This window comes from Roseivivax marinus, from assembly GCF_900109705.1.
GTDB classification, from domain to species: Bacteria; Pseudomonadota; Alphaproteobacteria; order Rhodobacterales; family Rhodobacteraceae; genus Roseivivax; species Roseivivax marinus.
The window spans coordinates 1-57,671 of sequence record NZ_FOAI01000003.1 but is presented as its reverse complement, the minus strand read 5'-3'; the positions used below and the strand labels follow the sequence as shown (position 1 = coordinate 57,671).

Below are 57,671 nucleotides of genomic sequence, written 5' to 3'. Positions count from 1 at the left end.
GCGCACAAACGATAAACGCGACGCGGGAAAAAATCATCGTTTTGCCGTGCGTCGCGCGAGACCGGCAGGAAAAACATGGACGCACGGCACGTCTTCAGCGGATGTTATGTGAGTTAATGAATTTTTAACTTAACATTTTGTGTTGGAGTTTTAGTCCAGTGCGTACCGGAACCTCGTCGTGTGCGGGGGCCGGACCGAAGTTCGAGACGTCAAAGGCGGACATTCCATCTTTTCTGACTGCATGGTGGGAAGCCGCGCGTGGCAAGTCGAGACTCGTCCTGGCCCTGAAGACCCTCTCCGATGTCATGGATGCCGCCGTCGTGACGGTATCGCGTATCGCAATTTCCGAAGGCGGGCCGGCGCAGCCGCACCTGACCTACGACGCCTTCGCGCGCGCCGGGCGCAACGTGCCGGAGTTCAATTACTCCGCCGCGCGCGAGATTTTCGCCAAAGGCGCGGGATCGTCCGAGGTCGCAACCGCGACCCAGCTGGGGCCGACCGAGCTGAAGCAGCTCACCCGTATCGAGTATTTCCTGAGAGCGCGCGGCATCAAGTCCGTGATCGTCGTCACGCTGGAAAAGACCGACACCCACGTGGACACACTCGAGATCTGCCTGACCTATCCGGTCTCGTTCAAGCAGGTCACCTCGATCGAGACGATCTCCACCGCCCTGTCGGCGCTCTGGATCGCGCGGGTGCGCGGCGTTCTCAAGGTCAACCACGCGGTCGAGCACACCACCTGCCCCAAGGCCGAGGTTCCGCCGATCACGCGCGATATCCTGTCCTTCCACAACCCGCTGAACCTCAGCCGGATGGAGTATTCCGTCTGCAATCTCGTGGCCACGGGCAGCACGCGCACGGAGATCCGCGAGCAGCTGGGGATCAGCAACTCGACCCTCAGCACGCATCTGCACAACATCTTCTTCAAGACCAGGCTGAAGTCCTTCGCCGATCTCAAGAGCGCGCTGGTCCAGCAGCACGGCGCCTGACCGTCACCGCGCGGAGACCACTCCTCCGCGCAGGTTCGCGTGGGCACGAAAACGGCCCCGTCCCGAAGCCGGCTAATATCAGCGCGGGAACCGGAATATTACGTCTTCTGGCACCGATGTTCGGACTTCTTATATTGCAGTTTCCAGTGATAATTAAATTTTTCAGCCACCTGCTGCATTGTTCGTTCCCGTGTGCGCCCGGCCTCATTTTTGCCAAAGGTGAGGACTGATAATTATTCGGTCCTCCCCCGCGCAATTTCCACCGCCCACGGAATCTCTGACGGAAAGCGACGTCGTCCGGCGTCGCATTTTTCACGCCACGGCGTTCCCGCGCCCGTGCTCGACCCTGGCGGCGAGAGCGGCGTTCAAGCGGCCACAACTGGTGACACGGCTCGCGAGAACAGCGCCACAACCTAAGCGAGCATTAGTCGAACGAATTTCTACCAGTACTAAACTTTATACATTTCAAACAAATACTTAAACACCTGTACCCGTGGTGTTCACCGTAAGGCGATGACCCCGTCGGCGGATTGTTGCTACAGTCTACATGCTGACCGGCGACAGCAATTTGGCTGACTTCATCGAGGCATCGCCGGGCCCGCGAGGGTGCCATACACTTTGTACTGACCATTTAACGCCTCTATTCATAGACGCTTTGATACCCTTATCCCGCTAGCGAACCGCCGGGATTTGTTACCCCAATCCCGGCAATTTCGCCTCGCTCGCGCGGACGAAACAGACGCATAATACCTATTCCGAGGATACAGCTCTTCTTCGCCTACCCGGGACATGCAGAGCACCGCTAGCACCCGACCCGCTAAACTCAAATACTTTCAGAACGTCACGCCGTCCATTTCCGCATCGCCTCAACTTTATATCGAGAGCACCGCATTCTTTCATGCCCAGCTTCGACCAGCCATCCACTGCCCAGTCACGTCTCGCATCTCTCCGCGCCCGCCGGACCTCCGCCGCGGCGCTGCGTCGTGCGCTGGTGGCGACATCTCTTGTCGCCATGCTCGCCCTGCCGGGGTGCCGCTCCGCGGAGGAGAAAGCCGCCGCGCACTTCGCAGCAGCCTCGGGCTACCTCGAAGAGGGTGATACCGCGCGCGCCGAGATCGAGCTGCGCAACGTGCTCGAACTGACCCCGAACGACATCGACGCGCGCTTCATCCTGGCCGGCCTCTTCCTGGAGGCCGGCGCGACCGACACCGCGACCGCGCACCTGATGCGGCTCCTCGAGACTGCGCCCGAGCATCGCGACGCCCGGATCATGCTTCTCGACCTCGCGCTGGACGACGCGGACTGGCCGCTTGCGACGACCCTCTATGCGCCGATCGCGGACGAGGCCGGGACGGATCCCGGGATCGCGTTCCGCGGCGCGCTGCTCGATTACACCGAGGCCGTGCAAGCCGGTGACGAGGCCCAGCGCAAGCAGGCGCACGCGCGCCTGGTCGCCGACAGCGACGCCCTGCCCGGCCTCATGTCCGGCCACGCCGTCATTGCCGACGGATACCTCACGGCCGACGATCCCGACGCCGCGCTCGGGGCCATCGACTCGGGGCTGGACGCGCTGCCCGAAAACCTCGAACTCATGCTGTCACGCGTGAAGCTGCTCTACCGGCTCGACCGGCCCGAGGAAGTCACCCTTCAGATGACGAAGATCGTCGACACGGCGCCGGACCGCGGCGACCTGCGGGCCATGCTGGTATCCTGGCTGATCGAAACTGACGACCTCGACGCCGCCGAAGCCACGCTGCGAGCCGATCCCGAGATCGCCACCCCGGTCGCACGCGCAGCCCTCCTGCGGTTCCTCGCGGCCTATCGCGGGCCGGACAGCGCCATCGCCGAGATCGATCGTCTCGACACCGACCCCGGGTCCACGCCTGATCTCGCCGCGCTGCGTGCCACGCTTTTGTTCGACACCGGCCGCACGGACGAGGCCATCTTGGAGATGCGCGCGGTCGTCGCTGCGCTGCCCGCCGGCCCCGATCGCGCCGACGAACGGCTGGCGCTGGTGCGGATGCTGGAGGCCGAAGGTGATGAGGGCGCAGCGTTCGACGAACTCGCAGCCCTGCACGCCGAAAGCCCGCGCCACGTGGATGCTGGTGTTCTCTATGCCCGCCGGCTTATCGAAATGGGCCATGTCGAGGCGGCGATCGCGCCGCTCCGGACCGCCCTCGGCATTCGTCCCGACGACGTGACGGCCCACCAGCTTATCGCGACGGCCTATGACGCGCTTGGGCGCTCGTCGCTGGCGCTTCAGCACTTTTCGCAGTCGATGGCGGTGTCGAACAACGCGCCCGACCCGACCATCGTCTACGCCCGTCACCTCGCCGCGGCAGGGATCGAAGACACCGCCCGCGACGCCCTCAACCTGTCGCTCCTCGCGCATCCCGAGGACCCGCGCGTGCTGGCACAGCTCGGAGCGCTCTACCAGGACGCGGGCGATTTCGGCTGGAGCGTGGTGATCGAGGAACGGCTGGCCGCCCTCTCCGACCCGGCCGCGCACGTGGCCGCCGAACAGCTGCGGCTCGAACGTCTTGCGACCGAGCGCGGGGTCGAGCTGGCGCTCGCCGCGCTCGACACCTCGATGACCTCGACCCGGGAGGCGGTGTTCGGATACGCGGCGATCGTGCGCTCCTACCTCGCGGCGGGGCGGCCGGACGACGCGCTGCGGGCGCTCGAGGCGGGACGGGCGCGCTTCCCCGACAGCCTTGCCCTGCAGGTTGTGGCCGCGGCGCTGCACACCGCCCGTGGCGATCTCGAAACGGCGGCGCAAACCTACCGCGCGGTACTGACCGAGGCACCCGAGGTGGAGGACCTCTGGGTCGAGCTGGTCAAGATCGAGCGGCGCCTCGGCGACCCCGAGGCCGCGCGGCAGGTCCTGGACGAGGGCCGCTCCGTGTTGCCCACGGCGCCGGAACTTGCCTGGCAGCAGGCGCTGCTCGAGACCGAGACCGGCGATGTCGCTGCCGCCATCGAGACCTACGAGGTGCTGCTCGCGGCCCATCCGCGCAACATGCCGGTGCGCAACAACCTCGCCCGCTTGCTGGTCACAACCGACGCGCCCGACGCGCTGGACCGCGCGACCGAGGTTGCGGCCGATCTCGAGGGCAGCTCGGTGCCGGAGTTCATGGACACCTACGCCTGGCTACTCTTCCGGAAGGGCGAGGTTCAGGCCGCGTTGCCGCTGCTCGAAAAAGCGGCCGAGCTGCGCCCGGAGGACGGAGAAATCCGCCTGCACGCGGCAGAGGCGCATCGCGTGGTTGGCCAGACCGACACAGCGATGACGCACTACGCCGCCGCCGCCGAAACCGGCACGCCCTCGGACGTGGAAACCGCCCGCGCCGCGATGGCCGAACTGACTCGGCTGGCAGAGGCCAGGCCATGACCGTCGTCGATTCTCACCTGCCGCGCCACGCTGCGCTACGCCGTATCGGCTCCGCCCCCATCGTCTGGGTCGCGGCACTGCTGCTCGGCGTGCCGGCGTTCTGGCCAGGGCTGGAGGAGCTGGCGGCACACTGGACCACGACCGCCTACGCCCACGGGCCGGCAGTGCCGGCGATGGTCGCCTTTCTTCTGGTGCGCGCGCTGCGCGAGCAAACCCGGACGGCGCCCGCGACCGGCCACGCCCGCTTCGGCCTGCCCTACGGGCTGGGCCTGCCGGCGCTTGCGCTCGGCGTCACGGGGCACCTGACGGGGATCGGCGATCTGGCCGCGTATGGCCTCGTGCTCTGGCTTGCCGCGCTAGTCCTCGCGGCGGTCGGACCGGCGAACCTGGGTCGCGCGGTCGGACCGCTCCTGTTGCTGGTACTGATGCTTCCGCTGCCGCAGATCGTGCAATGGGAAACCACGACCACCCTGCGCCTGCTGTCCTCCGAGATCGCGGTCTGGGTCATCCGCGCGCTCGGCGTGCCGGTCTTCCTCAGCGGCAACGTGATCGACCTCGGCGTGGTGCAGCTACAGGTGGCGGATGCGTGCGCCGGCCTGCAATTCGTCTTTCCGATCCTGTGCTTCGCCGGCTTCTTCGCGATTCTCGCCCGCGCGCCCCTGTGGCACAAGGCTCTGATGATCGGCGCAGCTGTGCCGCTGGCGGTGGTGATGAACGCGCTCCGGATCGCGGCCACGGCAATCGCCGTGGACCGCATCGGCCCCTCGGTGATCGGCGACACCGTCCACGCGGTCGAGGGCTGGAGCGTTCTGCTGGTCTGCATCCTCTGCCTCGGGCTCCTGCCGATCCTGCTGCGGGCGGCCACACCGGTGCGCCTGCGGGCGGCCCCCGCCGGCCCGGTCTACGATTTCAGCACCCAGGGCATCGGGCGCCTCGCGCACCGTGCCGGCGCCGCCGCCGCGCCCCGGTCGCTTATAGGCCTCGCTGTCGCGGCGCTGGTCACCTGCGGCGCGCTCGCGCTCATTCCGGATCGCACACCGCTGCAACCGGCGCGCGCGGGCTTTGCCGCCTTCCCGCTGCGCCTCGACGGGATGGTCGCCGCGCCGGGCGAACTCGATCCCGGCATCGCGCGCGTGCTGGCGGCCAGCGACTACCTCGATGTGACGTTTTCCGGCGCCGCCGCAGAAGCCGCCCCGGTCAACCTCTTCGCCGCCTATTACCGCGACCTAAGCGAGGGCTCGGGCCTGCACTCGCCGACGATCTGCCTGCCCAACGACGGCTGGGACATCACCGACATCTCCACACGGCCGGTGGACATGACCGGCACGCCCTACGCCACCTTCACCGCGACACGGGCGATCATCACCCGCGGGCGCGAGCGGCAGGTCGTCCTGTTCTGGTTCGAGCAGAACGGCGCGCGCCGCGCCTCGGCAATCGAGACGAAGCTGCGGGTCTTCAGGAGCGGCATCCTGGACCGGCGCACCGATGGCGCCTTCGTCCGCTTCGTGACGCCGATCCGACCCGACGAGACCGTAGCCGACGCCGAGCAGCGCCTGGCCGACACCATGCGGTCGAGCCTGCCGCACCTGCCCGCCCACATTCCGCTGTGATCCTGGTTCGAGGAGAGTTCAGATGATCCATCCCATCCTTCTCTGTGGCGGCCGCGGCGCCCGGCTCTGGCCGTCGTCCCGAGACACCTTTCCCAAACAGTTCGCCTCGATCATGTCCGAGCGGTCGGCCTTTCAGCAGACCTTGGCGCGGCTCGCCGGTCCGGGCATCGCGGCGCCTGTCGTCACGACGGTCGAGGACTACCGCTTTCTCGCCGCGGGGCAGGCCCAGGAGATCGGAATGATCGACCTGCGTCTGGCCATCGAACCCGCAGGCCTCGGCACCGCCGCCGCGGTGCTCGCCTCGGCACTGGCGATCGAGGACGACGCCGAAGCGATGGTGCTTGTTCTGCCCGTGGACTACGCGCGCGATGCCGGCGCTTTGTTCGCCGAGGGACTGCAAGCCGCCGCCGCCAGCCTGCGACCGGGCACGGCGCTCCTCTTCACCGAGGAGGTTGTCGAGGAGGTGGCCCCGCGCCAGATGGCGGTGGTCGGCGGCGACGGCGGCGCGGCGGCCCGCCTGCGTTCGGTGCCGGACCCAGACGACGGCGCGCTGACCGGCGCGGCCCTGCTCCGGCGCGATGATCTGATCGCGCTCTTCAAGGCCGCGGCGCCGGAGATGCTGGAGGCCTGTCGCCACGCGGTGGCGGATGCACCGGCGGAGCCGGGCGTGATGCGCCTCGATGCGACCGCTTTCGACGGTGTCGCGCCCTGCGACTTCACCGAGATGGTCGTCTCGGGTCCGATGCCGACGCTGCGGGCGCCGATGGCGGCGCCGTGCACGGCGCTTGGCACGTGGTCGTCGGTCTGGAACCTGCTCGAAAAGGATGGCGACGGCGTCGCGATCACCGGTCCGGCCGTGGGCGTGCGCTGCCGCGACAGCCTCCTGCGCAGCGAGGACCCGGCAATCCAGGTCGTCGGGCTGGGGCTGTCGAACACCGTGGCCGTCGCGACCCGCGACGCCGTGCTCGTCGCCGACCGCGATCACCTCGATGCCTTGCCCGAGGCGATCTCGCGGCTCAGGCGGACGGAGGCGCCGCAGGCCACCGACCATCCCCGCTATCACCGCCCGTGGGGCTGGTACGAGACGCTGGTCCTCGGCCACCGCTTCCAGGTGAAGCGCATCATGGTGAAGCCGGGCGGCGTGCTGTCCCTGCAAAGCCACGTCCACCGATCCGAGCACTGGGTCGTGGTCGGCGGATCGGCGCAGGTGACCGTGGGCGAGGAGGTCAGGCTCGTGCCCGAAAACGGCTCGGTCTACATCCCCGTCGGCACCGTGCATCGCATGGCCAACCCCGGAAAGGTTCCGATGTACCTCATCGAAGTCCAGACCGGCGAATATCTCGGTGAAGACGATATCGAGAGATACGAGGATATATACAACCGCTGTTGATCCTTTTCCGATCAGATCACGTATAGGAACGTTTCTTTCCGCATTGGATTTCGACATGACGATATTCGACACAAACCGGTCCGGACGGAAAACGCGGATATTCGCCATCGCATCCGCCGGCGGGCATTGGCAGCAACTCATGGAATTGCGCGACGCGTTCGAGGGATGCGACGTGCTTTATGCCACGACACTGGACGGGCTTGCCGACCAGTTTTCCGCCGGACCCGCCGTCGTCATTCCCGATTGCAACAGAAACAGCCGGCGCCGGGCGGCGCGATCGGCCTGGGCCATACTGGTCCGGCTGATCCGCTTCCGTCCCGACGTGGTCATCACCACCGGCGCGCTTCCCGGGGTCGTGGCGCTGGTCCTGTCGAAGGGGATCGGCGCCCGCACAATCTGGGTCGACTCGGTCGCCAATGCCGAGCGCATGTCGCTGTCGGGCATGCTTGCGCGACGCATGGCGGACCTCTGGGTCAGCCAGTGGCCGCATGTCGCGCGGGCCACCGGCGCGCGCTATTTCGGAGCGGTGCTATGATCTTCGTGACCGTCGGCACGCAACTGCCGTTTCCGCGCCTGATCCGGGCGATGGATGCCTTCGCCGAAACCACGGCAGAGCCGGTCCATGCTCAGGTCGGCGGAGACGACAGCGCCGCGGAGCACCTCGTGGCGCGAGACATGATCAGTCCCGAGGAGTTCGACGAGCTCTTCCGCTCCGCGCGGCTGGTGGTCGCCCATGCCGGGATCGGCACGATCCTGTCGGCCAAGCGCTACGGCAAACCGCTGATCGTCATGCCGCGCCGCCACGCCCTTCAGGAGCATCGCAACGATCACCAAATGGCCACGGTCGCGGCGCTGACCCACGTGCCGGGGATCCACATCGCCTGGCAGACCAGCGACCTTTTTCGCCTGTTGTCGGATCACGCGTTGTGCCCCGCGAGCAGCCAGCCCGGCCCCTCGAAAGCCGCCTTGATCGATGGCCTGTCGCGGTTCATCCGGCAGCGCGAGCGCTCGGCGGTCCTGCGTGGCGATCTCACGGACGCCAGTCGATACCCCGCTCCACCCCCAGAAAGACCGAGTTCGTGACCCGGTCCGCCTCCGATCCGCCCGTGCGGATACGGGTCCGTTCTGCGCTCAGCCGAAGGTCGACATCACGAGTCAGAGCGTAGTTCACGCCGAAGGACATCTCGAGCCGCTCGACCTCGGCCACCCCGTCGGCGAAGGGTTCGACGTCGCGATAGGCGACACCGGCGGTAAGGTCCGCGCGCGGCGTGAGATCCCGCCGCAGCCCGAGCGCCAGCGAGTCCGACGCGAAGGTATCGCCGAACAAATCCGCCTCGATCTCGCGCGCCAGCGCCACCGAGAGGGTCGCGGCGCGCGTGCTGCGCTCGTAGCCCAGGGCCAGAACCGGATCGAGCCCGAACTCGTCGGCATGGGACGCGCCGAGTTCCCAGGTTAGAGCCCCGGTCGGCAGCGTCCGCACACGTGTCGCGCGGAGCTCGGTCCGGGGGCCGTCACCGGTGAGCACGTGGGTCGCCCGCAAGCCATAAGTACCGTCCCGGACACTGCGGACGAGACCAAGCTCGATCTCCGGGCCGCGGTCGATTTCCTTATCCACGCCCGGCGCGCTCCGCCGCATTTCGGACACGCCGAGGCCCAGCGTCGCCTCGAGTGAGGGCGACACCTGAACGTCGAGCCCGACCGTGGCGACCGACCGGTCCGCATCCTCGCCATCGCCCTCGGACTCGGTCCGCGAGGTCTCGGCCGAGAGCCGCAGGTCCGCCGTCGGCGTCAGCGCAAAGCGCAGTGTGGCGTCGGCGCCGCGCGTGCGGAAATCCTCGAGCGCGCCGTCCGGCAAGCCGGAATAGGACACGTCACGGGTCTCGATCCCGACGTCCCCGCCCACCGGCATGTCGGTCCCGAACACGTAGCGCAGGGCGGCATCCGCCACCGTGCGCTTGCCGGAGTCGAAACGCAGAGCGTCGGGGTCGAGCGTCTCTTCCTCGGAGGTCAGAACGCCCACATCGTTTCGGACATAGCCAAGGTCGAAGGACAGACCGCTGCGCGGTCCAAGTCTGGAATAGCTCAGGCCAGCGTCGATGTCGGTCTCGTCATCGCCCTGCCCGCCGCCGCGCGCGAGCACCGTGCCGAAGGACAGGCCCAGGGTCTCGGTTCGGGTGATCGAAGACAGCGCGACGCCGATCTCGCCCACCGGGGTGGTGGTTCCGTCCTCATGGCGCAGTCCGGCCCCGAGCGTGGCCCGCCCGGTGAGGCCGCCGGTTTCTTGCGCCAAGCCCATTTGAGCCCCGGCGAATGCACCGCCGAGGCCCAGGAAAAGGCAGCCGAGTTGTGTTGCCCGCATGTCCGCGACCTTATTCGAACAGCCTGCGCTCCGGCACGAGAATGACGTCGCCCTCGCGCAGGGGAACGTCGGCCCGCATCGCGGCGCCGTTGGTCAGCGCCCGGAAATTGATGACGTAAACCCGCTGGACCCGGCTGATCGGGTCGGTGCGGCGCAGTTGCACCCGCTTGGTCGCGGCGAAGGGCGTGAGGCCCCCGGCCTGCGCCAGCGCCTGAAGGAAAGTCGTGCCCGGCGCGACCTCGATGCGGCCGGCGCCCTCGACCTCGCCCAGGACGTAGATCGAGATCACCGGATCGGGGGCGGGCGGCGCGACCGGCGCGGGCGGCGCCGGCGGCGGGGCCGGCTCGGGCGGCGCCGGCCGGACGCTGAGGAACACGTTCGGCGGCTCGTTGAAATTGGGCGCGATGCTCTCGGCGATCGAGCTGCGGATCTGCTCGACGGTGCGGCCCGCTGCCGGGACGCTGCCGGCATAGGGAAAGGACACACGCCCGTCGGGCAGCACGACCACCGACCGGTTGAGCGAGGTGTCCTCGAGCACCTCGATGGTCAGCGTGTCACCGGTCCGGACGCGGTATTCGCCCTGGGCAAGGCCCGCGCTCGCGATCATCGCGGCGCAGAGGAAGGTCAGTATCCGCAGCATGTCAGGTCAATCTCGCACTCGATCCTCCGAAGTGGGTCGAGGATCGTCCGCCGCCATGGCCTATGGGAAGAGAAATCCCCCCACCTCTTCGCCTTTTCCGGGCAGTATTGTTCTGGCGTCACGCCCGAAGGCCGTCGGGGTGCCGATCAGCAGCCCGTGCAACGGAAGACGACCGCGACGGTCTGCGCGAGGATCCGGACGTCCCCCACCAGCGACAGCGCGCGATCATACTCGTCGTCGAAGCGCGCACGCGCCGCGAAGGTCGAGGCATTGCGGTCCGAAACCTGCCAGTTCCCGGTGATGCCGGGACGCAGCCGGAAGTAGGCCTTGCCGGGATACAGCCCGGTCTGGTCGGCCATGAACGGTCGCGGGCCCACCAGCGACATCTGCCCCACGAGCACGTTCCAGAGCTGCGGCAACTCGTCGATGGAGGTCTTGCGCAGGAACGCCCCTGTACGGGTCACGCGGGGATCGTTCGTCAGTTTCTGCTTCTCGGTCCACTCGCGCCGGGCGACGTCGCAGCTTTCGAGGTGACGCTTCAGCCGCGCCTCCGCGTCAGGCACCATGGAGCGCAACTTCCAAAGGCGGAAGTGACGGCCATTCCGGCCGACGCGGATCTGGGAATAGAACGGGTTGTGCCCGTCGAGCGCCACGAGCAGCGCAGCGCCCAGCACGATCACAAGCGCGGTTGGGGCAGCGAGCAGCACCAGCACGACGTCGAAACATCGCTTGGCGCCGCGGCGATAAGCCCGGCGGGGCACGACGTCGAGGCGCAGCGCCTCGGCCGCGACCCAGCCATCCGTGTCATGTACCTGGTATCTCATCGGACCACACCGGTCCGGTGGCAGAAAATACGTCGCAAATCACGATCCCCCACAAATCGTCCTTGAAATGATCGTGGGCGAAGTATCTCCCCTCACCCCCGAAATCCGACGCCAATCGGCATCAAATGCGCCGGTCGGCGACGTCACCCACGAAATCGAATCGGGTCGACGCCGTCGGACTGAATATCAACTCCTCAAATCTCGGAAATCCTACCCGTCGCCCATCGGAAAATCAACTCTCGGTCCTGTCATCCCGGGTAGAAAGAAAGCACTACCCACAATTCGATCCGGTCGGTAACATGATCCCGTCGCTCGCGTCTGCTCTTCGACGCAATTCTCGCGACGCCCATTTCAAGACCAGACGCGAAACGGCGTCAGATTTTTCAGAACGAGACCGAATTCTCAGCCAGAGGTTCCAGCGTGCCCGAACTTGATTTCCATTTCGCCTTCCCGTTCCGCGCCCAGCCGTTCTCGCTGATGCCGGACCCGGCGTTCCTGTACTGGACATCGAGGCACGGCGCCGCCTTCACCGTTCTGCAGTACGGTCTGTTCTCGCGCGCGCCAATCACCGTGCTGACCGGAGAGATCGGGACGGGCAAGACCACCCTCGTGCAGCATCTCCTGCGCGAGGTGTCCCCCGAGACACGCATCGGCCTTCTCTCCAACGCCCAGACCGGGCGGGGTGAACTGCTCGACTGGATCCTCGATGCCTTCGATGTCGAAAGCCCCGCGGGCGACGACCATGTCCGCCGCTTCAACGCCTTCCGCAACTTCGTGGTCGACACCTACGGCGAGGGCGGGCGCGTCATGCTGATCGTCGACGAGGCCCAGAACCTCGGCAGCGCGCAGCTCGAGGAGCTGCGGATGCTCACCAACATCAATTCCGGCGAGGGCGTGCTGCTGCAATTGCTGCTCGTGGGTCAGCCCGAGCTGTTGCAGCTGCTGCGCCGCCCCGACTTGCGGCAGTTCGCGCAGCGGGTATCGGTGACCTACCACCTCGGCCACATGAGCGAGACCGAAACCCTCGAGTACGTCCGCCACCGGCTGACCCATGTGGGCGGATCGGGTGACGAGTTCACCGAGGACGCCTTGCACCTCGTTCACGAGACGTCGGGCGGCGTTCCACGGATCGTCAACAAGCTCTGCGATCTCGCGCTGGTCTACGCCTCGGCGGCCCGGGAAAAGCGAGTCACTCGATTCCGGCTCGAAGAGGTGTTGCGCGACGGTTTGCAGCTCGACCTCGGCGACCCGCCGCCCGAGACCGATCCCGTCCGCGCCGCCGCCGAAGTCCACGACTTGCCCCGCAGCGCCGCGCGCTGAACCGCCCTGCCCCAGCTCCGGAGTGCCGTTTCGATGACTGACGCGACCATCGCGGTGATCATTCCGCACTATAACGACGCGGTGCGCCTCGGCCGCTGCCTCGACGCGCTCGCCCCTCAGATTGCGGACGACATCGAGGTTGTCGTGGTCGACAATGGCTCCGCCACCGTCCCGCAGGTGCCCGACTGGGTTAGGCTCGTGACCGAGACCACGCCCGGCGCCGCGAACGCCCGCAACCGCGGCGTGGCCGAGACCCGCGCCGACCGCTTCTTCTTCGTGGACAGCGATTGCCTGCCGGCGCCGGACTGGATTGCCGCGGCCCGTCGCGCCTGCGACCGCGCCGACCTGGTGGGCGGGCGCGTCACGGTCTTCGACGAGACCGCGCGCCCCCGCAGCGGTGCGCAGGCGTTCGAGGCGGTCTTCGCGTTCGACTTCAAGACCTACATCGAGAAGCGCGGCTTTTCCGGGTCCGGCAACCTGCTGACCCATCGCGCGGTGTTCGACGCGATAGGCGGCTTCCGCGCCGGCATGTCCGAGGATTTCGACTGGTGCACCCGCGCCGTGGCGGCGGGCTTTTCCCTCGCCTACGATCCCGAGCTCGTGGTCGGGCATCCGTCCCGCACCGACTGGGCCGCGCTCGAACGTAAGTGGCGCCGGCTCACCCAGGAAAGCTACGGTCTTCTCCGCGACCACCCGCGGCGGAACGCCCAGTGGCTGCTGCGCGCGCTGGCCATGCCGGCGAGCATCGTGGCCCATGCGCCCCGAGTCCTGAGCGCCCCCGACCTCACCGCGACAGAGCGCGCGCGGGCGCTCTCGACGTTGGCACGCCAGCGTCTGACGCGGATGCGCTGGATGACCCTGCAGGTCCTCGGCCGGGAGATCTGATGCCCGGGCGGCCTATTGCGGATAGGCCGCGTCGCTGTCTCCGGCGAGATAGCGGCACTTGTTCAGCACGATGCCCGCGATGTTGGTATATTGCGACAGGTCGCTTTCGGTGCGGTCGAGTTGATCGATCGAGCTTTCGCCCGACGCGCCGACGATCACGACGCAATCCACCATGTCGCTGGCCGCGATCACCGCGTCCGTGCCGAAGAAGGGCGGCGCGTCGAACAGCATGATGTCCGGTGCGAAGTCGCGCTCGATCTCGTCGAGGACCTCGCGCGCCTTTCGGGTTTTCAGCACGTTGGCGTCTTCGGGATGCGCCGAGCGGCTCGCGCAGACCGCAAGGTTCCCGCCGATCGACACCATCTGGTCCGAAGGCGCGACGCGCCCCGTCAGAACATCCGCGACGCCGGCCGTGGGGCTGAGCCCGAACGTTCCGGCCAGCGAAGGACGGAAGACGTCGAGGTCGATGAGGACCGCCCGCCCCTCTGGGCGGCGCGACAGCGCCATGGCGAGGTTCGCACAGACATTCGTCTTGCCGCACCCGCTGTTGGGCGAAGTGATCATCACACGCTTCCAACCGTTCGAAGCCATGAGCTTCAGAAGCCGGGTTCGCAGCAGGTCGATCGCCACGCCGCCCGGCGCCCGGGCGTTCAGGAAGATGCGCCCCCGCAAAAGTCGCCGACGCGGTGGCGTGACGCTGGACAGCTTTTCCCAGGGAGTCACCGGCGTTTCCGGCTCCGGACCACGGGCCGGAGTGCGGGTCCGGGGATCGGCCTCGGTCAGCCGGGCCCGGCGTTCCCGCGCGTCCTGAACGGCGACCTGCAATCTTTCCATGCCAATATCCCGAAACGAAATTAAAAAATGTGATACAATTCAATGTGCGGCCTTCGAGGTGCTGCCTGCGAAGAGCGTTCGAGCCCTCCACGTGCGGCCTCAGGACTCGAATGTCCGCACGATACAGTTTCCGGGAACGGCGTCTCGTTCACAACTGAAAAGTTTCTTCCAATAACACAACCTAAGAGAGCAAAACTGGTAAGCGTTTTGCAGATGCACGCGTGGGAAACCCTTGAGAAGAGCGGATGCCCTCGCCGTGCGGCCCGATCGGATGCCCACGCGAATCGCATGCGCGATGCGGTGCAACGGCGGTCGCAGCCACTGCAGCGCACCTATTCCGATGCCTCGCAAAGCGGGCAGGAAAGCCTCCGCGGCCTCCGCTGAACGCGGTCGAGGTGTCTCTCCGTCACGGCGCCATGCATCTGATTTAGAATATATTTAGCCTCAATTCGGACAGAACACCCCTACCATGGACACACAGCAACCACGGACCGGGGCGAACGCGCCGAGACGGCGGAGCCATCGCTTTCACGCCGGTCCCGGACGGAAGCGGAAGCGTGCGATTCGTCCCTTGGCAAATCCCGCAAACACCCGACACGCCCAGCGCAAACCCGAACACAACCAAAGCGCGACAAACCTGTATGACACATCATCGATCTTGGCTTCTCGCTGCCCGGCGATACGCTGAATGGGATTACCTTGCGCCCATCGGGATTCGGGCGACATTTTTTCGTGTGGATATTGAATGGCATTCTCGGACGACTTTTCCGGCGCATTGCTTGCCGATGGCTGGTCCGTCGAAGGTCCGGCCACGATCTCTTCGGGCCTCGGAGGCGACGGGACGGATGCGTGGTTTGAACTGACGACCTCTACCCAGAACCACGACATCTGGAATACCAACCGCGCCGCCCGCGTCATGCAGGACATGACCGACGAGGATTTTTCCCTCGAGGCGCGCTTCCTGTCGACGCCCACCCAGCGCTACCAGATGCAGGGCTACCTGGTGGAACAGGACGCGCAGAACTGGCTGCGCTTCGACACGTACTCGAACGGCAGCACGCTCTACGCGTTCGCCGCGATCACCGAGAACGGATCCTCCCGCGCCGCCTTCAGCGCCGCGATCCCCGCCGGCAGCGCACCCTACCTGCGGCTCGAGCGGGTCGGAGACACCTACACATTCGCCTATTCCCAGGACGGTGCGACGTGGACCACGGCCGGCTCGCTCACCAACGCGATGACGGTGACCTCGGCGGGCGTCTTCGCCGGCAGTTCGGGCAGCGCGGGCAGCTACACCGCGCGGATCGATTACGTGGAAAGCGCCGATGATCCCATCGCGACGGAAGACGGCGTCAGCGCGCCGCCCCAGCCGATGGACGATGCGCTCGCGACGCCCGAGGACACGGCGCTGATCCTGACGCCGACCGATCTACTCGGCAATGACAGCGACCCGGACGGCGATCCGCTGACGCTGGTCTCGGTCGGCGCACCGGCGCAAGGCACCGTCACCGACAACGGCGACGGCACGTGGACCTACCAGCCCGCGACCGGCTATGTCGGCGACGACAGCTTCGCCTACACCGTGACCGACGGCACCACGGAGGTCGATGCCACGGTCATCGTCACCGTCGGCACCCTGCCCCCGCCGGCCTTCGCCTCGGACGATTTCCATGCCGCCACGCTCGCGCCCGACTGGAGCGTCATCCTGCCGAGCGGGTCGTCCCAGGGGCTGGCCGTTGAGGGAGCGGACTCGGTCCTGACGCTGACCACGGGGTCCGGAAACCACGACATCTGGAACACCAACCGCGCCGCGCGGGCGATGCAGGAGATGTCGGACGAGGACTTCGCGCTCGAGGCGCGGTTCCTCTCGACGCCCAGCGCGCGTTACCAGATGCAGGGCTACGTGGTGGAGCAGGATGCGCAGAACTGGCTGCGTTTCGACACCTATTCCGACGGCAACAAGCTCTACGCCTTTGCCGCGATTACCGAGAACGGATCGTCACGGGCCGCCTTCAGCGTCGCGATCCCTGAAGGCGCCGCGCCGTTCCTCCGGCTCGAAAGGGTCGGTGACACCTACACCTTCACCTACTCGCAGGACGGCACGACCTGGACCACCGCGGGGTCGCTGACCAACGCGATGGCGGTCAGCTCTGCCGGTGTGTTCGCCGGCAGCGCGGGCACCGCCGGCAGCTACACCGCGCGCATCGACTACGTGGAAAGCGCCGCCGACCCGATCTTCACGGAAGACGGGATCAGTGCGCCGCCCGAGGCGGTGGATGACGCCCTTGCCACGCCGGAAGACACGGCGTTGATCCTCACAGCCGCCGACCTGCTCGGCAACGACAGCGACCCGGACGGCGATCCGCTCACGCTCGTGTCGTTCGGCACGCCGGGGCACGGCACGCTGACCGACAATGGCGACGGCACCTACACCTACCAGCCCGCGGCGGGCTATACCGGCATGGACGTCGTGAGCTACACGATCAGCGACGGCACCTCCGAGGCCAGCGCGACGCTGGTTCTGACGGTAGGCACGCCGCCGCCGCCGGCCTTCCTGCCGGACGATTTCCACGACGGCGTGCTCGGCCCCGAATGGACGCGGATCACGCCCGACGGCACCGCCCTTGCCTTCGCGACCAGCGGCCCGGATTCCGTGTTGGTCCTGTCGACCCGCGAGGGCAATCACGACATCTGGAACACCAACCAGGCCGCGCGGATCATGCAGGAGGTCAGCGACGAGGACTTCGGACTCGAGGCGCGGTTCCTCTCGACGCCGTTTCAACGGTTCCAGATGCAGGGCTTCGTTGTGGAGCAGGATGCGCAGAACTGGCTGCGCTTCGACACCTATTCAGACGGTGCCGCGCTTTACGCCTTCGCGGCCATCACGGTGAACGGGAAGTCCTCGACGGCGTTCCGCACGACCCTCCCAGAAGGAACCGCCCCGTTCCTGCGGGTCGAGCGGTCCGGCGACACGTTCACCATGCTTACCTCTCTGGACGGCGAGACCTGGCGCGAAGCGGGCTCTTTCGTCCATGCCATGCAGGTCACCCAGATGGGCGTCTTTGCGGGCAGCACCGGCGGGGCGATGGGCCACACGGTCGAGGTCGACTACGTCCAGACGGACGCCCGCCCGGCTCTGACCGAGGACGGCATCACCGGCCCCCCGTCCGCCACGGACGATGACATATCGACGCCCGCGGATACCGCGATCGAGTTGACGGCCAAGGACCTGACCGGCAACGACAGCGATCCCGACGGCGACCCGCTGACGATCACGGGCGTCACCATGCCCTCGAACGGCACGTTGGTGGCCAACGGCTCCGGCGGGTTCACCTACACGCCGAACGCCGGATACAACGGCTACGACGCGTTCGACTACACGGTGAGCGACGGCACCAATACCGACACCGCCACAGTTCGGCTGACCGTCGGCACCCCGCCGCCGCCGGCCTTCGGGTCGGACGACTTCCACACCGGCGCACTCGACTTCGGCTGGACGCTGACCCTCCCCGAGGGCACGTCGCAGGGCCTCGGCGGCGATGCGGACGACGCCTTCCTCACGCTGTCGACCGGACCCGGCAACCACGACCTCTGGGGCAATACCCGCAACGCCGCCACGGCGATGCAGGTGGTGGGCAACACCGACATGACCCTCGAAGCGCGCTTTCTCGACCAGCCGACCGAGCGCCACCAGATGCAGGGCTTCCTGTTCGAGGCCGACGAGACGAACTGGATGCGTTTCGACCTCTACTCGGACGGATCGCGGCTCTACGCTTTTGCCGCGGTGACCGAGGACGGCCGCACCAGCACCGCGATCCGGACCACCATCGACGAGGACACCGGATACATCCGCGTAGAGCGGACCGGCGACGTCTACACCATGTTCACCTCGGTGGACGGGGTGAACTGGAGCAGCGCAGGCACCGCCACCAGCAGCATGGAGATCACCGCCGCGGGCCTCTTCGCGGGCAGCGTCGGACCAGATGCCGCCCTGACCGCGCGGGTCGACTACGTGGAGTCCGATGCCGACCCGATCAGCGTCGAAGACGACGGCTACGAGCCACCCGCGACTCCGCCCGAGCCGGCCCCCGATCTTTTCAAGATGGATCCCGGCACGGTGCTGGCCTTCACCGAAGCGGACCTCACCGCGAACGACTACGACATCAACCGCGATCCTCTGAGCGTCGTCGCGATGACCGATCCCGCCAACGGCACGATCACGGACCTCGGCGGCGGCAACTATACCTACACCCCCGATCCGGGCTTCGAGGGCACCGACACCTTCCAGTATTCGGTGACCGACGGCGGCTTCGTGTCCACCGGCTCCGTTACCGTGCTGGTCGACCTGTTCGACGCGGTTTCGGATGACTTCTCGGGCGGCGCGCTCGATCCGGCCTGGCGCTTCGAGGGCATCGCGGGCGAGGCGCGCATCGGCTACGAGGGCAACGACGCGATGGCGCTGATCGTCTCGCCGCAGGGCGTTCAGGTCAGCGCGTCGAACGTGATGACCACGCCGCGGATCGTGCAGGACGTGCTCGACCTCGACTTCGACATCTCCGCCGGCTTCCTCTCCACGCCCACGCAGCAATACCAGGAGCACGGGCTGCTGGTGATCGAGGACGAGGGCAACTGGCTGCGCTTCGACCTGGCCTTCACGGGCAGCACCCGCACCCTGATCGTCGGCACCATCGTCGATGGGCAGACGGAATATCCGCTGTTCCGGGCCACCAGCGCGACCATCGAGGACCTGCGCATCGTGCGTGAGGGGGACGCGTTCTCGTTCCAGTATCGCGGCGGCGGCAGCGACTGGATCGAAGCCTTCACCTACGAGCGCGCGATGTCCGTCACGGAAGTGGGTGTGTTCGCGGGCAGCACCTCGTTCACCGGTGAAGTGCCGGGCTACATCGCCGAGGTCGACTGGTTCGAGACCGTGCAGGAGCCCATAACCGCCGAGGACGGCACCTACGTCCCCGTCAACCACGCCCCAGTGGCGCAGGACGTCTCGATTGGCGTGCCCGAGACGGTAACCTTCGACGCCTCCGACCTGCTCAGGACGTCCTACGACCCCGATCTCGAAGACACTCTGTCGCTGGTGTCCGTGGGCACGGTGTCCGAAGGCACGCTCATCGACAATGGCGACGGAACCTTCACCTACACGCCGACCCCGGGCTTCGACGGGATCGCCACCCTCGACTTCACCGTTACCGACGGCGCGCTGCAATCGAGCGCGACGGCCACGCTCGACGCGCGAGACCCGATCGACATCTGGTACGGCGACACCCAGAGCTTCGGGACGCCCGGCGAAGGGCAACGCTGGATCAACATCCTCGGCGCGGTCGCCCCGAACGTGGTGGACCTGGGATATCGCCTGAACGGCGGCCCGGTCCGCGAGCTGTCCATCGGGCCGGACACGCGGCGCCTGCAGGAGGCGGGCGACTTCAACATCGACATCGACTATGCCGAACTGGACGGCAGCGCCGCCGATGACATCGTGACGATCGTCGCGACCATCGACACCGGCGCGGTGTTCGAGCGTGACGTGACCGTCGATTACGTCGCGGGCGACGGCTGGGACAAGACCTACGCCATCGACTGGGAGACCGTCACCGACATCCAGGAGGTGGTGCAGGTCGCCGACGGAACCTGGAGCTGGGACGCCAACGGCGTGCGTCCGGTGGATCTGGGCTACGACCGGCTGCTGGTGCTCGGCGATCAGGGATGGGACAACTACGAGCTCAACCTCACCATTACCCCCAACGACCTGACCAACGTCGATCCCAACGGACGCGACGGCGGCGCATTCGCCATCGGGATGCTCTGGGATGGTCATACCGAGGGGCGCTTCATCGACTGGCAGCCGGCCTCGAACTACGAGCCCGGCGCCGGGTTCTTCTATACCGGTCGTTTCAAGAGCCACAGCTATCACAGCTTCTCGGAGGTGCTGGGCATCGACGGAATGACGGTTGAAGAGGATACGACCTACAACGTCACCGTTCGCGTCGAGCAGGGCGATCTCTACGACCGGGTCTACTCGATGAAGGTCTGGGAGGCCGGCACGCCGGAGCCGGTCGACTGGACCCTCAAGACCTACGAGAGCTTCTCGATCGACGAGGCACCGGCCACCGGCTCGATCTATCTTAATGCCCATTACTACGACGTGACCTTCGGCGATCTGAGCGTGACCGAGATCACCGGCGACGACATAATCCAGGGCGACGCAACGGACGAGCTGTTGCTGGCCGTGGACCCCTTGAGCGCGTCTCCCGGACAGGGCGAGACGGACGTGTTCGTGGGCGGAGGCGGGGCCGACGAATTCGTGCTCGGCCAGCACGGCACCGTCTTCTACGACGATGGCGTCGCCACCAGTGACGGGCGCGCGGACTATGCCTTCGTCTGGGATTTCGAAGCGGGCACCGACGTGGTCCGCCTTGCCGGCACCGCAGCCGACTATCGCCTTTCGGTGGACGAGGCCGGCCTGCCCGCCGGCACGGCGATCTGGCACATCGGCGCCGCCGGAGAGTCCGACGAACTGATCGGCGTCCTCAACGCCGTCTACGACCTGACCCTCGACGACGAGAACTTCGCCTACGACGCGCTGTTCGTCTGAGCAGGGAAGGACCACTGCACCACCGGCCTCGCTCGGCCACCGAAGACCCTCCGGGATTGGCCCGGATCACGACCATAGACCCGATACCTTTTCGAACTGCCTGCTTTTCCACCTCGATCCAAGAGGAGTCCAAATCGTTATGAAAACAGCCATTCTTGCCGGCGGGAAGGGAACCCGCCTCGCCGAGGAAACCAGCGTCCGGCCCAAGCCGATGGTCGAGATCGGCGGCCGCCCGATCCTGTGGCACATCATGATGATCTACTCGCACTACGGCTTCAACGACTTCGCCGTCGCGCTGGGGTACAAGGGCGACTACATCAAGCGCTACTTCGCCGAGTACGGCTCGCTTCACGGCAACCTCACTGTGCGGATGGGGTCGGACATTCCCGTCGAGCCGCACCAGCGCAACCACGCGCCCTGGGCCGTCGACCTGATCGAGACCGGAGACGAGACGCTGACCGGCGGTCGGGTGAAGCGGCTGAAACCCTACATGGGCGACGGCACCTTCATGCTGACCTGGGGCGATGGCGTGTCGGACGTGGACATCCCCAAACTCATCGACTTCCACAAGTCGCACGGCAAGCTCGCCACGATCACCGCTGTGCGGCCGCCTGCGCGCTACGGCCACATGAAGTTCGACGGCGACAAGGTCACCGCCTTCGAGGAGAAGCCGCAGACCGCCGAGGGCTGGATCAACGGCGCCTTCTTCGTGCTGGAGCCCGAGGTCTTCGATTACATCGAGGGCGACGACGTGATGTTCGAGCACGCCCCGCTCGAGAACCTCGCCCGCGACGGACAGCTCATGGCCTACCGGCACGAGGGCTTCTGGTCCGCGATGGACACCCTCCGCGACAAGCACGTTCTGCAGAAGCTCTGGGATACGGGTGACCGTCCCTGGGCCCGTTGGGAGCAATGACCATGAAAGTTCTCGTCACAGGAAACCGCGGCTACATCGGCGTCGTGCTGACCCCCATGCTCCGCGCGGCCGGCCACGAGGTCGTCGGCCTGGACAGCGATCTCTACGAGCGCTGCACCTTCGCACCCGGCGGCGACATGATCGACGTGCCGACGCTGGTGAAGGACGTCCGCGACGCCGAACCGGCGGACTTCGAGGGCGTGGACGCCGTGATGCACCTCGCGGCGCTTTCGAACGATCCGCTCGGCAACTTCCGCCCCGAGACCACTTACGACATCAATTTCGAAGGCACGATGCGGGTCGCCCGCGCCGCAAAGGCGGCCGGCGTGTCGCGCTTCGTCTTCTCCTCGTCGTGCTCGAACTACGGGGCGAGCGGTGCGGACTTCATCGACGAGACCGGCGCCTTCAACCCCGTCACGCCCTACGGCGAAAGCAAGGTGATGTCCGAGCGCGGCCTCGCCGGGCTGGCCGACGACACCTTCTGCCCGACTTTCCTGCGCTCGGCCACGGCCTACGGCGTCAGCCCGCGGATCCGGTTCGACCTCGTCCTGAACAATCTCGTGGCGTGGGCGGTGACAACCGGCAACATCCACATGAAGTCGGACGGCACCCCGTGGCGGCCGATCACCCATATCGAGGACATCGCGCGCGCCTTCACCGCGACGCTCGACACCCCGGTCGAGGCGATCCGCAACGAGGCGTTCAACGTCGGCGTCACCGAACACAATTACCAGATCCGCGAACTGGCCGAGATCGTGGCCGAGGTCGTGCCCGGCTGCGAGGTGACCTTCGCCGACGACGCCGGCCCGGACACGCGCTGCTACCGGGTGAACTGCGACAAGATCCGACGGGTGATGCCGCACTTCGAGCCGCAATGGGACGCCCGCCGGGGCGCACAGAGCCTCTACGAGGCCTACAAGGCGCAGGCGCTCACGCTCGACGAGTTCGAGGGCACGCGCTACCAGCGCATCGGCCACATCCACAAACTGATCGGCGACGGCATCCTCGACACCTCGCTGCGCCACCAGGTCAAGCGCGTGGCCAGCGTCACCGACGCCTTCCGCAGCGACGCCGCGCAGGTGCACTGCATCTCGTGCGATCATCACGGGCTGGAGCCGATCCTCGACCTCGGCCTGATGCCGCGCTCGGACGGCCTGCTGGAGACCTCGCGCCTCTCCCAGAGCGAGAGCCTCGTGCCTCTGCGGCTGGGCTACTGCCCGCACTGCACGCTGGTCCAGCTTCTCGAGACGCGTCCGCCGGAGGAGATGTTCGGCGACGACTACGTCTACTTCTCGTCCTTCTCCGAAGACCTGCTCGCCCACTCCAAGGCCAACGCCGACGAGCTGATCGAGCGCAACGGACTCGGCCCAGATCACCGGGTGGTCGAGATCGCGTCGAACGACGGCTACATGCTGCAGAACTTCAGGAACCGCGGCATCCAGGTGCTGGGCGTCGATCCGGCCTCGCAGCCGGCGGGCGCGGCGATCGAAAAGGGTATCGACACCCTGGTCGACTTCTTCGGCACCCGCGTCGCTACCATGCTGCGCGAGACGCGCGGGCCGGCGGACCTCATCATCGCCAACAACGTGGTGGCCCATGTCGCGGATCAGAACGACCTCGTGCGGGGCATGGAGACGCTGCTGTCGGACACCGGCCAGGTGGTGGTCGAGTTTCCCTACGTCCGCGACCTGATCGACTTCATCGAGTTCGACACGATCTATCACGAGCACCTGTGCTACTTCTCGGTCGGCTCCGCCAAGGCGCTGTTCGAGCGCAACGGTCTCTTCCTGAACGACGTGCGGCGTCTGCCGATCCACGGTGGATCGCTCCGGCTCTATTTCGGCAAGACGGCGGATCCGTCTCCGGCGGTGACGGAGATCCTGGCCGAGGAGGCGGCGCTCGGGCTCGACCGCTACGACTACTACGCAGATTTCGGGAACCGGGTGCACGCGTTCCGCGACGCGGCGCGCAAGCTGGTCTCGGACATCCGCGCCGATGGAAAACGCATCGTGGCCTACGGCGCGGCGGCGAAGGGCACGATCATGCTCAACTACCTCGCGCTCGACTCGTCCTCGATCGAGTACGCGGTGGACCGCAACATCCACAAGCAGGGCAAGTTCATGCCCGGCGTGCGAATTCCGATCGACGATCCATCGCGTCTTGAGACCGACCGCCCGGAATACGTGATGATCCTGCCGTGGAACTTCCGCGACGAGATCGTCCGCCAGCAGGCGGCGTTCCTGGAAGCCGGCGGCAAGTTCGTCGTGCCGATCCCGAACCTAGAGATCGTGGGTGGCTGACATGAGCGACACGCCCTGCCCCGCCTGCCAGTCGCAGCGGACCGTTCCGATCTACTCGCTCGACGCGATCCCGGTGCAGTCGTGCATCCTCCTCGACACCGAGGAGGAGGCGCGGTCCTTCCCGCGCCGGCCCCTGCACCTGGAACTGTGCAAGTCCTGCGGTTTCGTGTTCAACGCGCTCTTCGAGCTCGAGATGGTGGACTACGCCTCCACCACCGAGGAGAGCCAGCACTTCTCGGGCACGTTCAACCGCTTCGCGCAGACCCTCGTGCAGGACATCGCCGCGCGCGAGCGGCTCGACGGGCGGCTCGTGCTCGAGATCGGCTGCGGCAAGGGCGACTTTCTCAAGGAACTGGTCGCCACCACCGGCAGCCGCGGATTGGGCGTCGATCCGGGCTTCATCCCCGACCGCTTGCCGGGCACGGACGACCGCGAGATCCGCTTTCAGCGGGAATACTTCGACCCCGCCAACATCGCGGAACGGCCCGATTACGTGGTCTGCCGTCACACGCTCGAGCATATCCCCGAGGTCGGACCGTTCATGTCCGATGTCTCGGCGGTGCTCGACGGGCGGCGCGACGTGGGCATCTTCTTCGAGACGCCGGATGTGGCGCGCGTGCTCGATGAAGGCGCCTTCTGGGACATCTACTACGAGCATTGCTCCTACTTCACGCTGGGCAGCCACGCCCGCCTCTTCCGGCAGGCGGGCCTCGGCGTGCAGAAGACCGACCTGGCCTATGAGGGGCAGTACATCATCCAGTACGCCCAGCCCGGCGACACGCCCGCGCTCGCACAGGAAGATGATCTTGAGGAGCTGCACGCGCTGGCCGAGACCTTCCCCGAGAAAGTGGCGCAGGTCCGTCGCCACTGGCACGATTTCGTTGCCGACCGGCATCGTGACGGCCGTCGTGTCGCGATCTGGGGCGGCGGGTCCAAGGGCGTGTCGTTCCTGACCACCGACGGGCTCGGCGACATGGTCGCCAACGTCGTGGACGTCAATCCGCACAAGCAGGGCAAGTACCTGCCCGGCGCCGGCCTGCGGGTGTCGGCCCCCGACGAGCTGCGCGAGGCGCCGCCCGACACGGTGATCGTGATGAACCCGGTCTACGTCGAAGAGATCCGCGCCGATCTCGCCGCGATGGACCTCCACCCCGAACTGGTGGCGGTGTGACATGAGCCTCTCCACGAACTGCCCGCTCTGCGGATCGACCGATTTCGAGACCTTCTTCACGCTGCCCCGGGTGCCGGTGATCTGCAACCAGCTCTGGCCCGACGACGCAGCCGCGCGCGCGGCGCCCACGGGCGCCATCGACCTCGCCGTGTGTCGAAGCTGCGCCTGCATCTGGAACAGCGCCTTCGACCCGGAGCGGATGCGCTACGCGCCGGGCTACGAGAACGCCCTTCACTTCTCGCCGACCTTCCGCGCCTTTGCAGACGAGCTCGCCGCCGACCTGGTCGACCGGTTCGACCTGAAGGGCCGCACGGTCATCGACATCGGCTGCGGCGACGGCCACATGCTGGACCTGCTCTCGCGGCACGGCGCGGCCGAGGCGATCGGTTTCGACCCGTCGATGGAGGGCGTGACCTCCCCCTTCACCGAGCGCGAGGGCGTCGAGATCGTGCCGGAATATTTCCGCTCCGAGCAGCTCGACCGGCCCTTCGACGCCATCGTCTGCCGCCACGTGCTCGAGCACCTGGACGAGCCGCTGGCGTTCCTCAAGGACATTCGCGCGGCCATCGGCGACCGCGACGTCCCGGTCTACATCGAGGTGCCGAACGCGCGCTGGATGCTGGACGCGAGCTCGATGTGGGACGTGATCTACGAGCACGTGGGCTACTGGACCGAACCGTCGCTGGTCACGCTGTTCCGCCGCGCGGGCTTCGAGCCGACGCAAGTGCGCGAGGGCTACGGCCAGCAGTTCCTGATGATCGAGGCACGCCCCGGCACCGCCGACCCCTACTACCTGCACCCCGACACCCGGAGCGTCCTGCGCCTCGCCTCGGCCTTCGGCGAATTCGCCCGGACCGACCTCAAGGTCTGGCGTTCGCGGATCGGCGCTCTGGAAGGACGCGCGGTCATCTGGGGCGCGGGATCGAAGGGCATCTCCTTCGCCAATGCGCTGCACCTGTCGGGACAGGAAATCGCGGCCTTCGTGGACCTCAACGAGCGCAAGCAGGGCCTCGTCGCGCCCGGCGTGGGCGTGCCCATCGTCGCGCCCGACGCGCTGGGCGAGATCGCTCCGTCGCTGGTGCTGATCTCGAACGCGCAATACCTCGACGAGATCACCGCCCAGACCCGCGGCATGGGCCTCGACCCGGCTTTCGCGGTGGTGACGGGATAGCGGAATGAGCCAGAGCCGCGTCGTCCTCTCCGAACGCCTCGTCGCCCTCAACTCGGCGTCGAGCGTTCTGGCACGCGGGGTAAACTTCGTTGTCCTGCTCTGGGTCTACCAGTATCTCCTGCGCCGCATTCCCGCGCAGGAGTTCGCCATCCTGCCGCTCGTTACGGCGTTGATGGTCTTCGCACCGCTGTTCTTCTCGTTCTTCATCGGCGGCATCGTCCGCTACATGGTCGATGCCTGCGCCAAGGGCGACTTCGTCGAAATGCGGCGCATCTCGGCGTCGATCTTCATCGTCATGCTCGCGGCCACGCTCGTGATGATCCCGGTAGGCGTCATCTTCGCGTTCCAGGTCGAACATGTCTTCAACGTGGCGCCGCACATGGTGCCCGATCTTCGAGTCATGATCCTGCTCATGCTCGCAAACTTCGCCTACAAGACGATCACCGTGCCCTTCACGACCGCCTACGCGGTCACCCAGCGCTACTTCGAAAAGAACCTGCTCGACGTGCTCGGGGATCTGATCCGGGCAGCGCTGCTGCTGACCCTGCTTCTGACGCTCGGACCCCGGGTGATCTGGGTGGTCGTCGCGACCGTGATCGCGGAATCTTCCATGAACACCATCATGCTCGTGCGCTCGTTCCGGATCCTGCCCGAGTTGCGCTTCGAGCCTCGGTTGTTCTCGGCCTCGACGGCGCGAGAATTGACCGGCTTCGGGCTATGGACCACGTTGGACCGCCTCGGCGCAGTGCTGCACACCCACGCCGCGACGATGGTCCTGAACCTCTACGGCACCGCGGTCGAGGTCACCGCCTACCACGTGGGGGCAACCTTCTTTCGCCAGCTCGAAAGCACGATCAAGCTCGCGGCGCTGCCGCTGCAGCCGGCGGTGACCGCCATGAACGCGCTGGGCGACCGGACGCGTCTCGGCAACACGGTCTTGCGGGCAGGTCGCTACGGCCTCTGGGTCTCGATGTTCCTGGCGACCCCGATGATCGTCTACGCCGACGTTGTCGTGGGACTCTACCTCGGGCCGGACTACGGCGTCGCGGCGTGGGTCCTCGTCCTCTTCATGGTGATCTTCCCGTTCACCCAGCCGACGATCCTGCTGGCCAGCGCCGCGCTCGCGACCAAGCAGGTTCGGTCCTACGTGGTGCCGGCGTTGATGTTCCAGAGCGTCGGCGTGGTTCTGATGTTCGTGTTCGCCGACGGGCTGGACCTCGGCGCCCCGGGCGTGACGCTGGCGCTTACCGTCGTCGCGATCGTCTCGCACCTGGGATACTTCTGGCGCTTCTGCCTGCGCCTGACGGGGCGGTCCTTCACGGAGTTCGCCACCCAGACGCTGCTGCGAGGTCTGGCGCCGGCGGCCGCGGGCGCCTGCGCCTGGGTCGCGCTGCGCCTGATCATGCCGCCCTCCGGTTGGACCGAGCTGTTCCTGCAGGGCGTCATCGGCGCCTGTGTCTACCTCCTGGTGCTGATCGGCGCCTGTCTCGACCCGCGCGAGCGCGGACGTGTCCATTCCATGTGGGCGAGGTTGTTCTCATGACCAATCGGACCATGACCCCGGAGCCCGGCGGGCAACTCGTTTCGATCGGACTGCCCGTTTACAACGGCGCAGATTACGTCGCCGAAGCCATCGACTGCCTGCGCCGTCAGACACACGGCAATATCGAGATCATCATCTCGGACAATTGCTCGACCGATGAAACGCCGGCGATCTGCGAACAGGTTGCTCGGCAAGACCCGCGCATCCGCTATTCCCGGACCGACCGCAACCTAGGGGCGGCCGGCAATTTCAACCGGGTGGCCCGGCTGGCGCGCGGGCCGTTCTTCGCCTGGGCCAACCACGACGACCGTTGGGCGGATAGCTACATCGAGCAATGCCTCGAAGCGCTGGACGACCGTCGTGATGCCGTTCTGGCCTATGCGCGCTCCGAGAAGATCGACGAGACCGGGCGCACACTTCTGTCGCTCAACGCGAACCTCAGGCTCGGGGCCGAGCGCCCTTCGGACCGTCTCCGCCGCTACCACGATCACTTCATCGCCGTGGACCGGCGGCGCGGCTGGGGCCGCGAGCCGATCGAAGGGTTCTGGATCCCGGTCTACGGCCTTGTGCGGACCGAGGCGCTGATGCGAACCCCGCTGATCCGGGACTTCATCTCGTCCGACACGGTGCTGATCGAGGACCTGCTTCTCCTCGGTGCCTTCGTCGAGATCGACGAGGTCCTGTTCTACAAGCGCGACCATCAGGACCGGTCGATGCGCGACAGCGAAAGCTATGACGCGCGGGCAGAATGGTTCACGGGACGCGCGCCGTCGCGGCTCCTGTTGCCGCGCTGGCGCATGATCGCGGCGCGGCTGGGGTCCGCCGCACGCCTGCCGCAGAGCACCGGCCAAAAGCTCGCCTGTCTTGCCGAGGTACTGTCCTTCTACGTGAGGCGCAGGTCCGAGACCAATGCCTTGGTCAAGGAGATCCTGGCCAACGCCGAACGTTTGCTGAGACGCGGCGACCAGAACGCGCGCGTGTTCGAGAAATGGTGAAACCCCTGGACCGGTCTCGTGACCGGGCGACCGTGGCACGATGCCGAGGAGACGACACATGTCGCTAGATGTCAGGTATCTCTTCTGGATCCTCCGGATCCGGTTCACCTTGTTCCTGTCGGTCGCGGCGGTTGTCGTCGCGGCGGGCCTCGCGGCCGCCGTGGCGCTGCCGCAGGTCTACAAGGCGCAGGCGGCGCTTCTGGTGGAATCCTCCCAGATCCCGAGCGACCTCGCGGCCTCTACGGTGCGCACGGACTTCATGATGCACCTCCAGCGCATCCAGCAGCGGATGCTCACGCGGGAGAACATGCTCGGCATTGCGGAGACGCTGTCGCTTTACGACGACGCGCCCGAGATGGAGCCGGACGATATCGTCAGGGACATGCGCGACCGGCTGACCTTCCAGCTGTCCGGCGGACGGGGGAACGCGCTCTACGTGGCGATCTCGGCCGAGGCCGACACGGGCCCCAAGGCCGCGGCGATCGCCAACGAGCTGGTGACCCGCACGATCGAGGCGGACGCCGAGTTCCGCGAGAAGATCGCCACCGGCACGCTGTCCTTCTTCGAAAAGGAGGTCTGGCGTCTTGGCGAGGAGCTCGACCAGATCGACCGCCGCATCCTGGCGTTCCAGAACGACAACGTGGGCGCCCTGCCCGAGACGCTCGACTTCCGCATGAACCGCCAGAACCTCCTGCGCGAACGTCTCGCCCAGGCCCGGCGCGAGATCGCGCAGCTGGGCGATCAGCGCCGTCGGCTCGTCGACGTGTTCGAGGCGACGGGCCGCACCGACACCATCGCCCAGCGGCCACCCACCCGCGAGGAGGAAGAGCTGTCGACGCTGCGCAACGAGCTGACCTCGCTCAGCGCGGTTTTCAGCGACAATAACCCCAAGATCAGCGTCCTGAAGAGGCGCATCGCGCTGCTCGAGCGTGCCATCGCCGGGCAGTCGCCGGCCGATCCGCCGAACGAGACCCCGGGCGCGGGCGTCCTCGAGGCGCAGCTGGTCGAGATCGACAGCCAGATCGAGACCCTGAAGGAGACAGCCGCGACGCTCGAGGACCAGGTCGCCGAAATGCAGGTGGAGATTGACCGCACGCCCGCGAACGGCATCACGCTTGGGTCGATGGAGCGTGAGCGCGACAACGTCCAGACCCAGTATGACCGAGCCGTCGCGCGCATGTCCGATGCTGCCACGGGCGAGCGGATCGAGTTGCTGTCGAAGGGCGAGCGGCTGTCGGTGGTGGAGAACGCGGTGGTCCCGACCCATCCCGCATCGCCGAACCGCAAGCTGATCGCGGCGGCGGCGGCGCTGGCCGGTCTCGTGTTCGGCCTGGCGGCGGTGACGGTGGCCGAACTGCTTTCGCCCTATATCCGCCGGCCGGTCGAACTGACCAAGTCGCTGGGCGTGACGCCCCTTGCCGCCATTCCATACGTGGCGACGCCGTTCGAACCGCTCTGGCGCGGGCTGCGCCGGGTCGCGGTGCTGGCCCTGATCGTGGGCGTCGCCGGCGGCGGGGCGCTGCTGCTCGACCGTCTCGGCTATCCGGCCGTGGAGATCGGCCAGAGCCTGCTGACCCGTCTGCAGCAGCTGACCGGCTGAGCGTGGCTTCGGCCGGGCGCGTGCTTCGGCGCTCGGACGGGCGTCAACGACGATCCGCTTCAATGCCCATCGTGCGGGCGGGGCTGGCGAATGCTGGTCCCGCCTCTTGCATGTCCGATTTCCGCACCGGCCCCCGGGCGCCTTGCGCGCGTCTCGGCATGTGAGACCCGCGTCTCGAAACAGACGCTGACCGCCACAGCCTCGCTGCCGATCCGAAACGGTCGGCCCGGAGACCATGGCACCTCGTCTCGGAGCACCCCGTTCTTCGCCCCGCAAACGCACTGCGGCCCGCCCGGGCAATAGCGCCCCGGCGGACCGAGAAAGTCGTGTCGATGTCAGGCGTGGATCAGGCCGTCCGGCGCTTGCTCCGTCCTGCCCAGAAGAGCCCGCCCAGCACCGCGAGCATCGCCGGGAGAGCCGGCGGCAGCGGCACCGGGGACGGCGTGCTCATGCCGGCAAGGCGGTCGGCCCTGATGTGCATGTCGCTGGACACCGTACGTCCCAGCGCGATGTCGATACCATCCTCGAGCCAGACCGACAGGCGCGAGCCGTTGTCGAAGTTGACCGGCGTCGTCCAGTCGTCCCAGCTGAGATGGTTGGTGGTGAAGATGCCCATGAACGAGAAGAAGATACCCGTCCCTTCCGTCTGGCTGGACGCTTCGGTCGGCGCGGTGAAGAAGAGGTTCACCACGACATCGTAGACCTGCTTGCCCCGGCTGCGGACAGTCCAGTCGATGATGTCGCGCAGGTGCCAGACTTCTCCTTCCTCGCTGTAGGTGTGCGAGACCTCGCCGGGTTGCGAGAAGGCCGCGGTGACGCCGCACCTGCTTTGGCAACTCCGGGCCTGCATATCGATGCTGGATTGATCGACATCGAGCGTAAACTCCTGCATCGCGCTTGCCGAAACCGGTTCGGCCCAGGAGAGAGACAGGGCGGCCGCCACGGCGATCAGCCCGGGCCGCGCAATTCGGTTCGAAAATGAAGGCATGATCAGAGCGTCTCTTTGGAAATGGACTATGGAGACGATGATGCCTGCGTGGCCCGACGCTGACTAGCGTAGGAGGAGCGGCCTGACGGAGCTTACGAGTAATACAACCTAAACGAACGTAGTCGTACCCCTGCAAGGCGAGATGCGGTCATTCGGTGGCTTGCCCGCCCTGCGTATCGCGATCGGCGGGTGCACGCGCACCGGATCGAGTGCAGATCAAGCGTCGCACAGCAACCGAAAGATAATACACAAGAAAATATACGACGACGCCCAGCCCCAGCGGCAAAAGCAGACGACCGGCGCCCGATCCGAGGTCGAACGCGAAAGAAATTGCTAAAGACAACCAGAGGGAGAAAGTCGAAGCGAGCAGCGCGGCGATCATGACGGCCCTGTTCGACTGATTTTCCACTTCTTCGGTCTCGGGCATCGGTACCCTTTCCACGCGTGGGCAGACGTCTCTTTACACAGGTCCCTGTCTAAGCGACCCGCCCGTTTTTCTCAAGTTTGCAATGAGTCGGACGGCTGCTTCCCGCGAGCATGGAACACGAAACGGAAGCCGATGATGCGATTACGCTTCAAATACTTGGAAGCCTCGGCGGCCTCGCCCCGCATCTTGCACTGCGCGGAGACGTCGCGCCCGCGAAGCCGCCGCACACCCGGTCCAACGCGCCGACGCGGAGACCCGTTTGCGTGCATACAGGTGCTCGCCTCACACAGGCAGGCCGACGCCTTGCCCCGCCACTTCGAAGTTTCTTGGCAGCACACGCGCGCAAGGCCAGTGCCTCCGCGCGTCGCCTCTGGCCAGCCTGGCGCGCAAGAACGTTGGCGGGCCCGGTTCCATCCCGTAGGATCGCCGTCATATTGCATCGCATTTTCATCGAGGTCTTCGAGTCATGGAATTTCCCGCGAAGAAGATTCGTGTCGGCCTGCTGTGGCATTCCGCCAAGTCCGCCAATCTCGGCGTCGGCGCCCTGACACTCGCCAACATCGCGATCGTCGAGAAGGCCGCGCGCGATCTCGGCCTGCGCGCGGAGTTCACGATCATCGGGTGGAAGGACCGCCGCCCGCCCTGCACCGGGCGGCAGGTGCGCGAAATCGTCGAGTTGCGCCTGCGCGATTTCGTCGGCAGCTCGGGCCGCCTGGCGCAAACGCTTCGCGACTGCGACATGGTCATCGATATCAGTGCCGGGGACAGCTTCACAGACATATACGGGGTCAAGCGCGCGGCGACGATGATCGCATCGAAGGCACGGGCCCTGTCGGTTGGCACGCCCCTTCTCCTCGCGCCGCAGACCATCGGTCCGTTCCGCACCGCCTGGGCCCGGCGGGCCGCGATGGGCGTGATGCGCCGGGCCACGCTGGTCTGCACCCGCGACGACCTCTCGGTCGAGTTCCTGCGCTCGGCGGGCTACGGCGGCCGGATCGTCGCAGCGAGCGACGTGGCCCTGCGCCTGCCGTTCGAGGCCGTGGCGCGCCCGCCGAGCGGAAGGTGCCGGGTCGGGCTCAACGTGTCGGGCCTGCTGTTCAACGGTGGTTATTCCGGCACCAACATGTTCGGCCTGCGCGATTCCTATGCCGACACGATCCGCGCCCTTCTCGACCGGCTGACGGCCCGTCCGGATCTCGAGGTTCATCTCGTCCCGCATGTTCTGTCCGACGATATGCCGGTAGAGGACGACCACGCCGCCAGCGCCATTCTCGCCGGAGAGTTCCCCTCGGTCATCCTCGCGCCCCGGTTCCGCGACCCCGTGGAGGCCAAGGGCTACATCGCGGGCATGGACGCCTTTGCCGGAGCCCGGATGCATGCCTGCATCGCCGCGCTGTCGTCCTGCGTCCCGGTGCTGCCGATGGCCTACAGCCGCAAGTTCGCCGGGCTCTTCGGCGGGCTCGGATACGATCGCGTGGCCGACCTGCGCGAGGACTCCACCGCAGAGATCGTGGCGAGCGTCGAGGCGGTGATCGACGACCGCGACGCGCTGCGTCCGCTAGTGCGCGACTGCCTCGACCGCGGACTGGCGCGGCTGGCCCTCTACGAGGACGCCGTCGCCGACACGCTGCGACAGGCGGCGATGGCCGCGGCATGAGCCGCGCGCGTCCTGATCTCGACGCGGTACTCTCGGGCAACCTCTGCACAGGCTGCGGTGGCTGCGCGGCGGTGGCACCGGATGCCGTGACGATGCGGATGACGACCGATGGCGTCCTGCGCCCGGACACCGGCGGGCGCCCCCTCCCCGCCCCTGCGCGCGACCGGATCGCGGCGATCTGTCCGGGCGCAGGCCTCACGCTGGAACGCGGTGCACGGCCCGAGCATCCGCTTTTGGGCCCCTATCTGCGCATCAGCGCAGGCCACGCCATCGATCCCGAGCTCCGCCGGGCCGCGTCCTCCGGCGGGGTCCTCTCGGCGATGCTGGTTCACCTGCTCGAAACCGGCACCGTCGCGCGGGTTTGGCAAACCGGGCCTGACCCGGCGCGCCCCATCGCCAACCGAACCGTTCAGAGCAGTACTGCGAAAGAGGTGAAGGCCGCGGCCGGGTCGCGCTATGCTCCCTCCGCGCCGCTGGAGGGGATCGAGGACGCGCTGACTTCGGGCCTGCGCCATGCCTTCGTCGGCAAGCCCTGCGACATCGCGGCGCTGCGCGCACTCGCACGTCTGGACGCGCGCGTAGACGCGACCTTCCCGGTCATGCTGTCGTTCTTCTGCGCCGGTGTGCCGAGCTTGAACGGTGCCCGCACGGTCCTGTCCGCGCTCGGCACGTCCGAGGCCGAGACCGCCCGCTTCCGCTATCGTGGCGACGGCTGGCCGGGCTACGCCACTGCGACGCTGCGGGACGGACGCGCCGTTCGCATGAACTACGCCGACAGCTGGGGCCGTATCCTCTCGCGGCAGGTCCAGCATCGGTGCAAGCTCTGTCCCGACGGCGTCGGCAGCTTCGCCGACATCGTCTGCGCCGATGCGTGGGAGACGGACGACCGGGGCTATCCGGTCTTCGAGGAACGCGACGGGCTGAGCGCGGCGATCGCACGCACCCCGCTTGGCGCGCGCCTTTTGCGCGACGCGGAGATCGCCGGCGCCATCGCGCTTTCGCCACTCGACCCCGAGGCGCTCGTCGCCATGCAACCCGGACAGGTGCGCAAGCGCCGCAGCGCCGCGCCACGCCTGGCGGCTTTGCGACTCGCCCGGCAGCCTGCGCCGGTCTTCACCGGGTTCCACCTCTGGGACAACGCGCGCCGGGCCGGCCTGCGCACGGGCCTGCGCGAGTTCCTCGGGACCATACGGCGGGCGGCGCGGCGTGCCATCGGGCGCGGACGGGTCCCATCCACCACCGCCCGCTGCAGCCAGCACCTTCAGCATCCGTCGGTCTAGGGGCGGTGACATCTCCCGTCAGCCATTGCGCGTGCGACTTGGATTGCCCCGCACGCGCGGGTGATCGCGACGGAATCCGGGGTCCGGAACGCCACGTCACGACGCCGCTCGCAGGGCATTACCCGGCTTCACACACTCCTTGAATGTGTCTGCGGCGCGGCAAACGGTCCCGTTTGCGGCAAAGTTGACTTTAGGTCATGACATGTTTCGGCATATTCCCGCCGATGATGGCAGGTGTCGGGAACTTTATCCCAGCCCCCCGGGAAACATTTGAAAACCCTGCGACGGATCGCAGGAGCACCCGCATGACGGGTAATCATGATTCACTATCCTTTTTCGGACGACACGAATTCCAAGGGCGAAATATTGCCGCGGAAAGGAACCGTGGCAGTCCGCGCGTTGCCAGATTTTTGGCCCTACTCTAGGTGAGTGTTCAGCAGTCACTTCACCCCAAAGTTGTTTCAGTCATTGCCGGAGCGCTAGCCGAGCTGCCGGGCTTCGCCGATCGCACGCCGAGCCGTTCACCACCCTCCCCGGTGCGGCCGAACCCTGCCGTGTGCCCGGTCTTTCCGGGGTCTGAAGCGCGATCCTGATGCCATACGCCGCGACACACTTTTTCCCGGCTCGGCATAGAACGAGAGGAAATGAGAATGCCAACAGGTGGCGAAACAATTGCCATTTCGACCCGCGCGGAGCTGCTCGACGCGCTGTCGTCCGCCAGTGGCGGCGAGACGCTGGTGCTGGCGAACGGCCGCTACGGCGACCTCGACGTGGACAACCGCAGCTTCGGCAGCGAGGTCACCATCGTCGCTCAGAACCGCCTCGGCGCGAAGTTCGACTCCGTCTCGGTGAGCAACTCCGACAACGTCCGAATCGACGGCGTCCACGTGGACAACCCCTCGAACGGCACCGGTGGCTCCTACGTCGTGGGCATCACCGACGGCAGCACCAACGTGTCCTTCGTGAACTCCGAGGTGAATGGCCCCGTCGACGGGAACTACAGCGGCCACTACGGGATCTACAGCTCCACCGGCTCGCGCAACGTGACCTTCGAGAACAACTACGTCCATGACGTCAAGAACGGCGGCACGTTCATCAACACCTCCGATCTGACCGTGTCTGGCAACACGATCGACTACATCGGCAACGACAGCTTCAAGTTCCTCAGCATCGACGGCGCGCTGATCGAGGACAACATCGGCGCGAGCCATGTTTACGCCTCCGACGGCGCCCACCTGGACTTCATCCAGTTCCAGGGCTCGGATTCCCGCGACATCACCATTCGCGGCAACGTCTACCTGCCCGAGACCGCGGCTGATGTTCAGGGCATCTTCATGGACGATGCGCACTACACCAACGTGCTCATTGAGGAGAACATCATCGTCACGGGCATGATCCGCGGCATCTCGGTGACCAGCGGCACCAACGTGGTCGCCCGCAACAACACCGTGCTCGACATCCCCGGTACCGGCAGCAAGGCGACCTTCGTGATGGTCCCCGACGGCCAGAGCTACAACAACATCCAGAGCGCCTATCCCGGCCACGCTCTCGGTGAAGTGGGCGGCAACCTCGTGGTGCAGAACGCGGACCCGAACGGCGCCTGGCACTACGACGATCTCTTCGCCAACGCCGACGAGGGCCTTGGCGTGACGCTCGAGGGCCTGGCCCCCGTCGCAGGCAGCGAGGCCGAGAACTACGGCGCATACGACCGGCTGATGGAGCTGCTCAACGGGACGTCCTACGAGCCCGAGCCGGCCCCCACCCAGCCCGAAGAGCCGACCGAGCCCGAAGAGCCCGATACCACCGAAGAGCCGGACTCGACCGAAGAGCCCGTGGTCGAGGAAGAGCCTGCCGCTCCGACCGAGGACACCTCGGGCGACGTGGCTGCCCCGGAAACCGGCACGCTCGACGGCGCCGCGTTCAGCCTCGTGGGCGACCTCTCGATCGGCAGCCGGTCGGACGTGATGGAAGTCGCGCACGATGCCGCCTTCGAACTCGACGCCGGCACCCTCGCGATGTCGTTCACGCTAGACGAGGCATCCTCGCGCCAGGGTCTCGTGACCAAGGACGCGTCCTATTTCGGCGGCGGCGGCAACCACTTCGCCGCGTATGTCGAAAACAACATCCTGCGTATGCGCTTCCAGGACGGCGAGACGTCCGAGGAGATCAAGGTCGACGGCATCAAGGGCGGCCAGGCCTACGATCTCCAGGTCGGCTTCGACGGGACCGAGGCGGTCGCGTGGCTCGACGGCACCAAGGTCGGCTCGGTCGATACCGGCATGAGCTGGGCGGACAATGTCGAGTACATGCAGCTCGGCGGCCTTGGCTGGGGCAGCGCATCGGGCGCGTCCGGCTTCACCGCCGCAATGTCGGGCACGATTTCCGACGTCGTGTTGGTGGACGGCGTGCGCACGCCCTCGGCCATCGAGAGCATCCTCGCCGACGGCGTGGTTCCCGCCTACGAGCCGGACGCCGAGACCGACCCCGAGCCGACCCCGACCGACGGCCCGTCGGCGACCGTGGCCGACGCGGCGCTGTCGCTGCTCGATCCGATGGACTTCGAGAGACAGTCCGACGTGCTGGAATTCGCTCCGAGCGATGCGCTCAACATCGCAGACGGCACCATCGCACTGACCTTCGAGACCGATGACACGTCGGGCCGCGAGGGAATCCTGACGCGTGATGCGAGCTACTTCGCCGGCGACGGCAACCACCTCAGCGTCTACCTCGAGAACGACACGCTCAAGGTCCGCTTCCAGGACGGCGCCTCCGAAAAGACCGTCTCGGTCGACGGAATCGAGGCCAACCGTCCCTACGGGCTTCAGCTGACCTTCGATGGCGCCGAAGCCAAGGTCTGGCTCGACGGCGAACTGGTCGACACCGTCGACACCGGCATGAGCTGGGAATCGAGCCCGGAATACCTGCAGGTCGGCGGCCTGGGCTGGGGCAGCGCCTCGGGAGAGCCGGGCTCGCGCAACTCGTTCGACGGCACCATCGAGGACCTCGTGATCCTCGAGGACGTCTGGAGCCCCGACGAGGTGCAGCAGATCATCGCCGAGGCTGACACCATCGGCTGACGGCGACGCCTTTCACGGGCCAAAGCGCCCCCCGCGCGGTCAGACGTGCGGGGGGCGTCTTCATTTCTGTTGTCAAAACGGCAGGAGCGTGGATACTCGACAGGATATTTTTGAAGACATTTTTTTGGAGCGATTGACGGATGCGCGACCATCCCGATCCATTTGACGTGCCGGTGCGCGACCGGTCCGCCCGCATCGCGCGACGCGCCGACTCCGCTACATCCGCCTCGGACGGGTCACAGGAACCGATCGTCTCCATCGTGGTGGTCAGCTACAACACCCGAGAGATGACGCTCGACTGCCTGCGGTCGGTCGCGGCCGAGACCCGAACCCCTCACGAGGTGCTGGTCTGGGACAACGCCTCCACCGACGGGTCGGCCAAGGCCATAGCCCAGGCATTTCCGGACCTTGCCCTGACCGCGTGTCCCGAAAACCTCGGCTTCGCGAAGGCCAACAACCACGCCGCACGCGCCGCGCGCGGACGCTACATCCTCCTTCTCAACCCCGACACCGTGGTGCTCGACCGCGCGATCGACCGCCTTCTCGACTTCGCGCGCACCCGGCCAGAGGCGGGCATCTGGGGCGGACGGACGGTCTTCGCCGACGGCAGCCTCAACGCCGCGAGCTGCTGGGGCCGCATGAGCCTCTGGAGCGTGGCCTGCCAGGCCCTCGGGCTGTCGCACGCCCTGCCCCGCAGCGCCCTGTTCAACCCCGAGAGCTATGGCGGCTGGCAGCGCGACGACGAGCGCGCGGTCGACGTGGTGTCCGGCTGCTTCTTCCTGATCGAGGCGGAGACGTGGCGCGCGCTCGGCGGGTTCGACGAGACCTTCACGATGTACGGCGAGGAATACGACCTGTGCATGAGGGCGCGTGCCACCGGTGCCGCGCCACGGATCACGCCGGACGCCCGGATCGTCCATCACGTCGGCGCGTCTTCCAAGGCCCGCGCCCAGAAGCTTGTGATGCTCCTGCGCGCCAAGACCACGCTGATCCGGCGTCACTTCCCGCGCGGCCAGCGCCGCGCCGGGGTTCTGGCGCTGACCTGCTGGCCGCTGTCTCGGGTGGCCGTGTCTCTCTGCCTGGCGCGCCTGACCTCCAGTCCACGCTGGCGCGAACGGCACGCTGCCTGGTCGGACGTGTGGCGCCAGCGCGCAACGTGGCGTGCAGGCTACGGATGACCGGGGGCCGACTTGACCGACGCACGCGTTGATCTCCGACTTGACCGGCCGGCAGCAGGGCCCGCCGCCGTCAGTCAGGCGCGGACGGGTCCCTGGCCCGCCAAGCTGCTCCTGTTCACGCTCGCCGTGCCGTTCTTCTTTCCCGTCGGGCCGTTGTTCCTGACGGCGGACAGGTTCCTTCTGCTTCTGCTCTTCCTGCCCTGCATGAAGATCTGGCTCAGCGGCGGCGCGGGCCGGATCATTTTGCCCGATATCGCTCTCATCCTGTTCTGCCTCTGGACCGTGCTGAGCATGGTTGTGGTCGACGGGGCGTCCAGCGTCGTCGAGGCTGCCGGGATCAACACTGTCGAAACCTTAGGCGCATACCTCGTCGGGCGCTGCTTCGTCCGGAGCGCCGCCGACTTTCGCAGTGTCGCGCGCTTTCTCGTGTTGATGATCCTCGCGATGCTGCCCTTCGCGCTCCACGAAACGCTGACCGGGCAGAACTACCTGCTGAGCGTCGCGAACAAGGTCTGGCCGTCCTACGCCGATGTGCCAAAAGAACCGCGCTGGGGCCTCGATCGCGTGGCGCTGACGTTTTACCATCCGATCCTCTTCGGTGTCTTCTGCGGCAGCGGTTTCGCCATATGCTACTTCGTCCTCGGCTATGACCGGCCCCGCATAATACGCATCACCCAGACCGCGCTCGTGGCGCTGGTCGCAACGCTGTCGCTTTCCTCGGGGCCGCTGACTGCCCTGGTTTCTCAGGCCAGCCTGATCGCCTGGGACAGTGCTCTGCATCGGTTCCGGAAACGGTGGACCGTCCTGCTGTGCGGGGTAGGCACACTATGGATCTCGCTCGAAATCGCCGCGAACCGATCGGTGCCGGAGCTGTTCCTGACATATTTCGCCTTCAATCCTTCGACGGCCTACAACCGGATCCGCATCTGGGAGTTCGGCGTGCTCTCGATCCAGCAGCACCCGTTGTTCGGCATCGGGCTTTCGGGCGACTGGGTCCGGCCGTGGTGGATGGGAGACAGCATGGACATGTTCTGGATCGTCTCGGCCGTGCGTCACGGCCTGCCGGCCGGCCTGTTGATGCATCTCGCGTTCATGTCGATGGTCATTCTGGTGGCGCTGAAGCCACGCCTCGGCGACCGCGACGCGTCGTACAGGCTGGGCTTTCTCGTCTGCATGACCGGGTTCTACCTGGCCGGCTGGACGGTTCACTACTGGAAGGTCATCTACGTCCTTTTCATGCTGTTGCTCGGCTCGGGCGCCTGGCTGCTTGGCGCGTCCGACACCCAGGAGAGCGAAGAAACCGACTCCGCTCCCTGCGGAGCGGGGACGCGGCCCCGGCGAACCTGGTCCCGCGACACGGAGGATTACGCCCAGCGCCATCCGAAATACACGCGGAGCGAGAATTCTTCACAACGTCACAAGACTTGAGACATTCGGTCGAGGCTCGCGTTGCCAAAGACCACTCGCCCCGCAATAGTTTGACCCAGTTCCTTTTTCGCCTGTTTCGGGCACCCTTGATTCCCGGGCACACGCGGTCGCTCGACCCATGCGCCCCCTCACATTCCGGAAGTCGTGCATGACGCAGTCCTGCCGTCCTGTCCTCTCCATCGGCCTGCCCGTCTGCAACGGCGCGCAGTACCTGAGAGAGGCCATCGACTCGATCCTCTCCCAGACCTGGGGCGACTTCGAGCTCATCATCAGCGACAACGCCTCGGAGGATGAGACCGCCGATATCTGCGCCGCATACGCCGAGCAGGATCCTCGCGTCAGGTTGATCCGTCAGCCGCGCAACCTCGGCGCGGCTCCGAACTACAACCTGCTCGTCGACGAGGCTCGCGGCCGCTACTTCAAGTGGGCGGCCCATGACGACAACCTGCGGCCGCGCTTCCTCGAGGCGTGCATCGACGCCCTCGAGGCGAACCCGCAGGCGGTTCTCGCCTACCCGCGCACCGACGTCATCGACGGTGCCGGCCGCGTCATCGGGCCCTTCGACGACGGTCTCGATCTACGCGGAGAGACCGCCGAGGATCGTCTCGTCGCCTATCTTCGGCGCAACTTCATGCGTCAGCGCGGCCTCTGCAATCCGATCTTCGGGGTCATCCGGACCGACGAGTTGCGCCGCACCAGGCTGATCCAGGATTTCCTCGCCTCCGACCTCATCCTGCTGGCGCATCTGTCCTTGTTGGGACAGTTCGCGGAAATCCCGGAAACCTTGTTCGATCGCCGGGTGCATGCAGGCATCTCGACCGCCGCGCACACGTCCCACGCCGCGCGGCGGCGTTGGTTCAATGCCGGCGCGAAACGCGGCCACTGGCTCTCCGACAACGATCTGGCATTGAGGATGGTGCACATCCGCGACCTCTTCACCGCGATCTCGGAACTCGTGCCCGAGAGAGACGCGCGCAATCGGTGCCGCTGGGCCCTGGCGCGGCTTCTCGCGACGGATCCCAAGTGGCTTTACATCGATGTGAAATATTCTCTCGGTCTGCGCCCGAGCTGGCAGCAGAGCTCGCAGAGCATCGCGCGGGCGGGCGCACACTGACATGGGACGTCACGAAGCTCCTCCACGCCCGGCCTCGATCCTCGTCGCCATTGCAAGCTACGGGGCGTCGAACCGGCGGTATCTGGAACAGCTGATCGAGACCTATCGCGGGTTCTCGCAGCAGGTTTCCATCGTCGTTCTGTCAAACGAGCCGAAGGACCTCGGCGCCGATGTCGAGGTTCGCGTCGGATTGCCGAGTCCCGATCCGTGGTCTCTTCCCTTCGCGCACAAGGCGCTTTTCGCCGAGCGACAGGACGAGTTCGACTACTTCATCTACTCCGAGAACGACACGCTGATCACGCAGGCGAATTTCGATGCCTTCGCCGAGGTCGAGGAGACCTTGCCCGACCACTGCATCGCGGGCTTCCTGCGTCACGAGATCGGCCCGGACGGCGCCTTGCACTACTCGACCGTTCACGGGTCCTACCATTGGGAACCCGCGACCGTGCAGGTCATCAAGGGCGAGGTGTTCGCCAACTACTCCAACGAGCACTCCGCGGCCTTCATCCTGAGCCGGCGGAAGCTGAAGCACTGCATCGCCTCGGGCGGGTTCCTGCGGGATCCGCATGTCGGGCGCTACGACATGCTTTGTTCGGCCGCCACCGATCCTTACACCGGATGTGGCCTGCAAAGGCTGATCTGCGTCTCCCGGATCGAAGAGTTCAGCCTGCACCACATGCCGGACAAGTATGTGGGGAGGATCGGCGTGCCGAAAGCCGAGATCGACCTCCAACTCGCCGCGATCTGCCGGCACGCCCGCGCCGGTGTGCCGCTTGCCGAACTCCTTCGCCCCGAACGGCGCGTGCCGTCGACCGCGCGATACGACCGCTGCTACTATAGCGCGCCGCTTCCGAGCGCCGTCGCTGCCATGCCCGCGACGCCCGCGCGGATACTGTCGGTCGGCTGCGACCAGGGACAGACCGAAGGCAACCTCGTGGAGCGCGGCCACGCGGTCGATGCCATTCCCCTCGATCCGGTGATCGCCGCCTCGTCAGAACTGCGCGGCGTCACCACGCTGCCCATCGACGCGGACGATCCGTTGGGGCGCATTGAACCGGGCGCCTATGGCAGCGTCCTGATGAACTTCTACCTGCCGTTCGTGGCCGACCCGGTGGCCGCCCTGCGCGAAGCCGCGCGGGTGATCGAACCCGGTGGCCGCGTCGTCCTGAGCTTCTGGAACTGGCAATCTCTGCGCGAGACCGTCCACCGCAGACGTGAACGACGTTCCTTTCCGGACCGTGCCGACGCGGGCGATTTCGCGCGGAGCGGCATTCACCGGACCGATCCGGCCACGGTGCGGCGCTGGATGCAGCAGGCCGGGTTCCGGCTCGACCACATCACCTACGACGTCCCGTCGGGCAAGGAATGGCTCTCGCGCCTCACCCTGGGTGCCGCGGACCGTTGGCTGGCCCCGACCGCAACCGCCGTGTCGGCCCCGATCGGAACACCGCAGGGATGACCGGCGGACTCCATACCGGCGATGGATCCGTTGCTTCTTTGCGGTGTGGACGGCTGTCGGTCCTGCTCGCCTGCGCGCTTGTGGCGTGCGGCGTCTCACCTTCCGGAGCGACCCGCATCGGCCCGATAATCGAGGGCCGCGCGGAGCTGCTCGACGCGCTGTCGTCCGCCAGTGGCGGCGAGACGCTGGTGCTGGCGAACGGCCGCTACGGCGACCTCGACGTGGACAACCGCAGCTTCGGCAGCGAGGTCACCATCGTCGCCCAGAACCGCCTCGGCGCGAAGTTCGACTCCGTCTCGGTGAGCAACTCCGACAACGTCCGCATCGACGGTGTCCACGTGGACAACCCCTCGAACGGCAGCGGGGCCTCCTACGTCGTCGGCGTGACCGACGGCAGCACCAACGTGTCCTTCGTGAACTCCGAGGTGAACGGCCCCGTCGACGGGAACTACAGCGGTCACTACGGCCTCTACAGCTCGGACGACGCGCGCGACATCACCTTCGCGAACAACTACGTGCACGACGTCAAGAACGGCGGCACCTTCATCAACACCTTCGATCTCACCGTGTCGGGCAACACGATCGACTACATCGGCAACGACAGCTTCAAGTTCCTCAGCATCGACGGCGCGCTGATCGAGGACAACATCGGCGCGAGCCACGTTTACCCGAGCGACGGCGCTCATCTCGACTTCATCCAGTTCCAGGGCTCGGATTCCCGCGACATCACCATTCGGGGCAACGTCTACCTGCCCGAGACCGCGTCGAACGTTCAGGGCATCTTCATGGACGATGCGCACTACACCAACGTGCTCATCGAGGAGAACATCATCGTCACGGGCATGATCCGCGGCATCTCCGTGACCAGCGGCACCAACGTGGTCGCCCGCAACAACACCGTGCTCGACATCCCCGGTACCGGCAGCAAGGCGACCTTCGTGATGGTCCCCGACGGCCAGAGCTACGGCAACATCCAGAGCGCCTATCCCGGCCACGCTCTCGGTGAAGTGGGCGGCAACCTCGTGGTGCAGAACGCGGACCCGAACGGCGCCTGGCATTACGACGATCTCTTCGCCAACGCCGACGAGGGCCTTGGCGTGACGCTCGAGGGCCTGGCCCCCGTCGCCGGCAGCGAAGCCGAGAACTACGGCGCATACGACCGGCTGATGGAGTTGCTCGCACGCGAAAATGGTGGTGCAACGCGATGAGGATCGCCTTCATCGCGCTCTGGTCGCCAACGAACGCGAAGTACTGGAGCGGTACGCCGCACCACAGCTACCACGCTATCCGCGCGGCCCATCCGGACACGGTCCTGATCGACACTCCGATCCTCGACGCCGTTCTTTTCCACGCGGGAAAGGTATCGCGCCGCCTGGGCCTGGATCTGCTGCGCGAACCTTCGATCCTGGGATTGTACCGCTACCGCGTGTCTCGGCTGCTCGCCCGGGCGGCGCCGGACGTGGTGGTGTCGGTCGGTGCGAGCCACAAGCTGTGCGATCTTCCCGAGACGGTCCCCGTCGTCCACGCTGCCGATGCGCTCTTCGCCACGATCGTGGGCTACTACCAGGGCATGTCCGGGCTGAGCGAACGCTCGCGCAAGCGAGGCGATGCCGTGCAGCGCCGGTTCCTCGAAAAAGTGGCCTCGCTCTGCCTGACGTCCCGATGGGCGATGGACTCCGCCGAGCATCACTACCCGCTCGCTCACTGTCGCAAGAAGGTGGTCCCGCTCGGCGCGAACGTCCACGTCGGCGATGCACCGACATCAGGCCCGGAACGCCGCAAAGGCGTGGCGGCACCGTCTTTTCTCTTTATCGGGGGAGATTGGGAGCGGAAAGGCGGCCCCCTCCTGCTTGACGCCTTCATGCGGCTGCGCCGGAGATACCCGGAGGCCACGCTGCACATCGTCGGGTGCCGGCCGCCGCTTCACGGACCCGGTGACGGCATCACCGTGCACGGCCATCTCGACAAATCCGACCCCGCCGACGCCGCCCGGCTCGATGCGCTGTTCCGCTCGGCCTCGTTCCTCTTCGTGCCCTCCCGGCAGGAAGCGTTCGGGCTGGTCTACTGCGAGGCCTGCGCGCACGGCCTGCCGTCTATCGCCACGGCCACGGGGGGCGTGCCGTCGATCCTGACGGACGGGCGCGACAGTCTGCTGTTCGCCCCGGAAGCGGCGGCAGAGGACTTTGTCGCCGGCATCGACGCCCTTTGGCGCGACGAGGCGCGCTATCTCGGTATGTGCGCCGCCGCGAGGGAGACGTTCCTGAACCGGCTGAGCTGGTCGGCCTGGGCGAACGCCATCCGGGAGGAAGCGGAGGCCCTGGTGCAAGCGCGGGACGTTGCCGGGGACCGGAAGACAGCCGGCCGGCGCGTGCCCCGCGAGGAGCCGCAGGCGCTTGCCGTGGATGCCTCGTCCCCGACAGGCTGAGGCAGCATACGTTGACGCGCGCGGGCCCATTCGCCTCGAACGCAAGGCGCTCGGCGCCGGGGAAGGGCGAAACCGCGCACCGTCACTCCGCGCGCACGGGATCGAGCGTCAGGCTGAACGGCGCGGCGAAGGCGGTTCCGTGGATTTCCCCCGTTCCGGTGGCGCCTTCCGGTGTTCCGACGGGCCGCAGAACGATCACTGCGCGCCCTTGTTCTGGCAGCGCGAAATCCAGAACCTCGACAGCGACCGAGCCCGGGACACGCCCGGGCGAGGGATAGGTGGAGCGGGCGATGAGGGTGGCGTTCCGGCTAATCTCCTCCACCTCCCAGAAGACAGGCCCGGCCGGAAGCTGGACCTGCACCGCCACGCCCGAGGCGATCGGCTGGACGGTGCCGTCATGGGCCTGCGTGAAGACCACCGGCCGCGCATCCTGCGCGGGCGCGGTCCCGGCGATGCCGAGCCCGAGGGCAAGGATCGCGAGCGCTTTCAACCTATCCGCCATGCGCGCCTCCATGACCGGCGACCGGTCCGAAGCCCGTCGGAAGGTCGCCGTAGATAAGTACGTTGGCCATCATCCCGTTATCCTCGTGCGGCAGGATGTGGCAGTGATAGACCGTCAGGCCGGTCACGTCGGGCCGGAAGTAGATGCGGATCTTCGCGGTTCCGAGCGGCGGCAGCGCGAAGGTGTCCCACCAGCTGTCGTCGCCCGTCGGCTCCCCGTTTATCTCGATCACCTGGAACGGATTCACATGGATGTGGAACGGGTGCTGGAAGACGTCATCGTTCACCAGGAGCCACTCTTCGGTCGTCCCGGCCAGCACCGTCTGGTCGATCCGGCTGGCGCTGAAGGGCTTGCCGTCGAGGTAGAACCGCACCGGGATGCTTGCAATGTTGCCCTCGAACGTGACCGTCCGGGTGTTCACCACCGTGCGTGCGTCTTCCGGTATCTCGGGCGGGTCCACCAGCTTGCCAGGCAGCGGGCCGTCCATCGGCGCGCCCGCGCTCACCACCGTGCCGAGCACTTTCTCCGGGCGCGGCCCGCCCGGATGCCCCTGGTCATAAGCCAGCGCACGGAAGGCGTAGCGCCCGGGCGGCCCGCCCTTTACGATGAACTCGGCCCGCTGGCCCGGTGCGAGAAGAATGCTGTCCTTTTCGCGCGCCTGCGCGAACGGAACGCCGTCCTGCGAGATCTGCCACAGCGCGTGACCATCGAGTCTGAGATGGAAGAACCGGTGCGGTCCCGCCGCCAGCACGCGCCAGCGCTGTGTCTCTCCGGGGTGGATGTCGATCTCGGGCTGCAGGACACCGTTGATCGGAAAGAGGATGTCCATCGGCATCGCGGGCACCGAGGTGAACGGCACCGGGCCGACCGTGGGTACGATCACCGCGCTCGGCACCTGCCTGGCCTCGTTCAGCAGCATCTCGTTCAGTACCATCACGCGTTCGCGCGCCGCGGCCACTTCGGGCACCTCGTCGATGTCGCCTTCCACGACGATCGGGCCGGCAAGGCCTTGCCAGCCCTGGTGCGAGGTCGAGCCGTGCTTGTGCGGGTGATACCAGTAAAGTCCGGGCGGCTGGGGCCGCCCGCTGTCCGGACCGGGAATGTCGTAAGTGTAGTCGAGCGACTCACCGGGTTTCACGACTGCATAGACGTTGTCGGTTCCCTCACCGGGCGACACCTGAAGACCGTGCGTGTGGATGTTGGTGTAATTCAGCGCCTCCTGCGCGGCGGTCGGTCCGCCGTTCTGAAACGGCGGCAGGCCCGCGGGCTCCATGTCGTTGAGTCACCGACGCCCACCAACGCGCAGACCGATCCACTCTTCGGCCAGCTGTTCAGTGTCGGCTACGACTTCTGCCCGCAGCTCTGGGCCGAAGCCAACGGCGCGCTCATCGCGGTCCAGTCGAACCCCGCGCTCGTCTCTCGCCTTGGCACGATCTACGGCGGCGATGGCCGCACGGCCTTTGCCCAGCCCGACCTGTGGGGCCGCACGGTCGTCGGGGCTGGAGCGTCTCCGACCCTCCCCGCAGTTCGGCACGGCGATGTTGGCGGATCGGTGTCGCGGGTCGTTCCCACCGCGGGCCGGCCGCGGCACAGCCATGGCCTGATGGCGTCCGAAGACAATGCTGCAACGAGCGAGCCCGCCGGCGGGCCGAGGACATCGACGGCATTCTCCTCGCTATCTTCAACGATGCAACGGCTACGCTGACCTAGACGGGTATCGACATCTCCGCGCAGACGGGCCTTCAGTTCTGCGGTTTCTTCAGCGGGGCCGACAGCGGCGACGTGAACATCGACAGGAACACCGGCTGCTTCCGGTCCGAGGCAGGCGACGACATGCGCATCGACGGCCGCGCGCGGCAGACCGTTCTCGACGTGCAAAGCGACGTGTCTTCCGCGAAGCGCCCGAAGCCTGTGCTACGAGACCGGGCACCGCTCGGCGTCAGGCAGTCAGTCGCGGCTCTGCGTCTGCCGGCGACAGCAGCCGTCCCGGGATGTCCGAGAGGTCTCGGAAGGCCGCGATTTCGCGCACCGGGGGGCCGTAGGCCGCCGGGTTCGGCAGCACGGCGCGGAGAGAGCGTCGCGCGGAGAAGTCCAGCCCCGCAAGCGCCTGCGGGCCGGGATACATGGACTCGCTCACCACACCCTCGGCACGGACGAGATGATGGCGCGGCAGCAGGAGATGGATGTACTCGACCTGCTTGCGTCCCTCGGCGACCCGTGCCCCGCGCCAGCCCGCCTTGACCATGTGCGTCGCGCGCACGAGGCGGTCTTCCACCAGCATCGCATGCTGCGGCGACACCAGCAGATCGCGGGCCGCGCCGGTCAGATGCGGGCGCAGGCGCACCGGGCGCAGGTGCGGCTCGGCTTCGAGACGTTCCGCGTCGAGGCTGGTGCGGCCCATCCAGAGGACGGGCTGAGCACCCGCGTCCTCGGTCATGACGAGGTCGCCGGGGCGGAGCGTCTCGATCAGGACCTCGCCCGACGGCGTCAGGATGCGGGTCCCGGCGGTGAAGCAGACGACACCGGTGCTTTCGGTGGTGAAGGCGGTGCGATCGGCCCCCTGGACGATGAGCGCATCGCCCGCGCCGAAGCGGGCGTTGTCGGAATAATCGACGAGGCCGCCATTCTCGAGGCTGTTGGACTGGTTCAGCAGCCCGTCATCCTCGAAGTCGGCGCGCAGTTCCACCAGCGAGTCGTAGAAGGCCGCCAGCTCGATGCGGTCGTTGTTGGTGGTGTCGCCGTCGCGGATCGTGCCGGTGTTGCCAGCGCCGAAATCGGTGATCGTGTCGACCCCGTCGCCGGGCTGGTAGGTGAAGACGTCGTCTCCGTCCCCGCCGGTGAGGACGTCGTCACCCGCACCGCCGCCGAGGCTGTCATTCCCCGCTCCGCCGGTCACGAGGTCGTCTCTGTCGCCACCCGAAAGGCTGTCATTGCCGGCATCGCCCGAGATCGTGTCGGCGCCGGAGCCACCGAGAATGGTGTCATCGCCGCCGTTGCCCGCCAGGCTCATGTCGGCCGGCGACAGGGTCGCGTCGATGCTGTCGGCGTTCTGCGAGCCGTCGACGGCCTCCACCTCGTAGAACTGGCCGGTGGCCGCCCCGAAGGTGTAGGTGCCGTATTCCCAGCCACCGAAGGTGACGTCGGCCCCGCCGGCGCCAGCCGCCTCGAAGTCGAGCGTGTCGGTGTCCGGGGGCAACGGATCGCCATCTTCGCCGGCATAGACGAAGCCGGTGCCGTCGGTGTCATGGATGATGAACGTGTCCGAGCCGGAGTCGCCCCAGAGCGAGTCGATGCCGGTGCCGCCGGTCAGGGTGTCGTCGCCGGCCCCGCCGGTGATGCTGTCGTCGCCCGCGCCGCCGTCGACGTAGTCGTTCCCGGCCTCGCCATAGAGCGAGTCCTGTCCTGCCCCACCCACGAGGCTGTCCTGCCCGTCGCCACCGAGGAGGCTGTCGTTGCCGTCCTCGCCCACGAGAGTGTCGTTGCCCGCGCCACCGGTCAGCGTGTCGTTGCCGGTGCCGCCCGCCATGTAGTCCGGGGTCGCGTAGCCGAGCGCGTTGTCGTTGCCCCCGTGGCCGATGACGAGGCTCGGCACGCCGTCGTCGACGCCCTGGAGGCTGAGGTTGTCCGCGTCGTCGCCCTGCACGAGCCGATAGGTCGTGCCGTCGAATTGGAGGTATTCGACCGCGATCAGGTAGTCGGTCCCGTCGCGCCCGGCGACGGCGTCCACCACGATCAGCTGGCCGGAGGGTCCGCGCCCGAAGAGGTACTCCCCGACCGCCCCGGTGTAGACGGCCGTATCTGTCCCCGATCCGCCATCGATTGTGTCGTTCCCGGCACCACCGGTGACACTGTCGTTGCCTTCCTCGCCGGAGATATTGTCGTTGCCGGACCCGCCGTGGACGGTGTCGTCGTCGAGCCCCGCCCAGACCGTGTCGTTGCCCGCACCCGCGTCGATGTAATTGAATCCGGCGAGGCGGACATCTTGCTGGTCGTCGATGTAGTCGTTGCCGGACCCGCCATGAACGACGTCGTCGCCAGAGCCGTAGAGGATGTAGTCGTCGCCGCCGCCGCCATCGATGGTGTCGGCGCCGGTGCCGCCCATGAGGATGTCGCGCTCGGCGCCGCCCGAAAGGGAATCGTCGCCCGCGCCGCCGTCGATGAAATCGCCGCCGCCCCCGCCCGAGATCGTGTCGTTGCCGGCGCCCCCCTCGATGGCATCGACGCCAGTGGTGACCGCGTCACCGTCCGCGTCGGCATAGCCGAGCGAGATGCTGTCATTGCCCGTGGTGCCGTCCACAGCGGTTCCGAAATCGGCCTGCTCGCGGGTGGCGTTCATGTCGCCGGTGGCGGCGGCGACCGAGTCGAGCGAGACCATCAGGATCGGCTTGGCGGTCAGCGCGTCCTGGTCGGCGTTGGCGGTCAATTCAGGGGCGAGGAAGGTATTGCCGTCGGTGTCCTGAAAGACCGTCGCCGTGATCGTCGCAGTCGTGCCGTCGGCGTAGACGAGCGTGGCGTTGTAGGCCGCGACGCTGTCGAAATTGCGCGCCGGGCCGCCATCCACCGAGAACTGGTCGTAGCCGCCGCTGTTGTTGCTGTCGTAAAGCCCAAGGTCGCCGGTGGAGGTATCGACAGCGGACAGGCTCTGGATGCGGTCGAACAGAGGATCGTAGGCCGACCCGTGCAGTCCGAGGAGCGCAGAGGCGTTCTCGGCGGTGTCGTTGCCCTCGGTCGTATCGATCCGGGGCAGCAGACCGAGGGAGATGATGTCGAAGTCAGTAGAGCTGGCCAAGGTAAAGTCGGCTTTCACGTCGTGTTTTGTGACGCCATCGCGCCGCTATGAGGCGACATTTGGGTGGAAAGCGGGCCTTTGGTTGCCCTCCCCCGTTCCAGACGACCCACGCAGGTACTTTGCTCACATCTTGTACGACGGGTCGGGTAAAATTCCGTTGCCGCGATCAAACGAGACAATTTCAGCCGAGTTTCCGAGATCTTGCGACCGAAAGCTTTAGCACGATCTTGCCTGGGCGCGGGGCCGAGCGCAGTGCAAAGGTCATTCCGCTGCGTTGAGATCGGGTGGCGGCGCATCCGGCGCCTCAGCACGCGCGCGGATGCCTGGCGTCGCGCATGCGATGGGGCATGTGGTGATGCGGGGGTCAACCCTCGGCGCCCCCTCCGGGCAGCTCACGCCAGGAGGTGCGCCACGGTCAGGCCCGTTCGGCCGGACCGGCCATGCGATGATGGATACCGCGAGCGGAGGCGTGCGGCCGGCGATCACCTGTCGGCACCGCCTCCGCCCGCGGCAATCCCGGCGAGCGGCCACTTGCCCCTGCCCCGGACTACGGACGGGAGTGCGCGCCACGGGCCGCGTCGCCAGTCGCGAACCTCTGGCGGCGCAACTTGGTTCACCTGCCGGCTTTCGGGGCCGGCAGGCGCTGCGATCAGGACTTCTTGGCCGACTTGGCGGCCGCGGACGGGATCTCGACGTTGATCTCGAGGCTCGATATGTCGTTGCTCCGGTCCATGCGGACATCGACATCGTCCAGCCCGATATCGACGTATTTCCGCACCGCCTGCACGATGTCGCGCTGCAGGTCCTGCAGGTAGTCCGGCGAGTCCGACCCGCGCCCGCGCTCGTGGGCCAGCAGGATCTGAAGCCGGTCCTTGGCCGTCTGCGCCGTCTTGGGGCGCCGCGACTTGAGGGAGATACCGAACAGGCTCATGCCGACCGCCCGAACAGCCGCTGGAACAGGCCCGGACGGGTGTCACCAGGGGTGCGCATCTCCACCTCCTGCCCGGTGAGGCGGGCGACCGCGTCCTCGTAGGCCCGGGACGCGGCGGAGGGTTCGTCCAGCACGACCGGAGTGCCGACGTTGGAGGCCCGCAGCACGGCCTTGCTTTCCGGGATGATGCCCAGCAACGGCACCGCGAGGATCTCCAGCACGTCGTCCACGGTCATCATCTCGCCGCTGGCGATCCGGGCCTGGTCGTGGCGCGTCAGCAGAACCTGCGCCTTGATGGGCTCGGCGCCTTCGGTCTCGGCGCGTTTGGTCTGGCTGCTGAGAAGACCCAGCACCCGGTCGCTGTCGCGCACCGAGGACACCTCGGGGTTGGTCACGACCACCGCCTCGTCGGCGAAATACATCGCCAGCTGCGCGCCGCGCTCGATCCCGGCGGGGCTGTCGCAGATGATGTAGTCGAACTCTTCCTTGAGCTCGTTCAGCACCGCCTCGACGCCCTCCTTGGTCAGCGCGTCCTTGTCGCGGGTCTGCGAGGTGGGGAGGATCGACAGCGTATCCAGCCGCTTGTCGCGGATCAGCGCCTGCTTCAGCCGCGCGTCGCCCTGGATCACGTTGATGAAGTCGAACACCACGCGGCGCTCGCAGCCCATCGTCATGTCGAGGTTGCGCAGGCCGACGTCGAAATCGATCACGACGGTCTTGTGGCCCAGCTTGGCGAGCCCGGCCGAGATCGCCGCGGCCGAGGTCGTCTTGCCCACGCCCCCTTTGCCGGACGTGATCACGATGACCCGTCCGAGGGGCGGCTCTTCCTTCAGATGCGTCGTCATGCGATCGCCTCCATGAGTAATTTTTCGTCTTCGAGGTAAATCTGCGCGCAGCGATTGCGGGCCGCCGGATCGAGCGTCTCGTTCGTCTGGTAGAGGCCCGCGATCGCCACCAGCTCGGCGTCGAGCTTCTGGCAGAAGATTCGCGCCGTCTCGTCGCCCTTGGCGCCGGCCATGGCCCGTCCCCGCAGGGCGCCGTAGACGTGGATGCTGCCGCTGGCGACGACCTCGGCGCCGGACGCGACCGAGCCGACCACGGTCAGGTCGCCGCGTTCGGCCACCACCGTCTGACCCGACCGGATCGGCGTGGTGATCAGCTTGTTGTCCGGCGGCAGCAGCTTCTCGACACCGCGCTTGCGCCGTGCGCCGTCCTCCGGGGCAGGAGCGTCGCGACCGGCCGTGACCGGAATGAGACCCAGCGCCTCGAGGGCCGACTGGTCGACGGGGCCCGCGTTCTGCACGCCGAAGACCCGCAGCTTGCGTTCGCGGAGCGCGCGCGCGAGGTCGCGGATCTTCTCGGTCGTGGCGATGCCCGGCGCATTCGCGAAGTCCAGCACCACCGGCGCTTCTGCAAAGAATTGCGGCGTCTGCTGCAACTGCTCGTCGAGTGCCTCGAAGAAGGCCTCGTCGGGCGGGGCGCCCTCCAGCCGAAGGGCGAGCGCGGTCAGGAACCTGCCGCGGAACTGGAATGGCCTGACGGTTGCGGGCGCTTGCGCGCGCCGGTCCTGCGCGTGACGTGACGACACGGTGATGCTGTGCTCCTGCTCGTGTTCCGGGCGGTTCGGGCCGCCCCGTTTTCGCTCTGGCTAAAGCGTTGCGCCGCGAGTGCCACGGCGAATCTCGCGCGGGGCCCGATATCAGCGGGAAGCCGCTGTCGGCAATCCTCCACCGGAGGCGGCGTAGCGGCCTCGCGGCTGGTGGTCCGGAAAGCAGCGAGCAGGAACAGCGTCGCGGATCCGTCGCCGGCTCCGCCGGCCTGGAAAGCCCGTCGGTCGCGGCGTCCCCCGGCGATAAAATCCCGTCGCCCCGCACCATAACGGAGCGCAGCTACCTCGCCCTGAGGCCATGCGGGCGTGGGACTGGAGCTGCGCGATGGCGGAGGCTGTGTCTGCCGCCCTGTATTCCGACCAATTCCCATGTCGTAGCAAAAACAGACGCTTGCCCCGCACGATTGTCTTGTGTGTTCCAGCGCCGTCCGCCATATTCCTATCTAGAATGGGGGATAAATTGGCGGACGGGCAAACTCAACCATCGGTACGCAAGAGCGGGCAGCATCCCGAGAAGGCGCTTTCCGCCGCGTTCGTGCGGACAGTCAAAGACCCCGGCAAATACTTCGACGGGCACGGCCTCTTTCTCAAGGTCGACCCGAGCGGCGCGAAGCGATGGGTGCAGCGCATCGTCATTCGCGGCAAGCGCCGAGAAATTGGCCTTGGCCCGGTGTCCCTCCTGTCGCTCGCAGACGCGCGGACAGCCGCGCTGGACAACCGCAAGAGCGCGCGGAGCGGCGGCGATCCCTTGAGCGCCAAGCGCGCGGCCAACGCCGTTCTGAGCTTCGAGGAAGCCGCCCGAAAGGTGCACGAGATACACCGGCCCTCTTGGCGCAACCCGAAACACGCGGCGCAATTCCTCACAACGCTGGAAACCTATGTGTTCCCCCGCATGGGGCGCATCAGTGTGTCGGAGGTTTCGACGGCTGACGTTCTTGCCGTCCTGACGCCGATCTGGCTGAGCAAGCCCGAGACCGCCCGCCGCGTTCGCCAGCGCATCGCAACGGTGATGAAATGGGCGGTCGCGCAGGGCTGGCGGCAGGACAATCCCGCCGACACCATCAGCGCCGCACTGCCCCGTCAGGAGAAGGGACAGGAGCCGCGCAAGTCCCTGCCCTATGCCGACCTGCCCCGCTTCATGGCCGATCTGCGCGCGGCCAAGGCGGGCGACCTGACCAAACTGGCGCTTGAGCTGGTCATTCTTACCGCCTGCCGATCGGGCGAGGTCCGCCTAGCCCATTGGGATGAAATCGACCTGGACCGCGCCGAATGGACCATCCCGGCGGAACGCATGAAGGCGAAGAAGGCACACCGCATTCCGTTGTCCGACCGGGCAGTGGCGGTGCTGACCGAGGCGAAGGCGCTGGGTGCGCGGATGGGCGACACAAGCGGGCTGGTCTTTCCGGGCACCAAGGCGGGCAAGCCGATTTCAGACATGACGCTGACAAAGCTGGTCAAGGCGATGGGCTATGACGTGCACGTTCACGGCTTCCGCTCGACATTCAAGGTCTGGGCGCAGGAGCGGACGAACATGCCGCGCGAAGTCACCGAAGCGGCTCTCGCGCACACCATCCAGAACAAGGCGGAAGCGGCCTATGCGCGGTCGGACCTATTCGAAAAGCGCGTTAAGCTCATGCGCAGCTGGGAGGTGCAACTGGAGCTCCAGCCTTCTCGCGTTGCGCGGATCGGCTAATGTACACGCCCGAGGGTTACTATTCGTTCGATGACCTCTGTAAGTATGCGCCTAGCTGGACTGACACAATTTGCTTCCGAAAGAAGCTTTCCGCTGCACCGGGAAGCGAGACGCCGCACAGACGTGATATAATCAAGAGACTCGTATCAGACGGTTTTGCAGCAAGCTTTTCCGAAGCCGAATTTTGTCTTGAGATTTGCGACCTTTGGTTGGTTGCCAATATTCTTGATGTCTTTGAAGTCACGCTCTGTTCGAAGTCTGGTGTGCGCATGCGATGCCCCAAGCCGCTCACAGCCCACGGAGATGCTTTCGATTGGTGGTCTTGGCCTTTAGACAGCCAAAAATTCGGGCAAAGCGAGACACATTCGTACCTGCACTTTTATCGCGATGGGAATTTCCGTGCTAGAGATGCTTGGGCGAGGTTTCCCGCAATAGACGTCGACAGTGGTGTGATAGCACTCAAGGCGAATTCACGGAATTTGTTCACCGGAAGTTCTTACGGACATGGCGATGAAGAAATAGCCGAATTTTTCATTGAAAAGCACGCCCGCCCCTACCTCGGGTGGGGGATTTGCATCAGTCCTTATGAGCTACCTGAATTTGAAGAAGAGCTTTTCGGGGCGTTGGGGTTCTTCGCTTCCTCAGACGACGGATATAAGACGAGCCACACAAAACCCGCTTCGACCCATCAGGCAGTGATGTCGTGCGTCGAACAAGCATTCCCTGACGGTAAGGGTAAGGCGACATGGGCAGATGTTGAAGCCAAGGTCGGCTATTCCCGAAGGACTATTGTCCGAGCCCTCAGGCAGCGCGGCCTTTACGAGGATTGGACTGCACGTGGGCAGGCGGGCAAGCGCTAAACGCCCACCCCATGCCCAGCTGCCCATCTTTATCGCTGAAACAATCCCGTCAAATTACGTCATGTCCCGAGCCTGTGGACAGGCGTGGAAAAGTAACCCCGTAGCGGGGTGATCGGCTTCCAAACGGGACCCCCCTGATGCGGTGGTCCAACGTGTTCCCGAGAACAGTCGGGAGCCGTGTTCGGGATGCTGGTGGTGGAAACGATCGCAAAGATCCGTCGGGCATATTTCCAGGACAAGAAGCCGATCAAGCAGATCTGCCGTGAGCTGCGCGTGTCGCGGAACACGGTGCGCAGGGTGATCCGGTCCGGAGCGACGGAGTTCAGCTACGAGCGCAGCGTCCAGCCGCAACCGAAAATCGGGCCGTGGAAGGAGGAGCTCGACAGGATGCTGGCCGAGAACGCCCGCAAACCGAAGCGGGACCGGCTCACGCGCATCCGGCTCTTCGAGGAACTTCAGGCTCTTGGATACGAAGGCGGTTACGATGCCGTCCGGCGCTACGCCTCGTCATGGGCGAGGGCGGAGCGCGAGGCCTCGGCCGCCGCCTACGTGCCCTTGAGCTTCGATCCCGGCGAAGCCTACCGGTTCGAGTGGAGTCATGAGGTCGTCCTGATCGACGGTGTGACCACGACGGTGAAGGTCGCGCATGTCCGGCTCTGCTACAGCCGGATGCTGTTCGTGCGGGCCTATCCTCGCGAGACTCAGGAGATGGTGTTCGATGCCCACGACAAGGCGTTCGCCTTCTTCGGCGGCGCCTGCGCGCGGGGCATCTACGACAACATGAAGACGGCGGTGGACACGATCTTCGTCGGCCGGGATCGCGCCTACAATCGCCGCTTCCAGCAGATGTGCGGTCATTACCTCGTCGATCCGGTCGCCTGCACGCCCGCCTCGGGCTGGGAGAAGGGCCAGGTCGAGAACCAGGTCGGCGTCGTCCGCCGGCGGTTCTTCGTGCCGCGGCCGCAGTTCAAGAGTTACGCCGAGCTCAACGCGTGGCTCGAGGACCGCTGCGTCGCCTGGGCGAAGTCGCACCCCCATCCGGAGATGCGCGACCGGACGACCTGGGAGGTGTTCGAGGAGGAACAGCCGAGCCTCGTGCCCTATGCCGGGCGGTTCGATGGCTTCCACGCTGTTCCCGCCTCGGTCTCCAAGACCTGTCTCGTGCGGTTCGATAACAACCGATACTCGGTCGACGCCCGCGCCGTCGGCCGGGCTGTCGAGGTTCGTGCCTACGCCGAGCGCATCGAGATCTGGCAGGACGGCAAGATTGTCGGCGAGCACGCCCGCGCCTTCGGTCGCGGCAAGGATATCTTCGATCCGCTGCATTACGTGCCTGTGCTCGCCCGCAAGCCGGGCGCGCTGCGGAACGGCGCGCCGTTCAAGGACTGGGAATTGCCGGCGGCGATGCGGCGCGTGCAGCGCAAGCTCGGTCGGGAGCCGAACGGCGACCGCCAGATGGTCGAGATCTTGAGCTCGATCCTGACCGACGGCCCGGACGCGGTGGATGCGGCCTGCGCCGAGGCTCTGAGCGAGGGCGTCCATTCGTCTGCCGTCGTGCTGAACATCCTCGCCCGCCGCCGCGAGCCGGCGCCGCCATTGACCATCGCGACGCCGGATGCACTGCGCCTGAGCTGCGAGCCGGTCGCCGATTGCAGACGCTACGACAGCCTCAGGAGACCGGACCATGGAAAGATCGCAGGTGCTGGACGTGA

The 57,671-nt window shown here is 66.6% G+C and carries 41 protein-coding genes; 29 read left to right on the top strand and 12 right to left on the bottom strand.

What is annotated here, in order from left to right; genetic code table 11:
• The first annotated feature begins 305 nt into the window (after positions 1 to 305).
• The 6 genes from BMX29_RS04770 (at position 306) to BMX29_RS04745 (ending at position 8,463) form a co-directional block, all read left to right on the top strand.
• The gene (locus BMX29_RS04770) at positions 306 to 989 is read left to right on the top strand and encodes a LuxR C-terminal-related transcriptional regulator (RefSeq protein ID WP_092810856.1); all 684 of its coding nucleotides are present in this window, start codon (positions 306 to 308) and stop codon (positions 987 to 989) included.
• An 898-nt stretch (positions 990 to 1,887) separates the two neighbouring features.
• Complete coding sequence (locus BMX29_RS04765) at positions 1,888 to 4,380, top strand: tetratricopeptide repeat protein (RefSeq protein ID WP_092810854.1); 2,493 nt, start codon at positions 1,888 to 1,890, stop codon at positions 4,378 to 4,380.
• Entirely contained in the window at positions 4,377 to 5,990 is a 1,614-nt protein-coding gene (gene xrtD / locus BMX29_RS04760; RefSeq protein WP_092810852.1) for a VPLPA-CTERM-specific exosortase XrtD, read from the top strand. Before BMX29_RS04765 ends, xrtD begins: the two co-directional genes overlap by 4 nt.
• 22 nt (positions 5,991 to 6,012) lie before the next feature.
• Entirely contained in the window at positions 6,013 to 7,380 is a 1,368-nt protein-coding gene (locus BMX29_RS04755; protein ID WP_092810850.1) for a sugar phosphate nucleotidyltransferase, read from the top strand.
• A gap of 55 nt (positions 7,381 to 7,435) precedes the next feature.
• On the top strand, positions 7,436 to 7,915 hold the full coding sequence (locus tag BMX29_RS04750) for a glycosyltransferase family protein (RefSeq protein WP_043843962.1): 480 nt from the start codon (positions 7,436 to 7,438) through the stop codon (positions 7,913 to 7,915).
• Positions 7,912 to 8,463: a glycosyltransferase gene (locus BMX29_RS04745; protein ID WP_092810848.1), complete on the top strand. Its 552-nt coding sequence runs from the start codon at positions 7,912 to 7,914 to the stop codon at positions 8,461 to 8,463. Before BMX29_RS04750 ends, BMX29_RS04745 begins: the two co-directional genes overlap by 4 nt.
• On the opposite strand, the gene BMX29_RS04740 is transcribed toward BMX29_RS04745, so the two are convergent.
• From BMX29_RS04740 to BMX29_RS04730, 3 genes are all read right to left on the bottom strand, one after another.
• A complete protein-coding gene (locus BMX29_RS04740) occupies positions 8,411 to 9,739 on the bottom strand; it encodes a porin family protein (protein ID WP_139196930.1) in 1,329 nt (442 codons plus the stop codon). The genes BMX29_RS04745 and BMX29_RS04740 overlap by 53 nt on opposite strands.
• Before the next feature lie 10 nt (positions 9,740 to 9,749).
• A complete protein-coding gene (locus BMX29_RS04735; protein ID WP_092810844.1) occupies positions 9,750 to 10,379 on the bottom strand; it encodes a polysaccharide biosynthesis/export family protein in 630 nt (209 codons plus the stop codon).
• Positions 10,380 to 10,525: 146 nt separating this feature from the next.
• Complete coding sequence (locus BMX29_RS04730) at positions 10,526 to 11,203, bottom strand: sugar transferase (protein WP_092810842.1); 678 nt, start codon at positions 11,201 to 11,203, stop codon at positions 10,526 to 10,528.
• A 420-nt stretch (positions 11,204 to 11,623) separates the two neighbouring features.
• Here BMX29_RS04730 and BMX29_RS04725 point away from each other — a divergent pair, with 420 nt between their 5' ends.
• Complete coding sequence (locus tag BMX29_RS04725) at positions 11,624 to 12,523, top strand: ExeA family protein (RefSeq protein WP_244889144.1); 900 nt, start codon at positions 11,624 to 11,626, stop codon at positions 12,521 to 12,523.
• A 33-nt stretch (positions 12,524 to 12,556) separates the two neighbouring features.
• Positions 12,557 to 13,408: a glycosyltransferase family 2 protein gene (locus tag BMX29_RS04720; RefSeq protein WP_092810840.1), complete on the top strand. Its 852-nt coding sequence runs from the start codon at positions 12,557 to 12,559 to the stop codon at positions 13,406 to 13,408.
• Positions 13,409 to 13,420: 12 nt separating this feature from the next.
• Here BMX29_RS04720 and BMX29_RS04715 read toward each other — a convergent pair whose 3' ends face one another.
• Positions 13,421 to 14,242, bottom strand: coding sequence for a CpsD/CapB family tyrosine-protein kinase (locus BMX29_RS04715; RefSeq protein WP_092810838.1), 822 nt, complete (start codon positions 14,240 to 14,242; stop codon positions 13,421 to 13,423).
• A 745-nt stretch (positions 14,243 to 14,987) separates the two neighbouring features.
• Here BMX29_RS04715 and BMX29_RS04710 point away from each other — a divergent pair.
• The 8 genes from BMX29_RS04710 to BMX29_RS04675 all read left to right on the top strand — a co-directional run bounded on the left by BMX29_RS04710 (position 14,988) and on the right by BMX29_RS04675 (position 30,542).
• Positions 14,988 to 20,846 (top strand): cadherin-like domain-containing protein, encoded by a 5,859-nt coding sequence (locus tag BMX29_RS04710; RefSeq protein ID WP_092810836.1) that lies wholly within the window; start codon positions 14,988 to 14,990, stop codon positions 20,844 to 20,846.
• A 139-nt stretch (positions 20,847 to 20,985) separates the two neighbouring features.
• Positions 20,986 to 21,762, top strand: coding sequence for a glucose-1-phosphate cytidylyltransferase (gene rfbF / locus BMX29_RS04705; RefSeq protein WP_043843653.1), 777 nt, complete (start codon positions 20,986 to 20,988; stop codon positions 21,760 to 21,762).
• 2 nt (positions 21,763 to 21,764) lie between these two features.
• Positions 21,765 to 24,062, top strand: a complete 2,298-nt coding sequence (locus tag BMX29_RS19405) for an NAD-dependent epimerase/dehydratase family protein (RefSeq protein ID WP_217644374.1) — start codon at positions 21,765 to 21,767, stop codon at positions 24,060 to 24,062.
• 1 nt (position 24,063) lies between these two features.
• Positions 24,064 to 25,233 (top strand): class I SAM-dependent methyltransferase, encoded by a 1,170-nt coding sequence (locus tag BMX29_RS04690; protein ID WP_092810834.1) that lies wholly within the window; start codon positions 24,064 to 24,066, stop codon positions 25,231 to 25,233.
• Between the two features lies 1 nt (position 25,234).
• A complete protein-coding gene (locus BMX29_RS04685) occupies positions 25,235 to 26,404 on the top strand; it encodes a class I SAM-dependent methyltransferase (protein ID WP_092810832.1) in 1,170 nt (389 codons plus the stop codon).
• 4 nt (positions 26,405 to 26,408) lie between these two features.
• Positions 26,409 to 27,947 carry an MATE family efflux transporter gene (locus tag BMX29_RS19125; RefSeq protein ID WP_175471127.1) on the top strand — a complete coding sequence of 513 codons (1,539 nt, stop codon included), beginning with the start codon at positions 26,409 to 26,411 and terminating at the stop codon, positions 27,945 to 27,947.
• Positions 27,944 to 28,942, top strand: a complete 999-nt coding sequence (locus BMX29_RS19120; RefSeq protein ID WP_175471126.1) for a glycosyltransferase family 2 protein — start codon at positions 27,944 to 27,946, stop codon at positions 28,940 to 28,942. The genes BMX29_RS19125 and BMX29_RS19120 overlap by 4 nt, the downstream gene beginning before the upstream one ends.
• Before the next feature lie 58 nt (positions 28,943 to 29,000).
• A complete protein-coding gene (locus BMX29_RS04675) occupies positions 29,001 to 30,542 on the top strand; it encodes a GumC family protein (protein ID WP_175471125.1) in 1,542 nt (513 codons plus the stop codon).
• 346 nt (positions 30,543 to 30,888) lie between these two features.
• Here BMX29_RS04675 and BMX29_RS04670 read toward each other — a convergent pair whose 3' ends face one another.
• Positions 30,889 to 31,530 carry a hypothetical protein gene (locus tag BMX29_RS04670; protein WP_092810828.1) on the bottom strand — a complete coding sequence of 214 codons (642 nt, stop codon included), beginning with the start codon at positions 31,528 to 31,530 and terminating at the stop codon, positions 30,889 to 30,891.
• 148 nt (positions 31,531 to 31,678) lie between these two features.
• Positions 31,679 to 31,957 (bottom strand): hypothetical protein, encoded by a 279-nt coding sequence (locus BMX29_RS18765; protein WP_139196928.1) that lies wholly within the window; start codon positions 31,955 to 31,957, stop codon positions 31,679 to 31,681.
• Positions 31,958 to 32,423: 466 nt separating this feature from the next.
• On the opposite strand from BMX29_RS18765, the gene BMX29_RS04665 reads away from it, so the two are divergent.
• From BMX29_RS04665 to BMX29_RS04625, 9 genes are all read left to right on the top strand, one after another.
• Complete coding sequence (locus tag BMX29_RS04665; RefSeq protein ID WP_092810826.1) at positions 32,424 to 33,614, top strand: polysaccharide pyruvyl transferase family protein; 1,191 nt, start codon at positions 32,424 to 32,426, stop codon at positions 33,612 to 33,614.
• On the top strand, positions 33,611 to 34,894 hold the full coding sequence (locus tag BMX29_RS04660) for a Coenzyme F420 hydrogenase/dehydrogenase, beta subunit C-terminal domain (protein WP_092810824.1): 1,284 nt from the start codon (positions 33,611 to 33,613) through the stop codon (positions 34,892 to 34,894). Before BMX29_RS04665 ends, BMX29_RS04660 begins: the two co-directional genes overlap by 4 nt.
• Before the next feature lie 644 nt (positions 34,895 to 35,538).
• Complete coding sequence (locus BMX29_RS04655; protein WP_092810822.1) at positions 35,539 to 37,971, top strand: LamG domain-containing protein; 2,433 nt, start codon at positions 35,539 to 35,541, stop codon at positions 37,969 to 37,971.
• A 140-nt stretch (positions 37,972 to 38,111) separates the two neighbouring features.
• Positions 38,112 to 39,149: a glycosyltransferase family 2 protein gene (locus tag BMX29_RS04650; protein WP_092810820.1), complete on the top strand. Its 1,038-nt coding sequence runs from the start codon at positions 38,112 to 38,114 to the stop codon at positions 39,147 to 39,149.
• A 12-nt stretch (positions 39,150 to 39,161) separates the two neighbouring features.
• Positions 39,162 to 40,577, top strand: a complete 1,416-nt coding sequence (locus BMX29_RS04645; protein ID WP_092810818.1) for an O-antigen ligase family protein — start codon at positions 39,162 to 39,164, stop codon at positions 40,575 to 40,577.
• Positions 40,578 to 40,725: 148 nt separating this feature from the next.
• A complete protein-coding gene (locus BMX29_RS04640; protein ID WP_175471124.1) occupies positions 40,726 to 41,691 on the top strand; it encodes a glycosyltransferase family 2 protein in 966 nt (321 codons plus the stop codon).
• A 1-nt stretch (position 41,692) separates the two neighbouring features.
• Positions 41,693 to 43,150 carry a class I SAM-dependent methyltransferase gene (locus BMX29_RS04635; RefSeq protein WP_092810814.1) on the top strand — a complete coding sequence of 486 codons (1,458 nt, stop codon included), beginning with the start codon at positions 41,693 to 41,695 and terminating at the stop codon, positions 43,148 to 43,150.
• The gene (locus tag BMX29_RS04630) at positions 43,147 to 44,358 is read left to right on the top strand and encodes a right-handed parallel beta-helix repeat-containing protein (protein ID WP_175471123.1); all 1,212 of its coding nucleotides are present in this window, start codon (positions 43,147 to 43,149) and stop codon (positions 44,356 to 44,358) included. The genes BMX29_RS04635 and BMX29_RS04630 overlap by 4 nt, the downstream gene beginning before the upstream one ends.
• Positions 44,355 to 45,575 (top strand): glycosyltransferase family 4 protein, encoded by a 1,221-nt coding sequence (locus BMX29_RS04625; protein WP_092810810.1) that lies wholly within the window; start codon positions 44,355 to 44,357, stop codon positions 45,573 to 45,575. Before BMX29_RS04630 ends, BMX29_RS04625 begins: the two co-directional genes overlap by 4 nt.
• An 82-nt stretch (positions 45,576 to 45,657) precedes the next feature.
• Here BMX29_RS04625 and BMX29_RS04620 read toward each other — a convergent pair whose 3' ends face one another.
• The gene (locus BMX29_RS04620) at positions 45,658 to 46,077 is read right to left on the bottom strand and encodes a hypothetical protein (protein WP_139196926.1); all 420 of its coding nucleotides are present in this window, start codon (positions 46,075 to 46,077) and stop codon (positions 45,658 to 45,660) included.
• The gene (locus BMX29_RS04615; protein WP_092810805.1) at positions 46,067 to 47,350 is read right to left on the bottom strand and encodes a multicopper oxidase family protein; all 1,284 of its coding nucleotides are present in this window, start codon (positions 47,348 to 47,350) and stop codon (positions 46,067 to 46,069) included. Before BMX29_RS04615 ends, BMX29_RS04620 begins: the two co-directional genes overlap by 11 nt.
• On the opposite strand from BMX29_RS04615, the gene BMX29_RS19845 reads away from it, so the two are divergent.
• Positions 47,264 to 47,782 carry a phage tail protein gene (locus BMX29_RS19845; RefSeq protein ID WP_425314271.1) on the top strand — a complete coding sequence of 173 codons (519 nt, stop codon included), beginning with the start codon at positions 47,264 to 47,266 and terminating at the stop codon, positions 47,780 to 47,782. The genes BMX29_RS04615 and BMX29_RS19845 overlap by 87 nt on opposite strands.
• Positions 47,783 to 48,016: 234 nt before the next feature.
• Here BMX29_RS19845 and BMX29_RS19725 read toward each other — a convergent pair whose 3' ends face one another.
• The 4 genes from BMX29_RS19725 to minC form a co-directional block, all read right to left on the bottom strand.
• Positions 48,017 to 50,866, bottom strand: coding sequence for a Hint domain-containing protein (locus tag BMX29_RS19725; protein WP_139196924.1), 2,850 nt, complete (start codon positions 50,864 to 50,866; stop codon positions 48,017 to 48,019).
• Positions 50,867 to 51,515: 649 nt separating this feature from the next.
• Positions 51,516 to 51,797 (bottom strand): cell division topological specificity factor MinE, encoded by a 282-nt coding sequence (gene minE, locus BMX29_RS04600; RefSeq protein ID WP_175471120.1) that lies wholly within the window; start codon positions 51,795 to 51,797, stop codon positions 51,516 to 51,518.
• On the bottom strand, positions 51,794 to 52,642 hold the full coding sequence (gene minD, locus BMX29_RS04595) for a septum site-determining protein MinD (RefSeq protein ID WP_043843636.1): 849 nt from the start codon (positions 52,640 to 52,642) through the stop codon (positions 51,794 to 51,796). The genes minE and minD overlap by 4 nt, the downstream gene beginning before the upstream one ends.
• Complete coding sequence (gene minC, locus BMX29_RS04590) at positions 52,639 to 53,385, bottom strand: septum site-determining protein MinC (RefSeq protein ID WP_092810801.1); 747 nt, start codon at positions 53,383 to 53,385, stop codon at positions 52,639 to 52,641. Before minC ends, minD begins: the two co-directional genes overlap by 4 nt.
• A 481-nt stretch (positions 53,386 to 53,866) precedes the next feature.
• Here minC and BMX29_RS04585 point away from each other — a divergent pair, with 481 nt between their 5' ends.
• From BMX29_RS04585 to istA, 3 genes are all read left to right on the top strand, one after another.
• Positions 53,867 to 55,099, top strand: a complete 1,233-nt coding sequence (locus BMX29_RS04585) for a tyrosine-type recombinase/integrase (protein ID WP_244889143.1) — start codon at positions 53,867 to 53,869, stop codon at positions 55,097 to 55,099.
• A complete protein-coding gene (locus tag BMX29_RS18760; RefSeq protein WP_139196922.1) occupies positions 55,099 to 55,959 on the top strand; it encodes a hypothetical protein in 861 nt (286 codons plus the stop codon). Before BMX29_RS04585 ends, BMX29_RS18760 begins: the two co-directional genes overlap by 1 nt.
• Before the next feature lie 186 nt (positions 55,960 to 56,145).
• The coding region (istA, locus tag BMX29_RS04580) for an IS21 family transposase (protein ID WP_092810798.1) at positions 56,146 to 57,671 on the top strand (1,526 nt) is incomplete at its 3' end.

Coding starts and splice junctions, on each gene's coding strand:
- BMX29_RS04715 (WP_092810838.1), bottom strand. CDS start 14,242: ATGGAAAGATTGCAGGTCGCCGTTCAGGACGCGCGGGAACGCCGGGCC.
- BMX29_RS04770 (WP_092810856.1), top strand. CDS start 306: ATGGATGCCGCCGTCGTGACGGTATCGCGTATCGCAATTTCCGAAGGC.
- BMX29_RS19125 (WP_175471127.1), top strand. CDS start 26,409: ATGAGCCAGAGCCGCGTCGTCCTCTCCGAACGCCTCGTCGCCCTCAAC.
- BMX29_RS04685 (WP_092810832.1), top strand. CDS start 25,235: ATGAGCCTCTCCACGAACTGCCCGCTCTGCGGATCGACCGATTTCGAG.
- BMX29_RS04625 (WP_092810810.1), top strand. CDS start 44,355: ATGAGGATCGCCTTCATCGCGCTCTGGTCGCCAACGAACGCGAAGTAC.
- BMX29_RS04755 (WP_092810850.1), top strand. CDS start 6,013: ATGATCCATCCCATCCTTCTCTGTGGCGGCCGCGGCGCCCGGCTCTGG.
- BMX29_RS04655 (WP_092810822.1), top strand. CDS start 35,539: ATGAGAATGCCAACAGGTGGCGAAACAATTGCCATTTCGACCCGCGCG.
- BMX29_RS19405 (WP_217644374.1), top strand. CDS start 21,765: ATGAAAGTTCTCGTCACAGGAAACCGCGGCTACATCGGCGTCGTGCTG.
- BMX29_RS04635 (WP_092810814.1), top strand. CDS start 41,693: ATGGGACGTCACGAAGCTCCTCCACGCCCGGCCTCGATCCTCGTCGCC.
- BMX29_RS19120 (WP_175471126.1), top strand. CDS start 27,944: ATGACCAATCGGACCATGACCCCGGAGCCCGGCGGGCAACTCGTTTCG.
- BMX29_RS04675 (WP_175471125.1), top strand. CDS start 29,001: ATGTCGCTAGATGTCAGGTATCTCTTCTGGATCCTCCGGATCCGGTTC.
- BMX29_RS04690 (WP_092810834.1), top strand. CDS start 24,064: ATGAGCGACACGCCCTGCCCCGCCTGCCAGTCGCAGCGGACCGTTCCG.
- BMX29_RS04660 (WP_092810824.1), top strand. CDS start 33,611: ATGAGCCGCGCGCGTCCTGATCTCGACGCGGTACTCTCGGGCAACCTC.
- BMX29_RS04620 (WP_139196926.1), bottom strand. CDS start 46,077: ATGGCGGATAGGTTGAAAGCGCTCGCGATCCTTGCCCTCGGGCTCGGC.
- BMX29_RS18760 (WP_139196922.1), top strand. CDS start 55,099: ATGTACACGCCCGAGGGTTACTATTCGTTCGATGACCTCTGTAAGTAT.
- BMX29_RS04640 (WP_175471124.1), top strand. CDS start 40,726: ATGACGCAGTCCTGCCGTCCTGTCCTCTCCATCGGCCTGCCCGTCTGC.
- BMX29_RS04630 (WP_175471123.1), top strand. CDS start 43,147: ATGACCGGCGGACTCCATACCGGCGATGGATCCGTTGCTTCTTTGCGG.
- minE (WP_175471120.1), bottom strand. CDS start 51,797: ATGAGCCTGTTCGGTATCTCCCTCAAGTCGCGGCGCCCCAAGACGGCG.
- BMX29_RS04615 (WP_092810805.1), bottom strand. CDS start 47,350: ATGGAGCCCGCGGGCCTGCCGCCGTTTCAGAACGGCGGACCGACCGCC.
- BMX29_RS04735 (WP_092810844.1), bottom strand. CDS start 10,379: ATGCTGCGGATACTGACCTTCCTCTGCGCCGCGATGATCGCGAGCGCG.
- BMX29_RS04710 (WP_092810836.1), top strand. CDS start 14,988: ATGGCATTCTCGGACGACTTTTCCGGCGCATTGCTTGCCGATGGCTGG.
- BMX29_RS04730 (WP_092810842.1), bottom strand. CDS start 11,203: ATGAGATACCAGGTACATGACACGGATGGCTGGGTCGCGGCCGAGGCG.
- BMX29_RS04745 (WP_092810848.1), top strand. CDS start 7,912: ATGATCTTCGTGACCGTCGGCACGCAACTGCCGTTTCCGCGCCTGATC.
- rfbF (WP_043843653.1), top strand. CDS start 20,986: ATGAAAACAGCCATTCTTGCCGGCGGGAAGGGAACCCGCCTCGCCGAG.
- BMX29_RS04665 (WP_092810826.1), top strand. CDS start 32,424: ATGGAATTTCCCGCGAAGAAGATTCGTGTCGGCCTGCTGTGGCATTCC.
- minD (WP_043843636.1), bottom strand. CDS start 52,642: ATGACGACGCATCTGAAGGAAGAGCCGCCCCTCGGACGGGTCATCGTG.
- BMX29_RS04750 (WP_043843962.1), top strand. CDS start 7,436: ATGACGATATTCGACACAAACCGGTCCGGACGGAAAACGCGGATATTC.
- BMX29_RS18765 (WP_139196928.1), bottom strand. CDS start 31,957: ATGCCCGAGACCGAAGAAGTGGAAAATCAGTCGAACAGGGCCGTCATG.
- BMX29_RS04670 (WP_092810828.1), bottom strand. CDS start 31,530: ATGCCTTCATTTTCGAACCGAATTGCGCGGCCCGGGCTGATCGCCGTG.
- xrtD (WP_092810852.1), top strand. CDS start 4,377: ATGACCGTCGTCGATTCTCACCTGCCGCGCCACGCTGCGCTACGCCGT.
- BMX29_RS04720 (WP_092810840.1), top strand. CDS start 12,557: ATGACTGACGCGACCATCGCGGTGATCATTCCGCACTATAACGACGCG.
- BMX29_RS04650 (WP_092810820.1), top strand. CDS start 38,112: ATGCGCGACCATCCCGATCCATTTGACGTGCCGGTGCGCGACCGGTCC.
- BMX29_RS04765 (WP_092810854.1), top strand. CDS start 1,888: ATGCCCAGCTTCGACCAGCCATCCACTGCCCAGTCACGTCTCGCATCT.
- BMX29_RS04740 (WP_139196930.1), bottom strand. CDS start 9,739: ATGCGGGCAACACAACTCGGCTGCCTTTTCCTGGGCCTCGGCGGTGCA.